48 protein-coding genes and 1 pseudogene (2 of these 49 cut by a window edge) are annotated in these 56,962 nt (G+C 63.6%); 19 read left to right on the top strand and 30 right to left on the bottom strand.

The features are described from left to right. From OKC41_RS08195 to OKC41_RS08165, 7 genes are all read left to right on the top strand, one after another. A protein-coding gene (locus tag OKC41_RS08195; protein WP_041214773.1) for a DUF692 domain-containing protein crosses the window boundary here: on the top strand, positions 1-57 show its 3' end. The gene continues 786 nt to the left of window position 1, outside the view; only the last 57 of its 843 coding nucleotides appear in the window; the start codon falls outside the window, past its left edge; it ends in the stop codon at positions 55-57. Between the two features lie 114 nt (positions 58-171). Next, positions 172-924, top strand: coding sequence for a DNA-binding domain-containing protein (locus tag OKC41_RS08190; protein WP_270671870.1), 753 nt, complete (start codon positions 172-174; stop codon positions 922-924). Beyond that, a complete protein-coding gene (locus OKC41_RS08185) occupies positions 921-1,376 on the top strand; it encodes a DoxX family protein (RefSeq protein WP_041213281.1) in 456 nt (151 codons plus the stop codon). Before OKC41_RS08190 ends, OKC41_RS08185 begins: the two co-directional genes overlap by 4 nt. Before the next feature lie 60 nt (positions 1,377-1,436). After that, a complete protein-coding gene (locus OKC41_RS08180; RefSeq protein WP_042864187.1) occupies positions 1,437-1,901 on the top strand; it encodes a GNAT family N-acetyltransferase in 465 nt (154 codons plus the stop codon). A gap of 200 nt (positions 1,902-2,101) precedes the next feature. Beyond that, the gene (locus tag OKC41_RS08175) at positions 2,102-3,397 is read left to right on the top strand and encodes a PAS domain-containing methyl-accepting chemotaxis protein (RefSeq protein ID WP_270671869.1); all 1,296 of its coding nucleotides are present in this window, start codon (positions 2,102-2,104) and stop codon (positions 3,395-3,397) included. A 143-nt stretch (positions 3,398-3,540) separates the two neighbouring features. After that, a complete protein-coding gene (locus tag OKC41_RS08170) occupies positions 3,541-4,098 on the top strand; it encodes a DUF3332 domain-containing protein (RefSeq protein ID WP_182975960.1) in 558 nt (185 codons plus the stop codon). 84 nt (positions 4,099-4,182) lie between these two features. Next, the gene (locus OKC41_RS08165; protein WP_270671868.1) at positions 4,183-5,556 is read left to right on the top strand and encodes an HD-GYP domain-containing protein; all 1,374 of its coding nucleotides are present in this window, start codon (positions 4,183-4,185) and stop codon (positions 5,554-5,556) included. A gap of 69 nt (positions 5,557-5,625) precedes the next feature. On the opposite strand, the gene OKC41_RS08160 is transcribed toward OKC41_RS08165, so the two are convergent. From OKC41_RS08160 to mobA, 3 genes and pseudogenes are all read right to left on the bottom strand, one after another. Then, positions 5,626-6,705, bottom strand: a complete 1,080-nt coding sequence (locus OKC41_RS08160) for an FUSC family protein (protein ID WP_270671867.1) — start codon at positions 6,703-6,705, stop codon at positions 5,626-5,628. A gap of 345 nt (positions 6,706-7,050) precedes the next feature. Then, a pseudogene (gene mobB / locus OKC41_RS21085) lies at positions 7,051-7,536 on the bottom strand (molybdopterin-guanine dinucleotide biosynthesis protein B); the annotation flags it as partial. Further along, positions 7,533-8,147, bottom strand: coding sequence for a molybdenum cofactor guanylyltransferase MobA (gene mobA, locus OKC41_RS08150; RefSeq protein WP_201901369.1), 615 nt, complete (start codon positions 8,145-8,147; stop codon positions 7,533-7,535). The pseudogene mobB and the gene mobA, both read right to left, overlap by 4 nt. 221 nt (positions 8,148-8,368) lie before the next feature. Here mobA and OKC41_RS08145 point away from each other — a divergent pair, with 221 nt between their 5' ends. Then, positions 8,369-10,078 carry an NAD-dependent malic enzyme gene (locus tag OKC41_RS08145; protein ID WP_270671865.1) on the top strand — a complete coding sequence of 570 codons (1,710 nt, stop codon included), beginning with the start codon at positions 8,369-8,371 and terminating at the stop codon, positions 10,076-10,078. Positions 10,079-10,195: 117 nt separating this feature from the next. Here OKC41_RS08145 and OKC41_RS08140 read toward each other — a convergent pair whose 3' ends face one another. Further along, entirely contained in the window at positions 10,196-11,470 is a 1,275-nt protein-coding gene (locus tag OKC41_RS08140; protein WP_270671864.1) for a hypothetical protein, read from the bottom strand. Between the two features lie 317 nt (positions 11,471-11,787). Between OKC41_RS08140 and OKC41_RS08135 the strand changes: the two genes are divergently transcribed. Both OKC41_RS08135 and OKC41_RS08130 read left to right on the top strand, forming a co-directional pair. Then, positions 11,788-13,026, top strand: coding sequence for a uracil-xanthine permease family protein (locus OKC41_RS08135; RefSeq protein ID WP_041213272.1), 1,239 nt, complete (start codon positions 11,788-11,790; stop codon positions 13,024-13,026). Positions 13,027-13,171: 145 nt separating this feature from the next. Continuing rightward, on the top strand, positions 13,172-13,912 hold the full coding sequence (locus OKC41_RS08130; protein ID WP_201893486.1) for a dienelactone hydrolase family protein: 741 nt from the start codon (positions 13,172-13,174) through the stop codon (positions 13,910-13,912). Positions 13,913-13,975: 63 nt separating this feature from the next. Here OKC41_RS08130 and OKC41_RS08125 read toward each other — a convergent pair whose 3' ends face one another. The 15 genes from OKC41_RS08125 to OKC41_RS08055 all read right to left on the bottom strand — a co-directional run bounded on the left by OKC41_RS08125 (position 13,976) and on the right by OKC41_RS08055 (position 31,562). Then, entirely contained in the window at positions 13,976-14,974 is a 999-nt protein-coding gene (locus OKC41_RS08125) for a beta-propeller fold lactonase family protein (RefSeq protein ID WP_201893487.1), read from the bottom strand. Positions 14,975-15,031: 57 nt separating this feature from the next. Next, a complete protein-coding gene (locus OKC41_RS08120; RefSeq protein WP_201893496.1) occupies positions 15,032-15,640 on the bottom strand; it encodes a LysE family translocator in 609 nt (202 codons plus the stop codon). A gap of 121 nt (positions 15,641-15,761) precedes the next feature. After that, positions 15,762-19,079 (bottom strand): mechanosensitive channel MscK, encoded by a 3,318-nt coding sequence (gene mscK, locus OKC41_RS08115; protein ID WP_201893498.1) that lies wholly within the window; start codon positions 19,077-19,079, stop codon positions 15,762-15,764. A 149-nt stretch (positions 19,080-19,228) separates the two neighbouring features. Further along, the gene (gene pykF, locus OKC41_RS08110; RefSeq protein ID WP_010673615.1) at positions 19,229-20,641 is read right to left on the bottom strand and encodes a pyruvate kinase PykF; all 1,413 of its coding nucleotides are present in this window, start codon (positions 20,639-20,641) and stop codon (positions 19,229-19,231) included. 403 nt (positions 20,642-21,044) lie between these two features. Beyond that, entirely contained in the window at positions 21,045-22,175 is a 1,131-nt protein-coding gene (locus OKC41_RS08105) for a cupin domain-containing protein (RefSeq protein WP_201893500.1), read from the bottom strand. 152 nt (positions 22,176-22,327) lie between these two features. Further along, on the bottom strand, positions 22,328-23,698 hold the full coding sequence (gene purB / locus OKC41_RS08100; protein ID WP_041214787.1) for an adenylosuccinate lyase: 1,371 nt from the start codon (positions 23,696-23,698) through the stop codon (positions 22,328-22,330). Positions 23,699-23,728: 30 nt separating this feature from the next. Beyond that, complete coding sequence (gene hflD, locus OKC41_RS08095) at positions 23,729-24,340, bottom strand: high frequency lysogenization protein HflD (RefSeq protein WP_010673618.1); 612 nt, start codon at positions 24,338-24,340, stop codon at positions 23,729-23,731. Between the two features lie 211 nt (positions 24,341-24,551). Beyond that, positions 24,552-25,658 (bottom strand): tRNA 2-thiouridine(34) synthase MnmA, encoded by a 1,107-nt coding sequence (gene mnmA, locus OKC41_RS08090; RefSeq protein WP_010673619.1) that lies wholly within the window; start codon positions 25,656-25,658, stop codon positions 24,552-24,554. 303 nt (positions 25,659-25,961) lie between these two features. After that, the gene (locus tag OKC41_RS08085) at positions 25,962-26,429 is read right to left on the bottom strand and encodes an NUDIX hydrolase (protein WP_042014263.1); all 468 of its coding nucleotides are present in this window, start codon (positions 26,427-26,429) and stop codon (positions 25,962-25,964) included. 64 nt (positions 26,430-26,493) lie between these two features. Then, positions 26,494-27,402 (bottom strand): pseudouridine synthase, encoded by a 909-nt coding sequence (locus tag OKC41_RS08080; RefSeq protein ID WP_139700766.1) that lies wholly within the window; start codon positions 27,400-27,402, stop codon positions 26,494-26,496. 83 nt (positions 27,403-27,485) lie between these two features. Then, positions 27,486-27,953, bottom strand: coding sequence for a GNAT family N-acetyltransferase (locus tag OKC41_RS08075; protein ID WP_139701040.1), 468 nt, complete (start codon positions 27,951-27,953; stop codon positions 27,486-27,488). Continuing rightward, the gene (locus OKC41_RS08070) at positions 27,950-28,144 is read right to left on the bottom strand and encodes a hypothetical protein (protein WP_235671242.1); all 195 of its coding nucleotides are present in this window, start codon (positions 28,142-28,144) and stop codon (positions 27,950-27,952) included. The genes OKC41_RS08075 and OKC41_RS08070 overlap by 4 nt, the downstream gene beginning before the upstream one ends. Positions 28,145-28,151: 7 nt before the next feature. Then, positions 28,152-28,913, bottom strand: a complete 762-nt coding sequence (locus tag OKC41_RS08065; protein WP_139701042.1) for a DUF3142 domain-containing protein — start codon at positions 28,911-28,913, stop codon at positions 28,152-28,154. Between the two features lie 3 nt (positions 28,914-28,916). Beyond that, positions 28,917-31,037: a hypothetical protein gene (locus OKC41_RS08060; RefSeq protein WP_139701044.1), complete on the bottom strand. Its 2,121-nt coding sequence runs from the start codon at positions 31,035-31,037 to the stop codon at positions 28,917-28,919. Between the two features lie 231 nt (positions 31,038-31,268). Continuing rightward, positions 31,269-31,562: a hypothetical protein gene (locus OKC41_RS08055; RefSeq protein ID WP_042864176.1), complete on the bottom strand. Its 294-nt coding sequence runs from the start codon at positions 31,560-31,562 to the stop codon at positions 31,269-31,271. A 558-nt stretch (positions 31,563-32,120) separates the two neighbouring features. Here OKC41_RS08055 and OKC41_RS08050 point away from each other — a divergent pair. Then, positions 32,121-32,270, top strand: a complete 150-nt coding sequence (locus tag OKC41_RS08050) for a hypothetical protein (RefSeq protein ID WP_010673628.1) — start codon at positions 32,121-32,123, stop codon at positions 32,268-32,270. Between the two features lie 84 nt (positions 32,271-32,354). On the opposite strand, the gene OKC41_RS08045 is transcribed toward OKC41_RS08050, so the two are convergent. Beyond that, on the bottom strand, positions 32,355-33,446 hold the full coding sequence (locus OKC41_RS08045; RefSeq protein WP_042864175.1) for an alpha/beta hydrolase: 1,092 nt from the start codon (positions 33,444-33,446) through the stop codon (positions 32,355-32,357). A gap of 410 nt (positions 33,447-33,856) precedes the next feature. On the opposite strand from OKC41_RS08045, the gene icd reads away from it, so the two are divergent. Then, a complete protein-coding gene (icd, locus tag OKC41_RS08040) occupies positions 33,857-35,110 on the top strand; it encodes an NADP-dependent isocitrate dehydrogenase (protein ID WP_010673630.1) in 1,254 nt (417 codons plus the stop codon). A 66-nt stretch (positions 35,111-35,176) separates the two neighbouring features. Here the strand turns inward: icd and OKC41_RS08035 are convergent, their stop codons facing one another. Then, positions 35,177-35,353 (bottom strand): hypothetical protein, encoded by a 177-nt coding sequence (locus OKC41_RS08035; RefSeq protein WP_010673631.1) that lies wholly within the window; start codon positions 35,351-35,353, stop codon positions 35,177-35,179. 339 nt (positions 35,354-35,692) lie between these two features. After that, the gene (gene dsdA, locus OKC41_RS08030) at positions 35,693-37,024 is read right to left on the bottom strand and encodes a D-serine ammonia-lyase (RefSeq protein WP_201893506.1); all 1,332 of its coding nucleotides are present in this window, start codon (positions 37,022-37,024) and stop codon (positions 35,693-35,695) included. Positions 37,025-37,239: 215 nt separating this feature from the next. Between dsdA and dsdC the strand changes: the two genes are divergently transcribed. Both dsdC and OKC41_RS08020 read left to right on the top strand, forming a co-directional pair. Then, the gene (gene dsdC / locus OKC41_RS08025; RefSeq protein WP_201893513.1) at positions 37,240-38,184 is read left to right on the top strand and encodes a DNA-binding transcriptional regulator DsdC; all 945 of its coding nucleotides are present in this window, start codon (positions 37,240-37,242) and stop codon (positions 38,182-38,184) included. Positions 38,185-38,533: 349 nt separating this feature from the next. Continuing rightward, positions 38,534-38,941 carry an H-NS family nucleoid-associated regulatory protein gene (locus OKC41_RS08020; protein ID WP_010673634.1) on the top strand — a complete coding sequence of 136 codons (408 nt, stop codon included), beginning with the start codon at positions 38,534-38,536 and terminating at the stop codon, positions 38,939-38,941. Positions 38,942-39,411: 470 nt separating this feature from the next. On the opposite strand, the gene OKC41_RS08015 is transcribed toward OKC41_RS08020, so the two are convergent. From OKC41_RS08015 to recN, 7 genes are all read right to left on the bottom strand, one after another. Beyond that, the gene (locus OKC41_RS08015; RefSeq protein WP_201893514.1) at positions 39,412-40,518 is read right to left on the bottom strand and encodes a 3-deoxy-7-phosphoheptulonate synthase; all 1,107 of its coding nucleotides are present in this window, start codon (positions 40,516-40,518) and stop codon (positions 39,412-39,414) included. A gap of 251 nt (positions 40,519-40,769) precedes the next feature. Then, positions 40,770-41,576: a siderophore-interacting protein gene (locus OKC41_RS08010; RefSeq protein WP_139700065.1), complete on the bottom strand. Its 807-nt coding sequence runs from the start codon at positions 41,574-41,576 to the stop codon at positions 40,770-40,772. A gap of 132 nt (positions 41,577-41,708) precedes the next feature. After that, complete coding sequence (locus OKC41_RS08005; RefSeq protein WP_139700063.1) at positions 41,709-43,082, bottom strand: efflux transporter outer membrane subunit; 1,374 nt, start codon at positions 43,080-43,082, stop codon at positions 41,709-41,711. Further along, a complete protein-coding gene (locus OKC41_RS08000) occupies positions 43,079-45,097 on the bottom strand; it encodes a MacB family efflux pump subunit (protein WP_139700061.1) in 2,019 nt (672 codons plus the stop codon). Before OKC41_RS08000 ends, OKC41_RS08005 begins: the two co-directional genes overlap by 4 nt. Continuing rightward, a complete protein-coding gene (locus OKC41_RS07995) occupies positions 45,094-46,257 on the bottom strand; it encodes an efflux RND transporter periplasmic adaptor subunit (protein ID WP_139700059.1) in 1,164 nt (387 codons plus the stop codon). The genes OKC41_RS08000 and OKC41_RS07995 overlap by 4 nt, the downstream gene beginning before the upstream one ends. 194 nt (positions 46,258-46,451) lie before the next feature. Further along, positions 46,452-46,892, bottom strand: a complete 441-nt coding sequence (locus OKC41_RS07990) for a universal stress protein (RefSeq protein ID WP_049636816.1) — start codon at positions 46,890-46,892, stop codon at positions 46,452-46,454. Between the two features lie 471 nt (positions 46,893-47,363). Then, positions 47,364-49,028 (bottom strand): DNA repair protein RecN, encoded by a 1,665-nt coding sequence (gene recN, locus OKC41_RS07985; RefSeq protein WP_041213253.1) that lies wholly within the window; start codon positions 49,026-49,028, stop codon positions 47,364-47,366. A 305-nt stretch (positions 49,029-49,333) separates the two neighbouring features. On the opposite strand from recN, the gene OKC41_RS07980 reads away from it, so the two are divergent. Then, complete coding sequence (locus tag OKC41_RS07980) at positions 49,334-50,491, top strand: GGDEF domain-containing protein (RefSeq protein WP_201893515.1); 1,158 nt, start codon at positions 49,334-49,336, stop codon at positions 50,489-50,491. A gap of 24 nt (positions 50,492-50,515) precedes the next feature. On the opposite strand, the gene nadK is transcribed toward OKC41_RS07980, so the two are convergent. Further along, the gene (gene nadK / locus OKC41_RS07975) at positions 50,516-51,400 is read right to left on the bottom strand and encodes an NAD(+) kinase (protein ID WP_010673644.1); all 885 of its coding nucleotides are present in this window, start codon (positions 51,398-51,400) and stop codon (positions 50,516-50,518) included. A gap of 264 nt (positions 51,401-51,664) precedes the next feature. On the opposite strand from nadK, the gene grpE reads away from it, so the two are divergent. The 4 genes from grpE to OKC41_RS07955 form a co-directional block, all read left to right on the top strand. Continuing rightward, a complete protein-coding gene (grpE, locus tag OKC41_RS07970) occupies positions 51,665-52,240 on the top strand; it encodes a nucleotide exchange factor GrpE (RefSeq protein ID WP_042014244.1) in 576 nt (191 codons plus the stop codon). Positions 52,241-52,524: 284 nt separating this feature from the next. Beyond that, on the top strand, positions 52,525-54,453 hold the full coding sequence (gene dnaK / locus OKC41_RS07965; RefSeq protein ID WP_010673646.1) for a molecular chaperone DnaK: 1,929 nt from the start codon (positions 52,525-52,527) through the stop codon (positions 54,451-54,453). Between the two features lie 269 nt (positions 54,454-54,722). Further along, on the top strand, positions 54,723-55,859 hold the full coding sequence (dnaJ, locus tag OKC41_RS07960; protein ID WP_010673647.1) for a molecular chaperone DnaJ: 1,137 nt from the start codon (positions 54,723-54,725) through the stop codon (positions 55,857-55,859). Between the two features lie 264 nt (positions 55,860-56,123). After that, on the top strand, positions 56,124-56,962 hold the 5' portion of the coding sequence (locus OKC41_RS07955; protein WP_080944225.1) for a carbohydrate porin. The gene runs 652 nt beyond the window's last position; the window shows 839 of its 1,491 coding nt (coding positions 1-839); the start codon lies at positions 56,124-56,126; its stop codon lies beyond the right edge, outside the window.

The raw sequence follows: 56,962 nt of genomic DNA, 5'->3' as shown, positions 1-56,962 counted from the left end.
GCCAGCGAGATCCTGAGCGCGGCGCAGCAAACATCCAGGGAGGCCGCCCATGTCTGAGCTTGTTTCCCCGCAAGGTACTTTTGCGAGCGGTCTGCTCGGGGAGGCCACTTATGTCTGAGCTTGTTTCCCCGCAAGGTACTTTTGTGAGCGGTCTGCTCGGGGAGGCAGTCCATGTGTGAGCTTGCTTCCCTGCAACGCGCTTTTGCGAGCGGTCTGCTCGGCCAGGATGATGCCATCCTCGGGCACATCCAGCCGGGACGCTTTGCCCCCGACGCCCTGTTGCAGATCTATCGCAACAACTTCATCCTCGGCCTCACCGAGGTGCTCGCCAGCAGCTACCCCGCGGTACGCGCCATGGTTGGCGAGACCTTCTTTGAGGCGGCGGCACGAGGGTTCGTGCTGGCGGCACCTCTGGAGGAGGGGAGCGTCATGGACTACGGGGAGGGTTTTGGCGACTGGCTGGCACGCTTGCCCACCACGGCCGCGTTGCCCTGGCTCGGGGATCTGGCCCGCTTCGAGTGGGGGCTGGAGCGGGTCTCGCTGCTTGCGCCAGAGACGCGGCGCTGGCCCGCCGAGCGGCTTGCCGCCATGACCCCTGACCACTGGGAGCGGCTGGTGCTGCATCCTGCCTGCGATCTGCAACTCCTGGAGAGCCCCCATCCGGTGCTGGCGCTCTGGCAGATGGCCCTGCACTGCGGTGAGACGGTCAGGGAACTGGATGCTGTCTGCTCCCTGGCATTCAAGAAACGCCCCGGACACCGGGTCGACCCCATTCCCCTGGATGCCGCCGCCTGGCGTCTGCTGCAAGGCTGCCTGCAGGGCAGGCCGCTGGCCAGCCTGCTGGCTCAGGATCCCGCCATGGCCGAACACCTGGCCCCCCTCATCACCCTCGACCTGCTGGTCGATCTGGAGCTTGCCCCATGACAACGCAAACCCTTGCCAGGCCCCTTGGCCCCCTTGTTGAACGCATCTTGCCCTGGTGCAGCGGTGGCCTGTTGCTGCTTGCCAGGCTCTGGGTCGCCACCATTTTTCTGCGATCCGGCTGGCTCAAGTTAACGGCCTGGGACAGCACCCTCTATCTGTTCGAGTTCGAATATCAGGTGCCCCTGCTGCCCTGGCAGTGGGCGGCCTATGCGGGCACGGCGACCGAGCTGTTGCTGCCCCTCTTCCTGCTGGCGGGCCTCTTCACCCGTCCGGTCGCCTTGCTGCTGTTTGGCTTCAACGCCATGGCGGTCATCTCCTACCCGGCCCTCTGGGCGGGAGGCTTTCACGATCACCAGTTGTGGGGCTGGATGCTGTTGACCCTGGCCGTGTGGGGGGCGGGCCCCCTGGGGCTCGACAGCTGGCGCCTTGCCCGTCGCTCGCCTCCGGCGTAAGGTGGCCGCACACGAGCCCTGCCTGACTGAGGGGTGGGAAAGGAATGCAAAGGAGAAGAGATGAAGGTTCGCGAGGCCCTGGCGGCCGATATTCCTGCCCTGACGACACTGCGCATGGCGCTCTTTTGCGAGGTGGGGGAACTTGCCCGGCCCGATGAGGATCCGGTCCTCAGGGAGGCGACGCAGGCCTACTTCATTCAGGCGCAGGAAGAGGGCAGCGCCCGTAGCTGGGTGGTGGAGGAGGAGGGCGAGGTGGTGGCGTGCGCCACCCTGGCACTCTTCGTGCGCCCGCCCTACCCGGGCAATCTGGCGGGGCGGGAAGGGTACCTGCTCAACATCTACACCCGGCCGGCCTGGCGCAGACGGGGAATGGCGAATGCCCTGCTGGTGGCCATGGTGGCGTATGCCCGCGAGCAGCAACTGGGCAAGCTGTGGCTCCATGCCAGCAGTGATGGGCGCGCTATCTACGAACGGTTCGGCTTTGCCGGCAATCCCGCCTGTCTCGAGTGCGTTCCCGCTCGTTAGCCGCCTTTTTCACCGCCGGGCTGATCCTCTTTCGCCTGGGCTGCGTACTGGGAGCCCTTGGCGGCATCGCCGCTTTTCTATACACTGCGCGCCCCATTCGTTTCAGTCGTCCGACCACTTATGTCGGCGCTGGCGGTGCCGATACCCTCTGTGGGTGAGGCCGTGGTGCCCATGGGGATGGTCAACGAGGAAGAAGTGTCATGTTCAATCAGAAGCTCAAAGCGCAGTTGCAGGCATGTCAGACCCGGCTCGACGAGGAGCAGGGCATCATAGAGGCGATCAAGGCGGGTGCCGCCACCGTCATCTTCAGCCCGGAGGGGATCATCCAGGAGGCGAGCACCCCTTTCCTGGCCCTGATGGGATATGGTGCCGCCGAACTGATTGGGCAGCCCCACAGCCAGCTCTGTCCAAGGGCCTGGGGGGAGTCCGGTGACTATCGCCAGTTCTGGCGCCGCCTCGCCCAGGGGGAGGTGCAGTCAGGCACCTTCGAGCGCGTGAACCGGCAGGGGGAGACGCGCTGGCTGGAGGCGACCTATTTCCCGGTGAAGCACCAGGGCCGGGTGACCCGGGTACTCAAGATGGCCAGCGACGTCACCGAACAGCACCAGCGGCTGGAGCGGCTCGAGGCGCTGACCGAGGCGCTGGACCGCTCCCGGGCCATGATCGAGTTCACCCCGAACGGCGACATCCTCCATGCCAATGCCAACTTCCTGAGCGTCATGGGCTACACCCTGGGGGAGATCGCGGGCAGGCACCACAGGATCTTCTGTGACGAAACCTTCCTGCGCGAGCAGCCCCGTTTCTGGGAGGAGCTGGCCCGGGGCCAGTTCAAATCCGGCCTCTTCATGCGCCACAACAGCCGGGGGCAGGCCGTCTGGCTGGAGGCGACCTACAACCCCATCCGGGATGGCAGCGGCAAGGTGGTGCGGGTGGTGAAGTTCGCCAGCGACATCACCGCGCGCATCGAGCAGAACCACGCCACCCGGGAGGCCGCCCGCCTGGCCCACAGCACCGCCCAGGAGACCCTGCACAGCGCAGAGGAGGGGGCGGGCTTGCTGCGCGCCGTGGTGCAGACCTCTTCCCTCATCGCCTCCCAGGTGGATGAGGCCATCGCCCTCATCGGCCAGCTCAACGAGCAGTCCAGAAGCATCGAGGCCATCGTTTCGACCATCAGCGCCATCGCCGATCAGACCAATCTGCTGGCCCTGAACGCTGCCATCGAGGCGGCGCGGGCGGGGGAGCAGGGGCGCGGGTTTGCGGTGGTGGCGGACGAGGTGCGCCAGCTGGCCGCCCGCACGTCGCTCTCTACCGACGAGATCGCCAGGGTGGTGCAGAAGAACCGCGAGCTGACCGCCAGGGTGACCGACGACATGGCCGGGGTGGCGGGCAGCGCCGAACTCGGCAAGCAGCAGATCGCCGGGGTGGACAAGCTGATGAGCGAGATCCACCAGGAGGCGGACAGGGTCTCCCAGACGGTATCGGCACTCTCCATCTGAGGGGCTGACCGCAAGATTGCCAACAGAGTGAGCGATCGGACGGCCAGGCTGAACCCTGGCTGTATGAGCCCCCCTTCGTCATTGTGCCGCCCGGCCCCCTTGTTTAGGCTGCCGCCTCCTTTTTATTGAGCAGGTAGACAACAATGGCAGTACGACAGAGAGGCAGGGCACTGGCCCTGCTGCTGGGAATGGGGGCGAGCCTGGGGCTCGGTGGTTGCATGGGCCAGATGGGCCTCTCTTCCATGGTGACCAAGGGCAACCTCAGCGTGGTGGACAACCGCTACGGCCGTGCCGGCGTCTTCGTGCTCCTTTCCCCCGTCTATGGCCTGGCGGCCACGGCGGATCTCTTCGTGTTCAACACCATCGAATTCTGGTCCGGCAAGAACCCCATCACCGGCAAGGCGCCCGCCCTGGTGGATCAGAAGAGCGATGCGATCATCAAGGTGAACCAGCACCTGGATCCCGCCCTCAACCAGGTGCCGCTGGCCCTGCTGCCCCAAGGGGTGCGCGAGGTACAGGTGAGCTACCCGGACGAGCGCACCGCCCAGATGGAGATCCACTACATCGACGGTCAGCGCAGCCTGATGCGGGGAGAGATGCGCGGGGAGCGACTGGATCTCTACCTGGATGACAAACTGGTCTCGACCCTGAGCCGCGAGCAGCTCGATGCGGCGGCAAGTCGGGGAGCGGTGCAGGCATAATTTGTCGCGCCCCTGATCCTTTACTCCCGACAAATGCTATACATGCCTGCGGGCAAGTACGCCCCGATGTAGAGGGAGTGGGCTATGACGGTAAACGGGTTGCGTTTGGCAGAGCTGATTGGTTCTCTCAGCCATGCCCTGGACATGACGGAAGGGCAGCCGAGAGGCCATTGCATCCGCTGCTGCTGGATAGGCTCTCGTCTGGGGGAGCAACTGGGACTGGATGCCCGGCAGCGCCACGACCTCTATTACACCCTGTTGCTCAAGGATCTGGGGTGCAGCAGCAATGCCGCCCGCATCTGCGAGCTCTATCTCACCGACGATCTTCACTTCAAGCGCGACTTCAAGCTGGTGGATGGCTCCCTCTCCGAGGTGGTCAACTTCGTACTGGGCCACACCGGCTTGCAGGCGGATCTGCTGGGCCGTTTTCGCAGCCTGTTCCACATCTTTCGCAACGGGGATCAGATAGCCAACGAGCTGATCCTGACCCGCTGCCACCGGGGAGCGGACATCGCCCGCCAGTTGCGTTTCAGCGACGAGGTGGCCCAGGGGATCCTCTCCCTGGATGAGCACTGGAGCGGCAAAGGGCGGCCGCAACAACTGGCGGGGGAGGCCATCCCGCTCTTCTCCCGCATCGCCCTGCTCTGTCAGGTGGTGGACGTGTTTCACGCCGCCGCCGGGCCGGACGCGGCGATGAGGGAGCTGCGCGAGCGCAGCGGCAACTGGTTTGATCCCGCCCTGGTCAATGCCTTCGAGGCGCTGGCCGATGACGCCTTCTGGCAAGGGCTGGCGGATCCCGCGTTGGCGGAGCGGGTCTTCGCCCACCCGGCGGGGCAGGGGGAGGTGGCGCTGGATGAGGATTATCTGGATGAGATTGCTGCGGCCTTTGGCCAGGTGGTGGACTCCAAGAGCCCCTATACCGCGGGGCACAGCGGCAGGGTGGCGCTCTATGCCGACATCCTCGCCGCCCAGATGGGGCTGTCCGAGCCGCGGCGGCGCTGGCTCAAGCGGGGTGCCCTGCTTCACGATGTGGGCAAGCTCGGGGTGAGCAACGCCATCCTCGACAAGCCGGGCAAGCTTGACGAGCAGGAGTGGGCGGCGGTGCAGATGCATGCCGCCTACACCGAGGAGATCCTGAGCCGCATCGGCGCCTTCGAGGAGCTGGCCCTGGTGGCTGGCGCCCACCATGAGCGACTCGACGGCAAGGGCTACCCCAAGGGGCTCAAGGGGGAGGCGATCACCCTGGAGACGCGCATCATCACCACCGCCGACATCTTCGATGCCATCACCGCCAAGCGCCCCTATCGGGATGCCATCCCGGTGCCGCGGGCCCTGGAGATGATGGCGGAAAACCTGGGCACGGCCATCGACCCCGACTGCTTTGCCGCCCTGAAGGCGGGGATAGAGGACTTCTCCCTCTACCTCACTCCGGAGCAGCCCCTGGCTCGTGCAAGCTAAGGCGCGAGCCCGAGACAAGCAAGCCCCGCATCGGCGGGGCTTTTTTGTGGGCGGTTGCAGGCGGCGCGATCAGGGGCGGGCCGAGGGCTTGGCATAGGGTTGCAGCACCAGCCCCAGCAGGCGATGGAGGTGGGCGAGCTGCTCGATGAGATGGAGATTGAGCCAGAGGTAGCCACCAAGGGTGGGATCGTGTCCCTGGCCTGGCGACTGGCTTGCGTCCCCATCGAGCCGGGCGGCGGCCTCTTGCAGGCGGCCGATGGCCTGGTCGGCCGCCGTGGTATCGCCGCTCTTGAGCATGAGGGCGAGTTCGGTGAGCACCGACTCCGTCGCCTGCTGGCAGGCGCGAAGCCCCGGGTGGCTCTGCATCAGGAAGTGGCTCTGGCGATCCCGCCAATAGGTGTTGGCCAGCATCTCCAGGGTGCAGACGCTGTTGCGAAGGGTGGTCTGGGTCGCCTCGAACAGCGGGCTGCCAAGGCGGGTTTCCTTGACCGCCGGGGCCAGCAGGGGGCGCAGGCTGACTATTTTGGCGAGCAGGCGGGCATGGCTTCGGGTGAGCTTGGGGCGCTCCAGCACGTTGGGGGAGAGGTGGGTGTGGTAGAGCCGCCCGGCCTGCTGCAGGGTGTCGTGCATCTGCAGACGCCAGTGGGTATAGGCCCGCTGGGGGTAGATGCTGCAAAACAGCAGGGCCAGCACCGACCCCAGGATGACGTCGCCGCTGCGCCAGAGCGCGGTCTCGATGTCCCCGGGCACCCCGCCGACGATGACCCCCAGGGTGATGCCGATGAGCAGCCCCACATAGGGGCGCTTGCCGAGCGCCAGGTAGCCGCACAGGAACATGATGGCGCAGCACCAGGCCAGCATCAGGGGCAGGGAGTAGAGCTCCAGATAGAGGGCCACCACCCCGCAGGCGGCGCCAAAGACGGTGCCCACCACCCGTTGCAGGGCGCGCGACAGCACGTTGCCCCAGAACGAGATGGGGCCCATCACCACCACCAGGGTGATGAGGGGCCAGGTGCTCTCCGGCAGCTTGAGCTCCCGGGTCAGCAGGAAGGTGAGGGTGAAGGCCAGGGCGATGCGCAGGCCGTGGACCAGGCGGTAGCGGCCATAGATGAGCAGACCGAAGCGGGAGAGCGGGGCATTGAGGCGCAAGGGCGTTCTCTTATCTCGGGTCAGGGTTGTGAGGATAGCAAGGGGGACGGCATTCGCCTTGACCTGCGTCGTTTCTCCGGTTCATGGGGGCGCACCTGTCGGCAGGCGCACCATGACCCGCTCGCCGGGGGGAAGGGCCGCGCTACCCGGCGCCCGTTCGATGTGGCAGTTGGCACTGTCGTGGCCCCCATCCACCGGGCGCACCAGCAGGGTGCCCGCCTCGTCCTGACTGAGCAAGCCGGGCACAACGCCCTGCTCTGCCGATGGGGGCAGGGCCGCCAGCAGCCGGGCGCAGAGGCGAAGGGGCGGTGGGGCCTGACGGGGTTCGTGCGGGGGCAACCGGGCGCAGATGAAGTCGGCGATGGCCTCCAGATCCTCGAAGGGGAACCGGGGCAGGGTCGTGGCCTGGGGGGCGTCGCTCACGAGGGCGACGATGTCAGGATCCTCGGGGAAGAGCAGGGGCCGGCCGATGGCGGCGCGATACAGCTCCACCTTGGGAAAGTGCCTGTGCTTGAACCCCTCGACCAACAGCAGATCCAAGGCGCTCGTATCGAAGCGGGCCAGCAGCGCCTCGAAGGGGGGCTCCCCCTCCGGGGTCTCCCGGATCAGGGCGTGGCGCCTGTCGGAGGCCGCCATCACCTGGGTGGCGCCCGCCTGGCGCAGGCGGTGGCTGTCCTTGCCGGGCTGGTCCATGTCAAAGGCGTGATGGGTGTGCTTGAGCACCCCGAGGCGCAGACCGCGCGCCACCAGGCGCGGGATGAGGCGCTCCAGCAGGGTGGTCTTGCCGGTGCCGCTCCAGGCGACGAAGCCGAGCAGGGGCAGGGGGCTCATGGCGCGCCCCCTTCCCGCAGCCTCGCCTCCCAGGCGGCGAGTTCGGCCGGGCTGTTGAGGTTGACGAAGGCGTCGGGCAGATCGGCAAAGGGCACTACCGCCATCCGGTGGCGGGCAAACCAGGCCCCGGTCTTGCGCTCCCCGTCCGCCAGCGCCTGGCTCAGGGAGGGGCGCAGGGCGCGGCGCAGCAGGGCGACCACGGGCTGGAGGTGCTCCCCGTCGTGGGCCACCACCAGATCGGTGTCCGGGGTGATGGCGGCGCGAAAGCGGGTCATCAGATCAAGGGGCAGGGCGGGGCCGTCACAGGGGACGAACAGCACCCAGTCGTGACGGGCCGCCGTCAGCCCCGCCAGCATGCCGGCCAGCGGCCCCTGGAAGTCGGCCTGCGCGTCCCCGATGACGGGAGCAAGCTGCCGGTAGCGAGCCTGGCTGCGGTTGGCGTTGATCAGCACCTCGTCGACTTGGGGGCGCAGGCGGGTCAGCACGTGCTGGATCAGGGGAGTGCCCGCGAGGGGCACCCAGCCCTTGTCATCGCCCCCCATGCGGGTGGCGCGACCGCCCGCGAGGATGACGCCGCTGACGAGAAAAGCGGGGGAAGAGGAAGGGGTCATGGTGCTCCGTTGCTCGCAAAGGGATGCCCACAGGGGCGTGTCGGGATCTTGCGCCAAGGCGGGCGCGGGAGCAACCTTCGGCTGCTCCGGCAAAGGCGCCTTTGGCCGCAGGGTTTGTCCAAGCTCACAAAACCGGATCGGCAAACGTCATATGATCCCCAGCATTCTGAGCCTTGCTCTCCTGCCTGATGGCAACTTCATGTAAATCAAAGAGAATGACTATGGCTACCGGACAATATCTGCTGTGGAAAGATGCACAGGGTCACGATTTTCGCCCCGTTGCGCTGACGGGCACCAATCTGCTCAACGATCGCAACCTCAACAAGGGTACCGCCTTCACCGAACAGGAGCGGGTCGATTTTGAGCTCGATGGCCTGCTGCCGCCTCAGGTGCAGACCTTCGAAGCCCAGCTGGAGCGGGTCTATGAGGCCTTCCTGAGCGCTTGCAGCGACATCGAGAAGTACCAGAACCTGCGAGCCTTGCAGGATCGCAACGAAACCCTGTTCTACGCCCTCCTGTCCCGCCACGTGGAGGAGATGACTCCCTACATCTACACCCCGACCGTGGGCAAGGCGTGCCAGGAGTTCAGCCACCGCTTCCAGAAGCCGCGCGGCCTCTACATCACCCCGAAGAACGTCGATGACATGGGCTCCCTCGCCCGCCACATGGATGCCAAGGCGGTGCGCATCATCGTCGTGACCGACAGCCAGGGGATCCTCGGCATCGGCGATCAGGGGGTGGGGGGCATGGGCATTCCCATCGGCAAGCTCGCCCTCTATACCCTGGGGGCGGGCATCCACCCCGCCTGCTGCCTGCCCATCGCGCTGGACGTGGGCACCGACAACCAGGCGCTGCTGGATGATCCCATGTACCTGGGTCAGCCCCACAGGCGTATTCGCGGCAAGGAGTACGATGACTTCATCGACAAGTTCGTGGCCGGGGTCAAGCGCCACTTCCCCAACGCCGTGTTGCAGTGGGAGGACTTCAGCAAGTCCAACGCCTTCAACAACCTGGCCCGCTACCAGCAGGCGCTGCCGTCGTTCAACGACGACATCCAGGGCACCGGGGCCGTGGTGCTGGCGGGCATCATTGGGGCCGTCAAATCCAAGGGGGAAACCCTGGGCCAGCAGCACTACCTGGTCTACGGGGCCGGGGCTGGCGGGGTCGGGGTGGCGGATCAGATCTGCGCGGGGATGATCCGCGAGGGGCTTGACCCGCAGGCGGCGCGGGATCGCATCTACATCCTGGATACCCAGGGGCTGGTGTGTGACAACCGCGAGGGGCTGGATGAGTACAAGCGCCGCTACGCCAAGCCGGGCCTCTTGCTGGCCCAGTGGGATCTGCAGGGCAAGGCGGGGCTGACCGAGGTGCTGCGCCACGTGCCCATCACCGTGCTGCTCGGCACCAGCGGCGCCGGTGGTGCCTTCCAGGAGGAGCACATCCAGCTGATGCTGACCCACTGCGATCGCCCCATGGTGTTCCCCCTCTCCAACCCTACCGCCAACTGCGAGGCGTTGCCGGAAGACATCTTCCGCTGGAGCCAGGGGCGCGCCATCGTCGCCACCGGCAGCCCGTTCAAGGACGTGCACCATGAGGGGCAGGATTATCGCATCGGTCAGGGCAACAACGTCTTCATCTTCCCCGGGGTGGGGCTGGCGGCCATCGTCAGCCAGATCCGCGAGATAAGCCCGGACATCTTCACCACCGCCGCCTTTGCGCTCGCGGAGTGCGTGAGCGAGGCGGATCTCGCCCGGGGCACCGTCTACCCGAGGATCAGCGAGCTGCGCAACATCTCGGTGCACGTGGCGACCGCGGTGCTCAAGGATATCGTGCGCCGCGACCCCTCCCACCCGCTCATCGGTCAGGATCTGCAAGAGCACATCCTGAGCCATATGTGGGAGCCGGTCTACCTGCCCTATCGCCGGGTCTGAGGTGCGACCTGCCCGCACGTGTCGCGGACATGACGATGTCATAGAAACAGAGAGGGTGGCCCAGGCCACCCTCTCTGTTTTCCGCCCTGCTGTGTGTGCGGGGCAGGACGCTGACACCTATTGAGCGGGCGGGGGCACCAGGCGGTCATCGACGCTGCCGTCGCCCCGAAGCTTGTTGCCATTGGCATCGATGGCGTCCACACCGTTGTCATCGACGCTGCCATCGCCCCGAAGCTTGTTGCCATTGGCGTCGACGGCGTCCACGCCGTTGTCGTCGACGCTGCCATCGCCCCGAAGCTTGTTGCCATTGGCGTCGACGGCGTCCACGCCGTTGTCATCTATGCTGCCGTCCCCTCGAAGCTTGTTGCCATTGGCATCGACGGCGTCCACGCCGTTGTCGTCCACCCGGCCACCGGCATGATGCTCCCCGCCTGCATGTTTGTCGCCACCACCGTGGCGATCGCCGCCAGCGTGCTGGTCGCCACCGGCATGTTCGCCCTGACCACGGTCATCGCCGCCGTGGCCGCTGTCGTCCCCGCCATTGTTTCCGTTATGGCTACTATCGCCTCCATTTCCGCTATTGTTTCCACTGTGGCTACTATTGCCCCCACCGCTGCTGTTGCTGCCTCCGCCGCCGCTGTTGCTGCCTCCGCCGCCGCTGTTGCTGCCTCCGCCGCCGCTGTTGCTGCCTCCGCCGCCGCTGTTGCTGCCCCCGCCGCCGCTGTTGCTGCCCCCGCCGCCGCTGTTGCCGCCTCCGCTACCACTGTTGCCGCCGCCATCCCCCCCTTTGTTGTGCACGATCAGCCCATTGGCCACATAGCTGTGGCTGCCATCGAGGATCAGGTTGAACAGCGCCGTGGCGGGCGGGGCATCAACCCAGGAGAGGGAGGCCACCGGCAGTTCGACAGGGTGCGGCGCCAGCGCCAGGTTGCCCGCGCTGCCCCCCTCTGACCAACCCAGCAGGTGCATGCCGGTAAAGAGCGGCAGCACGGCGAGGGCCGGGTTTTCGGTGTGGGTCATGGCCGGTGCGATGGCCGCCCAGCCCCGGGTGGTGAGGAAGGGGTGCTCGGCGGTAAAGAAGGGGGGCAGATGATTGAGCCCGTAGAGCCTGCGCGCCCCCAGCGCCACCCGCTCGATGGCCTGGATGCGGTTGCTCTGCCCGTGCCTGTCCCGCACCCGATCGCCGATCCGCAGGGTCTCGATGGGGCGTTCGCAGCCATCGGCCATCAGGATGCGGGTACCGGCAATGAAGCAGGACTTGGCATGGGCCTGGTTTGCCTGCCACTGGTGGTGGTCGAAGTCATAGCTCAGCGGGGTGGCTAACAGGGCCAGGGCGATGGCCGAGCCCAGCAGCAGCCGGCGCTGGCTGGGTTTGAACGAGGGCAGTGACATGGGGAACTCCTTGTCGGTGTGGGGTCACGCCTTCGAGTATAGAGAGGGGGTTGGGGTGGTATCTGCGTCGACCAGTTGAAAGCCTTGTCATGTCAACTCGCCGGAAAAACGATTGGCGTTGGCCATAAAAGTGCGTAAAATCGCTTCCTCGATGCTTGTAGCAGCGAATCCCGCCTAAAAAGCCAGTTTCATGCCCTCCCCAAGCAGTAAAAGGCAACAAATGACGCCGTTTGGTCCGTTGGCTGCCTTGAAAACGTCTTGTGATGACTGAAAAGTGTCAAATATCCCTGTCAGTTATCAAAAAATTAAGGATACCCATGTTTTCCTTGGTCAAGCAAAGCGTCGCCGGGCTGCAAATTCTGTTTGTCGCCTTCGGTGCCATGGTGCTGGTGCCCCTGCTCACCGGTCTGAACCCCTCCATGGCCCTGCTTGGCGCCGGTGTAGGCACCCTGCTGTTCCAGCTCTGCACCCGTCGTCAGGTGCCGATCTTCCTCGGCTCCAGCTTCGCCTTCATCGCCCCCATCATCTATGCCACCCAGACCTGGGGCCTGCCCTCCACCATGTTCGGTCTGTTTGCCGCGGGCTTCATGTATTTCATCCTGGCGGCCATCATCCGCGCTCGTGGCATGGGCTTCGTGCACAAGCTGCTGCCCCCCGTGGTCATCGGTCCCGTCATCATGGTGATCGGCCTGTCGGTGGCCCAGGTAGCCTGCAACATGGCCATGGGCCGTGCCGGCGGTGAGCAGGTGGTGCCTGCCACCACGGCGCTGACCCTGGCGGGCATCTCCCTGGCGGTCACCCTGATTGCCGCCGTGTTCTGCAAGGGCTGGATCAAGCTCATCCCCATCCTGTGCGGTGTCATCGCCGGTTATGTCTCTGCCGTGCTGATGGGCCAGGTGAGTTTCGACGGCATGGTCAACGCCCCCTGGCTGGCGTTGCCCCACTTCGAAACCCCGGAGATCAACTGGGCCGCGGCCCTCTTCATGCTGCCGGTGGCCATCGCCCCCTGCATCGAGCACATCGGCGGCGTGCTCGCCATCGGCGGCGTGACCGGCAAGGACTACACCAAGGATCCGGGCCTGCACCGCACCCTGGCCGGTGACGGCATCGGCGTCTGCTTCGCCGGTTTCATCGGTGGTCCCCCCGTCACCACCTATGCGGAAGTGACCGGCGCCGTGATGATCACCCGCAACTTCAACCCGGTCACCATGACCTGGGCGGCGGTGTTCGCCATCATTCTGGCCTTCTTCGGCAAGTTCAACGCCCTGCTCACCTCCATCCCCATGCCGGTGATGGGCGGCATCATGCTGCTGCTGTTCGGATCCATCGCCGCCATCGGTCTCAAGACCCTGGTGGAGTCCAAGGTGGATCTGGGGCTGTCCCGCAACATCGCCATCGTGGCGGTGACCCTGACCGTGGGTGTCGGCGCCCTGGAGATGAAGATCGGCGACTTCGCCCTGGCGGGCGTGGGGCTGGCCTCGGTGGCGGCGATCCTGCTGAACCTCATCCTGCCCCAGCACTCCGAAACGGGTGCCATGGAGAGCGCCAAGGATTAAGCGCCTGGCTTGCTGTACGTTGAGATGATGAAAAAGAGGCCACCTTCGGGTGGCCTCTCTTTTTTTGCCTGCGTACCACTGAACCCGGGCTCCCCATGTGAAGCGGCTACACTCAGGGGCACCATTGACGGGAGAGGACGCAAGGATGAAGAGGGCATGGATCCTGGCTCTGCTGGGGCTGATGGGGAGCGGCGCGGCCGAGGCCGGTGCGGTGCGCTACGAGGTCGAAGGCAAGCCGTTCGAGGGCTATTACCTGGCGGCTGCCGACAAGGATGCCCCCCTGGTGGTGCTGGTGCACGACTGGGACGGGCTCAACGGCTACGAGATCAAGCGGGCCGAGATGCTGGTGGCCCTGGGCTACAGTGTCTTTGCCGTAGATTTGTTCGGTGCCGGGGTCAGGCCGAGCACGGTGGAAGACAAGAAGCGCCTCACCGGAGCCCTCTATCAGGACAGGACCAGGATGCGCACCCTGCTGCAAGGGGGATTGGCGGAGGCGGGCAGGCAGGGGGGGCGGCTCGACAATGCGGTGGCCCTCGGTTACTGCTTTGGCGGCGCCGCCGTGCTGGAGCTGGCCCGCAGCGGGGCGGATCTCAAAGGGGTGGTGAGCGTACACGGCGGGCTGGAGACCCCGGCCGGGCAGGACTACAAAGAGGCGAAGGGACAGTTGCTTGTCCAGCACGGCAGCGCCGACGAGGCGGTCTCTCTGGGTCAGTTTGCGGCGCTGGTGGCCGAGCTGGAGAGCGCTGGGGTGAAGCACGAGGCGACCAGCTACAGCGGTGCTCCCCACGCGTTCAGCGTCTTTGGCTCGGACAACTACCGCGCCGATGCCGATGCCAAGTCCTGGCAGCGTTTCACCGGTTTCCTGAAGGAGGTGACCGGCTCCTGAGGGGGCCGGTTCACGCAGGCCATGGCAGTGCCATGGCTTTTTTTATGCCCGTTTTTCGCCAGCTCAGGGGAGGGCGAGCACCCTCACCCACATGGCCCCCTTGCCCACCTCGCTCCGTGGGCCCGGGGTGAGCAGACCGCTTTCGGGGTCGATGGCATGCAGCGCCACCTCGTGGGATTGCTGCCCGGTCGCGATGAGCCAGTGGCCGCTGTGGTCGATGGCAAAGCCCCGGGGGCAGGCTTCGGTCGGGAAGTGGCCGAGGGGGGTGAGGGCGCCATCTTGGGGGGAGACGCCGAACAGGGTGAGCAGGCTGCTGGCCCGTTCGCTGGTGTAGAGAAAGCGTCCATCCGGGGTCAGGTGCAGGTCGGCGCCCCAGCGCTCCCCCTCATAGCCTGGGGGCAGCATGTCCAGGCTCTCGCGCGCCACTATCTGTCCGTCCGCCTCCCTGTGGTAGCGATTGAGGGTGGCATCGAGTTCGTTGAGGCAATAGAGATCGCCGTTGTCCGGGTGCAGGGCCAGATGGCGGGGCCCGGCGCCGGGTGCGGTGTGAATGTCCCCCAAGGGATGGGGAACCAGCCTCTCGTCCACCAGGGCAAAGCGGCGCACCCTGTCCTCCTTCAGGCAGGCCACCAGCAGCTCCTGCTCCCCGTTTTGCCCCAGGAGCCAGGTGACCGAGTGGGCCGCCATCAGGTGGTCGAGACGCTGGTGAGGGGGCTGCATCCGGCCCGCCTGATCCTGGCGGGAGACGGTGACGTGGTTGAAGGCGTAGGAGGCGGCAAAGAAGAGGCGGCCGCTGTCGTCCGTGCAGGTGTGGGAGGCGCTGCCGAGCAGTGGCGCCGAGGTCGGGGCCCCGAGCCGCCCATCGGCGGAGATGGGGAAGCTCAGCACCCGACAATCGGGGCGCACCCCTGCATGGAGCCAGCGCCGGTCCGGGCTGATGACCAGGGGCTGCACCTCGCCGCCGGTCTGCACTTCCTGCAGCGGGGCGAGGGTGCCTGCCTCGAGGCGAAACACATGGATCAACCCGCTCACCGGGTTGGCCACATAGACCACTTGTTGCATTGCATCTCCTTTGCGACGGCCGTCCGTCGGGTCAAGGGAAAGGGGAGTCCCGGCGTCTCAGGCGGGGATCAGGATCTCGCGAATGACGGGCACCACTGACAGTGCCAGCAGGGCTGCCATCACCTGGTTGAAGCGGCGACGGGCAAGATCGTTTGCCAGCCAGCGCTTGAGCAGGGAACCGCACAGGAGCCAGAGTCCGACACAGGGGAAAGAGACGATGAAGAAGGTCAGGGCGATGACGAGGTGCTGCTCAAAAGGGTCGCTCCCCGCGCTGGTGAAGGCGGCGATGGCGCCGGTGGCGACCACCCAGGCCTTGGCATTGACCCACTGGAACAGGGCACCCTTGAAAAAGCCGAACGGGCGGGCCCCGTTGCTGTCAGCCATCCCGTCCGTCGGGCGGGCGATGAGCCAGGCAAGATAGAGCAGATAGAGGGTGCCCGCGCACTTGATGAACATGTGGAGTTCGGGGAAGCGGGTAAAGAGCTGGCTAAAGCCCAGCCCCACCAGCAACAGCATCAGGGTGAAGCCGACGCAGATCCCCATGAGCAGGGGCAGGCTCTTGCGTATCCCGACGCTGGCCCCGGCGCTCATCACCATGATGTTGTTGGGGCCGGGGGTGACCGATGCCGAGATGGCAAAGAGCACCACGGCGTAGAGAGAGTCCATTGGGTTCCTCGTGCAGACAGTCCGTTGTCTTCCCTATATTGGGGGCGATCTGCGCTTTCCAAGGCGGGGGGCGGGCAGAAAAAAAACAGGCCCCGTGACGGGGCCTGTGAAGCGGGCGGGATCAAACGGGCTGGTTCCCCGCCGGCGGCAGCGCCGGGCGGGATTCCACCTTCTGTTCGTCTCCCTGCATGTTCTTGATGTAGACGTCCATCTGGTTGAACGCGATCTCGATGCCATGCTCGCGGAACAGCACGTCGATGCGGCGGTTCAGCTCGTCGATGGCCGGGTTGCGATCCCCCAGCTCGCTCACGAAGAAGCGCAGCTCGTGATCCAGAGTGCTGGGCCCGAAGGTGAGGAAGTAGACGATGGGGGCCGGGTCTTTCAGCACCCGGCTGTTCTCCATGGCGGCCTGCATCAACAGCTTGCGGGTCAGATCCAGATCCGAGCCATAGGCCACCCCGACCCGGGCGATGACCCGGGTGACGGTGTCGGACAGGGACCAGTTGATGAGCCGCTCTATCATCAGCTGCTGGTTCGGGATGATCACCTCCTTGCGGTCGAAGTCGGTGAGGGTGGTGGAGCGGATCCTGATCTTGTTGACCGTGCCCGAGATGGTGCCGATGGTGACGGTGTCGCCGATCCGCACCGGGCGCTCGAACAGAATGATGATGCCTGAGATGAAGTTGGAGACGATCTGCTGCATGCCGAAACCGATACCGACCGAGAGACCGGCGGCCAGCCACTGCAGCTTCTCCCACTGGACCCCGAGCATGGCCAGCGCCGTCAGGCTGCCCACCCCGATCAGGGCGTAGTTGAGCATGGTGGTGAAGGCGTAGGCCGTGCCCTGGGCGAGGCGCAGCTTGGAGAGCACCAGCACCTCCAGCAGGCCCGGCAGATTGCGGGCCAGCGACAGAGCCGCACCAAACACGAATAGGCCGGTCAGCACGTCGCTCAGGCTGATGGGATAGAGCACGGCGTTGGCCCCGGTCCCCTCGCTCTTGTGCCACAGCACCACGCTGTCGAGGTAGGTGAAGACCGCCACCAGATCAGACCAGAGCCAGTAGAAGGCGACGCCGAACACCAGCAGCAGCATGATGCGGGTCAGACGCAGGGACTGCTGGCTGACCTCTTCCAGATCCATGGGCTGCTCTTCGATGGCTTCGCCCCCTTCTGCATCCTCCTGGGTCTTGTGTTCCCGCTTGGCGACGGCGCGGCGATAGGCCAGACGACGGGCCGCCAGCTCAAGACCGCGCAGGGCGGTGCGATAGACCAGACCCCAGATGATGATGAGGTAGAAGGACTCGATGAGCCTGCCGGTGAGTTTCAGGGCCGTGTAGTAGTAGCCAAGGGCTGCCAGCACCATCAGGGCCACCGGCGCCAGCGCCAGGGCGACGGCGGTCAGGGTCTGCAACATGCTCGCCTCGCCCTTGATGCGGGCGCGGGAGATGGGCAGCACCAGGTAGGCGGTCAGCCCCAGCAGCAGCATGGTCATGCCCTGGCCAATGACATCGTTGCCAAGGGAGGAGGGCTCCACCACCGCCTTGGTCGACAGCATGATGAGGGGCAGCAGGGGCAGCCAGAGGTAGCGCATGCTGTTGCGCTTGGCCTGCAGCTCGTCCCGCGGCATGCGGAAGTGGGTCTCGCCGATGCCCCCCGGTCGCATCACCGACAGGTAGACGCTGAACACCAGGTAGCCGAGGGCCAGGTTCAGGGTGATCTGGAAGATGAGTTTCGGGCTCAGCAGACCGCAATAGGCGAGCAGCAGGCCGGCGGCCAGGATGAAGAGGGTGCCCGGCAGGCGTTGCAGCACGGTGAACAGCAGGGCACGGGGGGTGTGCCACTGGCTGTCCTGACGAAAACGTCCCAGATCCTTGACGATCTTCTTCTGACGCTCGAGCAGGGTGCCGCGCTTCCACAGCAGCAGCCCCCCCACCAGCAGCAGGGGCAGTGCCAGCAGAGAGACTGCCAGCAGCATGTCGCCCCAGCCGCTCCAGTCCGGTTTCAGCACCCAGTCGGAGGCCTGCTTGAAGGCCTGGGCCGGCCAGGTGATGAACCACTTGGCGTCGATGGGCTTGTTGCTGCTCACCCAGAAGATGTGCTGCTGCAGGGTGAACTCGATGGAGGCATAGACCCGGGTCAGCTGCTGCTGGGTCAGCTGCAGGCTGATGGCGTTGGTGAGCTGGGCATCCATCTGGCGGTTGAGCTGATCCAGCAGGCCGATGCGGATGTCGATGAGCTTGGCAAGGCTGGCCCTGTCTTCGTCGCTCACCGTCTCGCCGCTGCTGGCGATGAGGTTGTCCAGATACTGGTTCTTCTGGAACAGCTGGTCACGCTGCTGGCTCAGTTCGAACTGGGCCAGGTGCAGGTCTGCGATCTGCTCCTCCAGGTTCTTCACCAGGGTGGAGGGGGCCGCTTCCAGTTGCTGGTAGAGCTGATAGAGGATGCGCGAGAGCAGCAGGTTGCCCTTGAGCATCTGCACCTGTTCGTTGAGGTTGCGCTCGGTCTGGGTGCCGCGCTCCAGCATGCTCTTCGCCTGCAGGTTCTTCTGGGCCAGGGTGTTGAGGCTGTTGGTGGAGCTGATGAGCTGCTGGCTGAGCTGGTAGTTGAGCTCCTGCTCTTTTTGCACCAGGGGGTTGTCTTCGGCGGCCACCAGTTCGCCGGTCTCTTCGGCGGTCTTTTCGGTATCCCCCAGGCGCTTGGCGCTGCTCTGCTCCTGCAATGCCTGCAGTTTCTGCTCTTCACTGGCGAGACGGGCACTCTGGTAGTCCCGTTGCTTGACCACCAGATCCTGCATGCTGGTGCGGTTGTCCAGCTCCTTTTGCAGGTTGGCCAGTTGCAGATCCAGCAGGGCCAGTTCGGCATTAAGCTTCATTTTCTCGGCGCTGCTCACCCCGTCCCCGGCGTTGAGGCGGGTGCGGATCTCCTGGCTGCGCTGATAGGCGCGGCTCATGCTGGCCTGGGCCCGCTCCGGCAGGGTCTGCAGGTTGGTGATCTGGCTGCCGATGGTGCCAAGGGCCTCCTGGGCCGCCTGCATGTTGGCCATGATCTCGGGTTGGCGGGCATCGAGCTCCGCCAGGCTCATGGTGGCGTATTCGCTCTTGAGCTGCTCCGGGCTCTTGCCCTGGGTCAGGGCGTCGAGCTTGGCGCCGATCTCCTTGAGCTCTGCCGGCAGGGTGCGCAGGCGTTCGCTCTGGGTTTTGGCCTTGCTCTTCTCCTTGTCGATGCTGTCGAGGAGGGAGAGGGTGTCAGTCAGGAACTTCTGGTCCGCCTGCTGGCTGGCCGTGGGGGTGTCCGATTTGCCGAGGGCGTCGAGCGCCCGCTGCACGGTGGCGCGCTGGGGCAGATCCTGCGCCAGGGTGCTCGGGGTCCAGAAGGTGATGAGTAAACAGAGCAGCGGCAGCAGGGTGGCCGAGGCTCTTTTGAAGCGTGTTGAGAGCATAAAGCGTCCGGGTGATTATGCGATGTTCGGGGGATTTTCCACCAGGGTAAAATCCGCGTGGATTCTAGCACCGGCGCAAGAGGGGCAGCAGGGGGAGAGATAAAAAAAAACGGCGCCCGCAGGCGCCGCTTTCATCGGTTCAGGACTGATTACAGTACGTGAACGGAGGCGGTGTTGGTGGTACCGCTCGGTACCAGGGCACCGGAGACCATGACAACCACGTCACCCTTCACGCCCATGCCGATTTCCAGCGCGGCTTCTTTGCCGATGCGATAGAAGTCGTCGGTGGAGGCGATGGAGTCAACCACGTGAGCAACCACACCCTTGGTCAGCACCAGCTGGGCAGCGGTCTTCTTGTTGGTGGTGATGGCCAGGATCCAGGCTTTCGGGAAGTATTTGCGGATGGCCTTGGCAGACTTGCCGCCTTCGGTGGCAACCACGATCAGCGGGGCGTCCAGCTTCTCGGAGGTCTCGACCGCGCCTTTGCAGACCGCTTCGGTGATGCGCAGCTTGTTGCTGTCGTTGGCAGCAGACAGGTTGGACGGCATCACGGCATCGGTACGCTCACAGATGGTGGCCATGATGGTCACGGCTTCCAGCGGGTACTTGCCCTTGGCGGACTCACCGGACAGCATGACTGCGTCGGTACCGTCCAGGATGGCGTTCGCCACGTCGCCGGCTTCAGCGCGGGTCGGACGCGGGTTCTTGATCATGGAGTCCAGCATCTGGGTGGCGGTGATGACCACTTTGCGGGCTTTGTTGCACTTCTCGATGATCATCTTCTGGGCGAAGATCACTTCTTCTACCGGGATCTCGACACCCATGTCGCCACGGGCAACCATGATGCCGTCGGAGACAGCCAGGATCTCGTCGAAGTTGTCCAGGCCTTCCTGGTTTTCGATCTTGGAGATGATCTGGATGTTCTCGCCGCCGTGGGCTTTCAGGTGCTCACGGATTTCCAGCACGTCTTCTTTCTTGCGAATGAAGGAAGCGGCAACGAAATCAACGCCTTGCTCGCAACCGAAGATGAGGTCGCGCTTGTCTTTCTCGGCCAGGGCCGGCAGCTTGATGGAGACGCCCGGCAGGTTGATGCCCTTGTTCTCGCCCAGGTCACCGTTGTTGAGCACTTTACAGATCACTTCGCGCTCGGTGATTTCGATGACGTCCAGGCCAATCAGGCCGTCGTCAACCAGGATGCGGTTGCCGACGCGCAGGTCGCTGGCAAAACCGGCATAGGTGACGGCGACTTTGTCTTTGTTGCCCACCACGGTCTGGTCGGTGGTGAAGGTGAAGGTCTGGCCGGCGACCAGGGAGACGTCGTTGCCGCCTTCGAGCTTGATGGTGCGGATTTCCGGACCCTTGGTGTCCAGCAGGATGGCTGCGTGCTTGCCGGTTTCGGCCATGACAGCGCGCAGGTTGCTGATGCGACCACCGTGTTCGGCGTAGTCGCCGTGGGAGAAGTTCAGGCGCATGACGTTCATGCCGGCATCCAGCATCTTGCCCAGCATTTCTTTGGATTCGGTCTTGGGACCGATGGTGCAGACGATTTTGGTCTTTTTCATGTCAGTCTTCATGGTTAAGGAATTTCCGCCGTGCAATATACACCAGTTTTTGGATACTTTTTATGATCCAGAAACAACGTTTTGAGCGAAAACGGCCTCAATTTGAAAGATAACGTTTTCGCTCACAGCTCATTTTAGGGGCTAAAATAATTGATTTTCCGCAACTGAGGCCATTTGGTTCCCATTTCTGGCCCCGCATCCTGCCCGATCCCATGTTGTTAAATGACAAACAACAGGGCCCCATTGCGGGGGCGATCCGGCCCGATGCCGTTGGCCGTCATCCAGTGTAGTCACTCCCTCCCGCGGCGTCAGGGCGAAGCAATGCAGGGCAGGAGCCGGTTGGCCTACAGCGGAAAAAACGCCGCCCCTCCCGGCACGCCGGGAGGGGCGGCAGCCCTCTGGATCAGCCGAAGAACCAGTAGCCGCGGTTGACCAGCCGGGTCAGCAGTTGCAGGAAGCCCGCCTGATCGGCCAGTTCCACCAGCGCGTCCTGGGTGATGATGTCCTTGTCGCACAGGAGTGAGATGGCGGCCGGATCCTCGCTTGGCAGGGTCCAGGCTTCGCCGTCGATGTAGCAGGTGCGGCTCTCGCCGCTGAACCAGACGCTGCGCAACCCGGGCACCTTGATGGCGGGCTCCCCCTGGCTCAGCAGGTCGGCCACCTCGTCGGCGCTGTAGTCCGGCTCCACCGGATTGACGTCCAGATCGTGCTTGGCCTCGGAGATCATGGTGCCGAACCACTCCTTGAACAGGGTCTCGTCGTCGAGGGCCTGTTGCATCAGCTCCCGCAGGCGGTGCAGCTCATGGGGCTGGATCTCCCCGTGGCGGGCGCGGGGCTGGAGGTCCGGGTCGCCGTAACGGTCGGTGCGGATCTCGTTGTCGATCAGGTGATCGGCAAAGGAGGAGACAAGGGCCTTGGCGTCCGGCGCGCGGAAACCCACCGAGAAGTTCAGGGAGGGCTCGATGGCGTAGCCCTCGTGGGGGAATCCGGGCGGGATGTAGAGGATGTCGCCCGGCTCCATGATGACGTCGATGATCGCCTCGAACGGCTCGCAGTGCAGCAGGGCGGCGTGGGCGGCAAACTCGTTCAAGGGCTTGGCATCGCCGACCCGCCAGTGGCGCTTGCCCTGACCCTGGGTGATGAAGACGTCGTAGTTGTCGATGTGGGGGCCGACACCGCCGTGAGGGGTGGAGAAGCTCACCATCACATCGTCAAAGCGCCAGCCCGGGATGAACTGGAAGGGCACCGCCAGCTCGTGCACCTCGGGTACCCAGTGGTTGCACGCCTGCACCAGCACGGTCCAGTTCTCTTCCCCCAGGTGATCGTAGGATTCGAAGGGGCCGTGGGCCGCCTCCCACTTGTTGTTGAAGCGGGTGACGAGGCGCGATTCGATCACCTCTTCCATGGCCAGACCCGCCAGCTCGTCCGGGCTGATGGGATCCTGAAAGTCGATGAAACCGCCCTTGATGAGGAGCGGGCGCTTCTGCCAGTAGTGCTCGAGGAAGTGAGCGATATCCAGATTGAGTTGGTACATGGTGCTTCTCGTATCTTGTGAGAGGGCTTGCCCAAGGCGGGCTTGGGCAAGGGCTCTGAAATGGCCCGATAGAGGGTGATCATATCAAATGGGCCAAAATCAACGGGGGCCCTGCCGTCATGACAGAGCCCCCGCCGGTTCGGTTACATCACTTATTTCAGCAGATCGACCAGACGCTGGGCGTCGCCGATGTAGTTGGCCGGGGTCAGCTTCTTCAGCTCGACCTTGACCGCTTCCGGCAACTCCAGGGTGTCGATGAAGGTGCGCATCCCTTCGGCGTCGACGCGGCGACCACGGGTCAGCTCTTTGAGCTTCTCGTAGGGCTTCTCGATGCCGTAGCGGCGCATCACGGTCTGGATGGGCTCCGCCAGCACTTCCCAGTTGGCGTCCAGATCGGCGGCCATGGCGTCCGCGTTGGCTTCCAGCTTGGAGATACCCTTCAGGGTCGCCTGATAGGCAATCAGGGAGTAACCCACCGCCACACCCAGGTTGCGCAGCACGGTCGAGTCGGTGAGATCACGCTGCCAGCGGGAGATGGGCAGTTTGCTCGCCAGGTGCTGGAACACGGCGTTGGCCAGACCCAGATTGCCTTCGGAGTTCTCGAAGTCGATGGGGTTGACCTTGTGGGGCATGGTGGAGGAGCCGATTTCGCCGGCGATGGTGCGCTGCTTGAAGTGACCCAGGGAGATGTAACCCCAGACGTCACGGTCAAAGTCGATCAGGATGGTGTTGAAGCGGGCCAGGGCGTCGAACAGCTCGGCGATATAGTCGTGGGGCTCGATCTGGGTGGTGTAGGGGTTCCAGGTCAGGCCGAGAGAGGTGACGAACTCCTCGGAGAACTGGTGCCAGTCCACATCCGGGTAGGCGCTGATGTGGGCGTTGTAGTTGCCCACGGCACCGTTGATCTTGCCCAGCAGCTCCACCGCCATGATCTGCTTGAGCTGGCGCTCCAGACGGTAGGCGACGTTGGCCATCTCCTTGCCCATGGTGCTCGGGGTCGCCGGCTGACCGTGGGTGCGTGACAGCAGCGGCATGTCGCGGTACTCGACGGCCAGGCGTTTGATCTCGCCGATGAGCTTTTCGCAATAAGGCTTGATCACCTCTTCCCGGGCGGTCTTCAGCATCAGGCCGTGAGAGTTGTTGTTGATGTCTTCCGAGGTGCAGGCGAAGTGAATGAATTCGCTGACGGCGGCCAGCTCCGGGTTCACTTCCACCTTCTCTTTCAGGAAGTACTCCACCGCTTTCACATCATGGTTGGTGGTGCGCTCGATCTGTTTGATGCGGGCGGCATCCTGCTCGTTGAAGTTGCTGACGATGCCGTCAAGCACGGCATTGGCTGCCTCGCTCAGGGCAGGGACTTCCGGGATCCCGGCGTGGCTGGCCAGTTTTTGCAACCAGCGCACCTCGACTTCGACGCGAAAACGCAGCAGACCGAATTCGGAGAAGATAGGGCGCAGGGCATCGGCCTTGTCGCCATAACGACCGTCAATCGGGGAAACGGCAGTCAGCGCGGACAGCTCCATGGGGTGAACTCCTGATGATTGGTGTGGGGGTTAAAATCGTTTGGCCAGTTCCACCATCTTCTTGCGGGCGAAGATGATCTGGGTACGGCTGCCGCCGAGCTGGCGCCACAGCACCACGGCGCGGATGCCTGCGAGCAGCAGGGCGCGCACCTTGTGCTGCACCAGGGGCTGCTGCAGGAAGAGCGGGGTGCCCGCCACCTGGATGCGCGGCCCGATGGGGCTGATAAGGTCGCTGTAGATGCTCGCCATGTTGGCCAGGATCTGCTCGTCGAGCAGATCGAAATGCTGTTGCTGGCGGCCGATCTGGCTGATCCGCTCCCCCAGCATGTTGAGGATGTCCTTGCGCTTGGCGAGCTTGCGCTCCAGCGCGATCAGGCTCACCACGTAGCGGGTCAGCTCGGCATTCTTCTGGCTGCCGTCGGCCCCCAGCTGTTCCACCAGGGCGCGATAGCCGTCGCGAATGGCCAGGTGGCTGCCGAACACTTCCAGCGGCTGCGTGGGGTTGGTGACCAGAATGCTTTGCAGGCTCTCGCGCAGGGAGGCTTCGTCGCAGGAGCCGTCACGGGCCACTTTCTGCACCAGATAGGCGGCCTGGCAGATGCCTGCGAAGGCCATGGTTCTGTCTTGGAATTTGTCGCTCATATCTTCACAGCCCTGCTCTGTTCTTTCACCGGCCGATGCCATGATCCGGCCTGGACGTTGCCAATCATGTATCGCTGCCTGGTACTGTTTTTCTTTGTCCCCTCTCCCTCAGGGAGAGGGTCAGGGTGAGGGTGGTTACCCCCTCATCCCCAACCCTTCTCCCACGAGGGGAGAAGGGAGTACAGCGCGGACGCTCGTGAGCGCCCAGCCCTTAGACCGGATGGCTGAAACGTTGTTCGATGATGCCACCGCCCAGACACACTTCCCCGTCGTAGAAGACGGCGGACTGGCCCGGGGTCACCGCAGCCTGTTTCTCGTCGAAGATGACCCGGATGGTCTCATCGTCGATGGGCTGGATCAGGCAGGGGATATCTTCCTGACGGTAACGGGTCTTGACGGTGCAGCGGCGCGGCGCCCGAATGGGGGTGCGATCCACCCAGTGCAGCTGGCTCGCGACCAGGCCGTCGGAGTAGAGGCGGGGGTGTTCCCCTTGCGCCACCACGAGCGTGTTGCGCTCCACCTCTTTGTCCACCACGTACCAGGCCTCTTCGGTGGCATCTTTGCGACCGCCGATGCCGAGCCCCTTGCGCTGGCCCAGGGTGTGGTACATCAGCCCCTGATGCTCGCCGATGATCTTGCCGTCCACGGTTTCGATGGGACCGGGCTGGGCGGGCAGGAACTTGGCCAGGAAGTCCTTGAACTTGCGCTCACCGATGAAGCAGATGCCGGTGGAGTCTTTCTTCTTGGCGGTGATGAGATCCAGCTGCTCGGCGATGCGGCGCACCTCGGGTTTTTCCAGATCCCCGACCGGGAACAGGCTCTGACCCACCTGGGCTTCGCTCAGGGTATAGAGGAAGTAGCTCTGGTCCTTGTTGGTATCGAGGCCGCGCAGCAGGCGCGGGCGGCCGGTGCTGTCGTCACGGCGCACATAGTGGCCGGTGGCGATGTAGGTGGCCCCCAGCTCTTCGGCGGCAAACTCCAGGAACGCCTTGAACTTGATCTCCTTGTTGCACAGGATGTCCGGGTTCGGGGTGCGACCCGCCTTGTACTCTTCCAGGAAGTGCTCGAAGACGTTGTCCCAGTATTCGGCGGCGAAGTTGATGGTGTGGAGTTTCATCCCCAGCTTGTCGCAGACGGCCTTGGCATCAGCCAAATCCTGGGCGGCAGAGCAGTACTCGTCCGTGTCGTCTTCTTCCCAGTTCTTCATGAACAAGCCTTCGACCTGATAGCCCTGCTGCTGGAGCAGGTAGGCCGAGACGGAAGAATCCACGCCGCCGGACATGCCGACGATCACCTTGATTTGGCTGTTGTCTGTCATTAGTCGAAGTTACCAGTTCGTTTAAACGGGGCGTATTCTACCAGAGTTTTGCGCCCCCGGTCACATCTCCCTGCCGCCGTTCCCCTTGGAAGCCCGGCGGCGGGAAATCGTTTTTCTATTTGTCGGCGCCATGATGAAAAAATGGCGCCAAACGGTCCCGCATAGCCTGTTCACGATCTGTCACGAGAGGCCGTCAGCAAGGTAAAGAGCAGCGCAGGAACCGGAACGTATAGATATACGTGAGGATTCCGAGCAGCACATGAGCCTTGATCTCGGTCTCGCAGTAAGAGCGTGGGCAGGCTCTCAGATGAAGGCCTTGAGGGCCGACAGCGGCAGCCTGGTGCCTGCCAGATAGTCCTGGATACACTGCCACACCAGGGGGCTTCGCAGGGCGGGCTTGCACTCGGCAATCTCCTCCAGGCTGAGCCAGTGACAGGCCAGTACGTCACCGTCGGGATCCTCTGGATGGTGCTGACCGGGCGACTTTTCAAGGTCGAAGATGACGGCGGTGCGCACAAAGGTGGCCTCGCTGTCCGCCGGTTTGAAGAGGTAGACCCCGAGCCAGCCGGTGGGCGTGGCGGTCAGCCCCGTCTCCTCCTTCAGCTCGCGGCAGGCCGCCTGGATGAGATCTTCTCCCGGCTCCACGTGGCCGGCGGGCTGGTTGAAGCGGCGCTTGCCCGCAATCTCCTCTTCCACCAGCAAGAAACGCCCCTGCCAGTGCACCAGGGCGGCCACGGTGAGGCGGGTGGGCAGCGGTGGGTGATCGCTCATAAGGACTCCTTGTCTTGTTGGCTGTGCCCCGGCAGGGGCGCTCGATGCAGATCCGCTATCGCATTCATTCAGAGGGCTTGGTGCGAGCCGGACGGCGGGCGGTGGTGCGCCCGCCGCTGCGATTGGCCTGGCGCGGGTCTGCCCCGCGGCGCTCCCGCCCCCGGGGTGGCTCCTGATCTGTTGGCCGGGCGGTGCGGGGGGCACTGCGGCCAGTGCCCCCGGCTGCGGCGGATGCCCGTGCTTTGCCTTGCGTGGCGGCTGGTCGTGGCGCGGGTGCCAGATCGGGGGCGGGCAGGGCGCGGCTCTCTCCCGGCGCCAGCCCATCGAGGGTCCACTCCCCGATGGCGTAGCGGATGAGGCGCAAGGTGGGGTGGCCGATGTGGGCGGTCATGCGCCGCACCTGGCGGTTGCGCCCCTCCACGATTGTTATCTCGAGCCAGCAGGTGGGGATCTCCTTGCGCTCGCGAATGGGCGGATTGCGTGGCCACACAGCAGGGTCATCCATGATGCGCGCCCCGGCGGGCAGGGTCATGCCGTCGTTGAGTTCCACACCGGCGCGAAGGGCGGCCAGTTTCTCCTCGCTCGGGATGCCTTCCACCTGCACCCAGTAGGTCTTGGGGGTCTTCTCTCCCGGCTGGGTGAGGCGTGCCTGCAACTTGCCGTCGTTGGTGAGCAGCAAGAGCCCTTCGCTGTCTCGATCCAGCCTGCCCGCGGCATAGATGCCGGGCTCTTTGATGTAATCCTTGAGGGTCTCGCGGCCCGCCTCGTCGGTGAACTGGCAGAGCACCATGTAGGGCTTGTTCAGGAGCAGCAGCTTGCGATCCGCCGGGGCGGGGGCCGGTTTGCGCTCGTTGACCCTCCCTGGGTGCCGGGCCTCCCGGCGTTGGGATGGGGGCACAGTGGTAGGCCCGCTGGCCGTGCGGCCTGCGTCAGGGCGGGCGGAGAGGGAGAGACGGGGACGGGCTGATTTCATCGCATGCCTACCAAAAACAGGGGATGGCGGAGTGTACCACAGGGGGCGGCCATCAGGGGGAGGGCGGGGCTCACCCTCTCGGGTCAGGGGGTGGCGATGTCTGGCGTCAGTGCGAGGGAGAGGCGCAGCATGTCCTTGTGCTGGATGCCGTGCTCCATCAGGGGCTCGGGATAGTGGATGAGGAAGTGATCCTTCACGACGGCATGGACGCGAAAGCCGTGGCGCTGGTAATAGGTGAGCTGGTGGCCGAAGCTGCCGGTACCGAGTTCGACGCGGCCTATCCCCTTCCCGGTCAGGTTCTCCAGCACGAAGCGCAGCAGGCCGGAGCCGATGCCCTGCTGCTGGCGGTTGGGGGCAACGGCGATGTTGAAGATCTCGGCGGTTTGCTCCCCCACCAGGCCCGCCACGCAGGCCCCCACGACCTCGTTGTCCGCCAGGGCGGCAAAGCCCCAGGCCCCGGGCAGGTAGGCGGCGATGCGCGACGCGGCGGGATCGGCCTCCAGCAGCAGGGCCAGCGGCAGGTGGGCGGGGTTCATCTCGACAAACGTCATCCTTGTTTCTCTCCCTGTTTGTGACGGCGCGCGGCGCGCAGCACGATGGCGGGCTTGACCGACGTGGTGGCCCGGGCGGCGTTCCTCTCACACGGCATCTCGCCCGGTGTGGATGCCAACAGCCGGATCTGGGTCTGCCACTGCTGCTTGCTGTGGGCACGCCCTTGCCCCTGTGCCCCGATAGGGTTCACCCGCATCTCAGGGGGCGTCATGCCGGGGAACAGGGGCGCTGGTCCCCGGGATCGGCGCCGGGCGATTGAGCAGGAAGACCACCTCGCCCCGGTAGTGGGGGGAGGCGGCCAGTGTTGTCTGCCAGGCGGGATCCCACTCCCCATCCTGCACCAGCCCTACCTTGAACGGGATGGTCAGGTGCGCCATGGCGGGCAGATAGGCCTGATAGCCCGGCACCGTGCGCGTGCCCTGATAGGTCTGGATCACCAGCTCGTCCACGGGCAGGCGATTGAGCTCTGCCACGTCCCCCGTTTTCGCCCAGTCGAGCAGCCCCGTCACGCTGAGCTTGCACCCGGGAGGCAGGGCGCGCCGCAGTTGTTGCAGGGCGTTGCCATAGCGATCGAGCTGGCGGGTCGCCGCATCGAAGTCGATCTGGATGCCCGCCACCCTGGCTCCGGCCGCGCGCCACCCCTCGTAGAGGCGCACCAGCACCTGCTCGTGGGCGGGGGAGAGGGGGAGGGCGTTGACACGCACCACCAGCCAGACCTGCCCGGCCTTGAGGGGGGAGGGAACCCGCCCCAGCTTGACGAAGCGGGGGCCGCCGGGCCTGTCCAGGATCTCCCCCTGATGCAGATAGAGGGTGCTGGCCTGTTCCAGTACCGGCTGGTGGCGGGTGGCGGACCAGAGCCAGAACCCGTGATAGGCGCTGGCATCGACACTGGCCTCAAGGGGGGTGGCCAGGGCCGTCAGCAGCAGCGCCAACAGTGCGCGTTCAGGGGGTCTGCTCATGGCTCACCAGTAGTATTTGAGGGATCTGGCCCACACCGAGTTGCCATAGCGCTGCTTGAGGGTGTTGAACCAGGCCTGCCGGGTGCGTTTGGGGATCTCCTGGCTGTCGCAACTGTTGTAGCCGGAGGGGGCATAGCACTGGATGGCGCGATAGAGGGCATAGCTCTTGTCTTCGGGCTCCGCCTTGGGGTTGGCCATCACGGCCTGATAGAGGGCGAGGCGACTCGGGAACGTGGGGCGCTCGTCTTGCGCCAGCCCCCAGATCATCTCGCGATCCTGCCACAGGTCGATATGGGGATCCCGGCTGCGCAGATACTCCCCGAAGCAGTTGAGGGCATGACCATCGTCGGGGCGCTGCACCAGGGTGCCAAGGGTCTGGGTCAGATCCCGGCAGTGGTAGCCCTGGGGCGTCCCCTCTCCGCGCCACTGGAACGTCGAGAGGCGCACATCCCCGTTGGGCACGGGCTCCCAGGGCGCGTCGGCGGGAGGGGTCGCCTCCTTGTAATCGGCGGGGATGAGGGCCACATCCTGCAAGAAGGTGGCCGGGTCGCTGGCGATGAGATCCCGCACCAGCAGGGTATGGAGCGCAATCTGCCGCTCCGCCGCGCTCGGGCCCTGACTGGCTTGCTGGCGCAACAGAGTGGGTTCGGCCTCCTGCTTGAGCACGGCCGCGCGGATGCGCAGCTGGGTGATGGGGCTGCCCGGCTGGAAGATGGCGGCCGTGTTGCCGGTGCGCACCCAGTGATCCGCCAGCACGTTCTCCACGAACGCCTGCTGGGCCTGACCCAGGGGGGAGGCCACCAGCGCCATCAGGGCCTGCTCGGCCTTGTCGAAGGCCTTCATGCCCTGCCAGGCCCAGATACGCAGCATCTGGTGGCTGAATGCCAGGGTGGCGTCCTCCTGCCCCGGGGAGGGCAGGGCCAGCACCTGCTCGAACTGCTTGTCCAAAAAGAGGGCGTAGGCCTTGAGATAGGCCGCCTGCGCCTGGTGACCGGTTTTTTGCAGGTGCGCGATGGCGTCGTCCAGCTGGGCATCTTGCCAGTCCCGCGGCCGCTCATAGGTCGGTCTGAGACCCCGCAGGGCATTGACGAACAGCAGCGCCGGTTGGGCCGAGTCCTGATAGGCCGCCTGATGGCGATAGGCATCGCCACTGAGCAAGGTGAGATCGATCTCGTTGACCAGGGCCTCCAGCGCCGGCAAGGGCTGGCGGGTTGCCATGGCCTCGTCATAGGCATCCCGCAGGGCGCCGAGATCACCGGACATCCACTGGATGCGTCTGAACAGTCCTCTGGTCGAGCTGGCGTAGCGCCCTTGCGGGTAGGCCGCCAGATAGGCCTGACCCTGGGCCATGGCGCGGCGAAGGGCCTCCTTGTCACTCCTGGTCACGTCCTGATCGCCGTATTCGTCCTTCGCCTCCTTCATCGCGAGGTTGATCTCCGTGCGCATCACCATGTAGGTCGCGCTTTCGGCCACCCAGGGGGCCTTGGCCAGCTGCAAGGTGGCAAAGCCTGCGCGGGCCTCCTCGAAGCGGCTCTCGTAGAAGTGCCGGGCGGCCTGCAGATACCCCTGCCACTCCAGGGCAGCACCGCTCATTCCGGTCGCGGGGGCGGGGCTCTCCTGCTGCCCCAGGATCAGCAGACGGCTTCGCAGCAGCGACGTGCGCTCCGGGGCGGGCACCCCGCTCTGCTCGAGGGCGTCCAGAAACGCGCTGACCGAGGAGAGGGAGTTGGAGATGGCGTGGCCATAGAGGGAGTCGTGGCCCGCGTAGTGCTCGAGCAGCGGGGGGAGGGACGGGTCGTAGGCGGCCAGCCGGCTGCCGAGCTGCTCGCGCAGCGCCGGGTCCTCCACCTCCTCCGGCTGGGGGAGGCGGGTGAGGTAGAACAGCGGCTGGCTGCGCTCGTTCAGCGGATCTGCCGGCAGGGTGAAGGGCAGGGGGTGATGCTGGGCATCCCCCAGCAGCATCAGCAGGTTGCCCCGGGTGTCGTTCTCGTTGAGATAGAGCGGATAGGTGGGGAGAGGGCAGTCGGTGAGCCAGAAGCCGCACCCGTCACCGTCACCGGAGGCGAGGGCGGGCAGTGCAACCAGCGTCATCGCCAGCACCGAGCAGTGGGTCAGAGATGTCATGGGATCGCTATCCGTTTGTGGGCCCGCGCCGTGCGTGACGCCCGGGCCGGAAAAGGGGGTTCGCAGTGGCGGGCAATAGTACGAAAGAGGGTCACAAACGACAACCCATTATGACCTGGTCGGCGCTCTCCCTGTCCCGAGCGCGTGCTCTTTGCTGCTTCGCGGGTGTCAGCATCTGCCATCGCCATACATCGCCATACATCGCCATACAAAAAGGGCGAATGTGGATGCTTATACAGGGGGCTCTTCGGTGCGATAGAGCGCCTTGCCGCAGGCGAGGCAGGTGTGGCGAAAGCGATGATCAGGCCAGCCGGTCTGGGGGTGGCCCAGCACCTTGTCGGAGCCGCAGGCGCAGCAGCGCGCCCCTAGTTCATCGTCGATGGCGCATTCGGGATGCTGGTGCAGGTAGTCGGCGCGGGTGGGCAGGCGCAGCCAGTCGGGCTGGGCATGGCGCTGGTTCCAGAAATAGCACCCATAGAAGGTGCCTGCGGCGACGGGCAGGGCAAACCACCAGAAGAGATCCATGTCATGACTCCGACGAGAGGGGATGAGGGCGGCAACAACCCGCTCAGCAGGCGTGGTGCGGCTTCATTTTATCGGGGCGGGAGTGGGGCGGGATATGCCCGGATGGGTAACAAGCGAACCTGCTGGTGGTCGGGTTGGCAAGCCGCAGGGCCGGGGTTGGGAATTATCTATCCATTAAAGAGATGGGTTGTGTCATAACCTATCGTGTTTTTGGATGGACAAGGGGGCCTTTCCGGTCGCAAAACCTGGAGATCGGGGAGTTTTTGTGAAAAAAAATGTGCATACACTCGTCATGCCGATCTCAAGGGCGTCATTGAGCGAGTGATAAATATCAAGATATTGATATAAATGGCAAAAATGGTGTTTTTATCAGGCGTTTTCAGGGTGAACGATGGGGTTTCATAAGGAGCTTCAACCCATTTTCTAGATTGGTTTTTGCATAATCAATCGTTTATTTTGTTGGACAATTGGGGAAAACCTGGTGTCCAATCGGGTGAGCAGGTTGGCCAAACAGTGCCGTCAGCCAGTGTGTAACCCGAGATGTAAGGAGACATCCTGATGGAAAAACTTGACCAAAAAATCGACACCATGCGCCAGGAATTCGAGTCCCAGGGGCAAAAACAGGCCCAGGACAGATGGCAGGCCAGGGTCGATGAACTGCAACGGGAGCGCAGCGAAGCGCCCCAGCCGGAAGCGGCAGAACACTAGCCCCTGGCGGCCTTGTGGCCACCGAGTGAGCGCATAATGAAAAACCACCGCCCTGTTCGGGGCGGTGGTTTTTTTGCGCAGTGGCTAGAGGCGATAGAGGTTCTGGGCCGCATCGAACAGCTCCGCGCGCTCGCCGGTGCCGCCGTTGAAGACGGTGTGGAAGAAACGCAGCACCTTCTCGTTGGCGAGGGCATCCCCTTCGAAGTAGGCGTGAGAGTCCCCCACATGGGGCTGATTGGTCACGTCCACGTAGGTGGCCGTTCTGGCGTCCAGCCGCCGGGTGTAGTGGCCGAGCCTCGCCTTTTGCTGCTCCCCCATCTTCATGCGCGATGCCATCAGGGCACCATCGCGCTCATTGATGGTGATGTAGAGGCGGTTGCGACACTGGATGCGATCGACCCACTGGGCGTGGAGCTCGTTGTTGGTGTCGGCGGCGGCCATGATGATGTTGTCGAACAGCAGCTGGTTGGCGTGGTAGGTGGTGCTGCCCAGCAGGTGCTTGAACAGGTAGTTGCCCATGCTGTGCAGCAGCAGGTTGATGGTGAAGGGGCAGCGCTTGTTCACCTCCTTGGCAAAGTAGCGATCCCAGGCCTCGCCGTTGTCGGCGAACTTCTTCTGGGCTTTCTCTTCCAGTTGCGTCACATACTGGCCGTTGAACTCGTCGAGCAGCCCCTTCATCTTCTCCAGCACCCGGTCAAGGGCCCCGGCCGAGGCCAGGGCATCGCGCTTGTCGCTCTTGTAGCTCAGCACGCCCCGGGCGCCGCCGCCATTGGCGGGCCAGCTGAAGCAGAGCACCTCGACGCCGTAACGGGCCTCGAGCCCCGCGGCTCGCTCCAGCACATCGTCAAGATCGTTGTTGAAGCCGTGTACGAACAGCAGCAGGTGTTTGCCGGTCTTGAGCTTCTGCTTGGCCGTGCTGCCGGTCCCGGCGCAGCGCTCCAGCAGCTTGCGCGCCACATAGGCGCTGGCCGGGTGGGGGAGATCGGGGTCAAGGCCGACGCTGGCGGCCATCTCGGCGGTGATCTGATCCGGCAGCAGGTCCAGCTGCCACTGTTTGCCCTGACGCCGGGCCTCGGCGAGGCGCAGTTCGTTGGGGCCCTCTGCGGGTTTTTCGCCAAAGATCTCGCTGGGGGTCTTGCCCTGCTCGTTGACCATCCGGTTGGTGACGATAAACATGGTGTTCTCCTTGTTGTCGTGCTCTCTTCATGATCGGCCACGCCCCGGGCGCCCCGATCACTGGCAAAGAGCCTAGTCCGGATCCGGCAGCCTGTCCCCCGGCGCGCCTTGCCTCGCCAAAGGGGTTACGACGATGTAAAGGCGAACGGGATTTGGGGGAGTGGCGCCTTCGGGGCGGCGAGGGCAGGGAGACGCTGTCATCACTAGAGGAAGAGGCCCGGATGGACGGGGCCTGCGCCTCGTCAGGACCAGAGGGCGGCGAGGGAGGAGGGGATCCTCAGGCGCACTGTGATCCACTCCCCGACTATGGTCTGACATGCACGCCCGCTATTTGATTATGCAAATGGATGGGCTTAAGATGGCCGCGCGCAACGATCAGATTGATAACAAACGGAAGTTAGGAGATGCCGATGGAAAGCAAAGTAGTTATCCCGACCCAGGGCCAGAAAATCACAGTCGATGCCAGCGGCAAGCTGCAGGTTCCCCACAATCCCATCATTCCGTTTATCGAAGGGGATGGTATCGGTGTGGACGTGACCCCGGCCATGTTGAATGTGGTGAATGCTGCGGTCGAGAAAGCCTACAAAGGCGAGCGCAAGATCGCCTGGATGGAGATCTATACCGGCGAGAAGTCGACTCATGTCTATGGCGAAGGTGCCTGGCTGCCGGCCGAAACCCTGGATTTCATTCGTGAATACTGCGTGGCCATCAAGGGCCCGCTGACCACCCCGGTCGGTGGCGGTATTCGCTCCCTCAACGTGGCCCTGCGCCAGGAGCTGGATCTCTACGTCTGCCTGCGCCCGGTCCGTTACTACGAAGGGACCCCGAGCCCGGTCAAGCACCCCGAGCTGACCGACATGGTGATCTTCCGCGAGAACGCCGAAGACATCTACGCCGGCATCGAGTGGAAGGCGGACAGCGATGAAGCCAAGAAGGTGATCGCTTTCCTGCAAAACGAGATGGGCGTGAAGAAAATTCGCTTCCCCGAGTCCTGCGGCATCGGCATCAAGCCCATGTCCAAGGCCGGTACCGAGCGTCTGGTCCGTGCCGCCATCGAGTACGCCATCGACAACGATCGCGACTCCGTGACCCTGGTGCACAAGGGCAACATCATGAAGTTCACCGAAGGTGCCTTCAAGGATTGGGGCTATGCCCTAGCCCAGAAAGAGTACGATGCCCAGCTCATCGACGGCGGCCCCTGGTGCTCCTTCAAGAACCCGAAGACCGGCAAGACCATCGTGGTCAAGGACGTCATCGCCGATGCCTTCCTGCAACAGATCCTGCTGCGTCCGGCCGAGTATGACGTCATTGCCTGTATGAACCTCAACGGCGACTACATCTCCGACGCGCTGGCGGCCCAGGTCGGCGGCATCGGCATCGCGCCGGGCGCCAACATCGGCGACGGCGTTGCCCTGTTCGAAGCCACCCACGGCACCGCGCCGAAATACGCTGGCCAGGACAAGGTCAACCCGGGCTCCCTCATCCTCTCTGCCGAGATGATGCTGCGCCACCTGGGCTGGACCGAGGCGGCCGACCTCATCGTCAAGGGGATGGAAGCGGCCATCGCCAACAAGACCGTCACATATGACTTCGAGCGTCTGATGGAAGGGGCCACCCTGCGTTCCTGCTCCCAGTTCGCCCAGGACATGATCGACCAGATGTGATCCGGGTCGTTGAAATGCAAAACCGGCGCCATGAGCGCCGGTTTTTTTATGGAAGAGAGCAGGTCGTCAGGTGGTTTTTTCCACGTGCTGCTCGTAGATCTGCTGCCATTTGCTGGTCTCGGCCTCATCTCCACGGGCCTGCCAGAATTCGCAGATGGAGCTGGCGAGCTCGGATGCCATGGCGTGGTCTCCGTCACGGCGGCTCATCAGATATTGTCCCAACCAGCTTTGATATTGTTTCATCGCCCGATCTCCTTATCTAAGGTGCCCAGAGGGGAGTGCTCCAGGCGTCAAGGTCGCGCAGGAGCGATTCGAACTGGGCACATGTTGTGCTGCGCCCGGCAGGTGTTGGTCGCCGGAACCGGTGGTTATCTCACCGGAAAAAGGGGACAACGGGGCGCAGATGTCAAAAAACGGTCTCTATCGTATCACAAAATAACCAGTTGGTGGGGCTGGATGACAAATCAGGCTGTCCAGCAGTCTGGCCGTCTGTGTCATGGGGGCGAGGGCTGAGGTGCCATCTTGCTGATCTCGCAGCAGAAAAACCCGCCAGGTCGGCGGGTCACGGGGGCGAAAAAAAGATCAGATCCGGGCGCAGGCCAGGTATTTTTCCATCTCCTCGGCGGGCACCATGCCGCCGCCGGTGGCCCACACCAGGTGGGTGGCCCCGGCCATCTTGGCAGCATCCAGTCCCTGCCCACTCTGCCACTCAAGGTTGGTGGCCACTCGCCAGGGGCCTGCCATGCCCGCCAGTGCCGAGGGCTCGAGCCGGATCTCTTCATCCCGGGCCAGGAGCCCCAGCAGGTCGTACATCTCCTGATCCCTCAGGGTGTAGAAGCCCGCAAGCAGGCGTTCCATGGCGCGGCCGACAAAACCGGAGGCGCGTCCCACCGCGAGGCCGTCGGCGGCGGTGAGGTTGTCGATGCCAAGGTCTTGCACCGCAATGGCATCGTGCAACCCGGTGTGGACCCCGAGCAGCATGCAGGGGGAGTGGGTAGGTTCGGCGAAGAAGCAGTGCACGTTGTCCCCGAACGCAAGCTTGAGACCAAAGGCCACCCCGCCCGGGCCACCGCCGACGCCGCAGGGCAGGTAGACGAAGAGCGGATGGTCGGCGTCCACCCTGATGCCCATCTCGTCGAACTGCTTTTTCACCCGCTCGCCCGCCACCGCATAGCCGAGGAACAGGGTGCGGGAGTGCTCGTCGTCGATGAAGAAACAGTTGGGGTCGCGCTCGGCCTCCTTGCGTCCCTGCTCCACCGCCACCCCGTAATCCTCGGCGTATTCCACCACGATGGCGCCATGTTCGCGCAACTTTTTCTTTTTCCACTCCCGCGCATCGGCGGACATGTGGACGGTGACGCGAAAGCCGAGGCGGGCGCTCATGATGCCGATGGAGAGGCCGAGGTTGCCGGTCGACCCCACCGCGATGCTGTACTGGCTGAAGAAGTGGCGGAACTCGTCCGAGAACAGCGTGCGATAGTCATCCGTCTCGCGCAGCAGCCCAGCCTGGATGGCTAGGTGTTCGGCATGGGCCAGCACCTCGTGGATGCCGCCGCGCGCCTTGATGGAGCCGGAGATGGGCAGGTGGCTGTCTTGTTTGAGCAGCAAGCTGCCGGTGAGTTTGACGCCGTAGCGCTTATTGAGGGTCCCCTGCAGGGTCGGGATGGCGGCGATCCCGGACTCGATGATGCCGTGGCTGGCGCGGGTTTCGGGGAAGGCCTCGCACAGGTAGGGGGCGAAGCGGGCGAGCCGGGCGGAGGCGGCGGCCACATCGTGCCGGGTGAGCCCCACATGGGGCAATCCTTCCGCGAGGGAGGTGGCCCCCGGATTGAACCAGGTCACAGGGGTGAGGGCGATCAGCGGTTCGAGCAGGGGAAAGCGGGCGATGAGCCCGGCAATGTCGGTGTGTGTCATGAAAGCCTCGCGGGGTGGTGACGGAATCATCCCATTGAACGGCGCCAGCGTTGCCGTGACAAATGATAAAACGGGTGGCTTGGATGAGCCCAGTTGATGCAAATGGTCATCTACCCTACTGTGTCTTCGCATACGGGTGACTTGAGTCTTCCTGGTGAATGCAAACCTCGCCCTTCTGGTATCATCTGCCAGATAAAAGAGAGGGAGGCCCAACCATGCAACGCGATGAGCACCCAGGGGTGAGGAGCAAGCTGCTCAGCAGCCATCAGCTCGCCAGGCTCCACACCTTCGAGGCGGCGGCCCGCCACGGCTCCTTTGCGCTCGCCGCCGACGAGCTCTCCTTGAGCCCAAGCGCGGTGAGCCACCGCATCTCGGCCCTGGAAGAGGCGCTCGGGTTTTTGCTGTTCCAGCGCTTTCACCGCAAGGTAGCCTTGACCACGGAGGGGCAGCGCATCTTCTGGGCGCTCACCTCCTCCCTGGAGTTCATCAATCAGGAGGTGCTGGAGATCAGGGAGCAGGCGCTGTCGGGCTCCCTGACGCTGCACTCGCGCCCCTCCATCGCCCAGTGCTGGCTGGTGCCAAGGCTCGCCGATTTTTCCCGTCTGCATCCTCACATCGAGCTCAACCTGCTGACGGGCAACGAGCACATCAACCTGCACGGCTACGGCATCGATCTGACCCTCAACTTCGATGCCAGAACCCCGACGGGCCTGGCCATCCACCCCCTGATGGATGAATACATGGTGCCGGTGTGCAGCCCTCAATACGCCAGCGACCACGGTCTGATGGGGGAGGTGGGGAATCTGCAGCAGTGCCGCCTGCTCCATGACAGGCAGGCCTGGGGCCTGGACACGGACAGCGACGAGTGGCGCACCTGGGGGAGTCACTGGCATCTCTCCCTGGAGGCTTGCGCGTCGCACATGGGATTTGATCGAGCGGATCTGGCGATCCTTGCCGCCACCCACCACGTCGGTGTCGCCATGGGGCGCAGGCAACTGGCAAGCCAGGCGCTGGCGAGCGGAGCGCTGGTGATGCCCTTCCCGGACATGGCGGTGCGCTGCGAGCCGCGTTATTACCTGGCGACCCTCCCTCACCGCCAGTGTCCCAAGATCCAGGCATTCATCCGCTGGATACAGGATCAGGCGCAAGGGGCACCTTGAAACGGGACCTGGTTTATTGTCCGCGAAGGTCATGGCCATGAGCGCACTATTTGTACAATAAGTGCCGGCACTGCTGCTAAATGACCTGGCGCAGAGCGACGCGGGTAAGAGATAACACCGTGTACAACGAATGAGGTGAGTCTGAGATTAACCGGGGAAAATAGAAAATAAAGTCTGTGAGAGTATTCCCAATAAGTATCAGGCAGGGAATTAACCACGGTGAATAATGTCCATATGGTGTCAGCGCGCTGCCGGATGGTATAAAAACATTATGTTGTTATCCAATGGGCATGCTATTCTCAAATCGTGTTATCCCTGTGACATACAAAAATAATTCTGTGAGGAAGTAATGAACGAGTTTCTGAAGGTTCTGCTGAACATTCGCAGCTTGCGCGCTGCCATTCGTGAACTGCCGTTTGAGCAACTGCAAGAAGCGAAAGAAAAGTTTGACCTGGTATATAACGAGCGTGCCGAGTCCGTTGAACAGGAACGTGCCGAACAGGAAGAGCGTCAGCGCAAACTGAATGAATTCACCGAAATGCTGCAACAGGCTGGTATCGATCCCCGTGAGCTGATCGGCAGCGTGGCGGCTCCGGCTGCGGCGGGCACCACCAAGAGCAAGCGTGCTCCCCGTCCTGCGAAATACAAATACCAGGAAGACGGTCAGGAGAAGACCTGGACCGGTCAGGGTCGTATGCCCAAGGCCATCGCCGAGCAAGTTGCGCTGGGCAAGGATCTGAACGATTTCCTGATCTGATCGCCGGATCCGGATCTCGATAATGCCGCCTGCAGGGCGGCATTATTATTTTCAGAGTTCAGATGATGTCGCAGTAAAACCCAATTGCGCAGGTTACTCCGGTTAATTGGAGAGCCTCGTCTGGAATAGCCATGACCATCATGTGCCCAATAAAGGTGGCGCATCATCTTCCACGCCACCTTGCCACTTATACGCACTGAGGACTCATACAGCCCGTGTATCTTCGTCCCTTGTGAGAAACGAACATGGATACCTGCTGTGACAGAATGAAATAGCGGCGGTGGATCCTCATCAGTACGCCTGAGCGGCCCGTCTCTTTTTCATGCTGATGCATGACGTCCATCGCCTATTAATTTATCCCCTCTATTTATGGTCTGTTTGACACCGCTCTTCTGCGATATATCCGCACGATGCCGGACAACGTGCGGATGAGGCAGACACGGATGGGTGGCAAACAAATAAACCGAATGCTAGATGACGGGTTGTCCGAGTTCAGACTGAACGGTGTGTGCGTATTTTCTCCGGGTGCGGCGACGGGCCTGGACCGCCTCTGCCAGTATGGCAAGCAGGTGTTCACTCTCTTCCCAGCAGAGGCAGGCATCGGTCACTGACAGACCGTATTGCAGCTCACCCAGAGGAGCCGGTTTCTGGTTTCCCCCCAGCAAGAAGCTCTCGACCATGACGGCGGCGATGGCTTGGCTCCCTTCGCTCAGCTGGCGACAGAGCTCTTTGGCGACCTTCAGCTGGTTCGTGTGCAGCTTCTGGCTGTTGCCATGGCTGCAATCCACCATCAGGCGAGGGGGGAGTCCCTGACGGGTGAGGCGGTCTGCTGCCTCCGCCACATCGCTCTGGTGGTAGTTGGGCAGGGTGCCGCCACGCAGAATGATATGGCCGTCGGGATTGCCTTCGCTCTTGATCACTACCATGCCGCCCTGGCTGCCGGGGGCGGTGAAGAGATGGGAGGCGGTACTGGCCTGGATGGCATCGATGGCGACCCGGATATTGCCGTCCGTGCCGTTCTTGAATCCCACGGGGCAGGGCAGTGCGGAGGCCAATTGCCGGTGGACCTGAGACTCCGTGGTGCGTGCCCCGATGGCGCCCCAGCTGACGAGATCGGCGAGATAGAGAAAGCTGGTGGTGTCGAGGAATTCTGTGGCGGTGGCGAGCCCCAGTCCATTGATGTCGAGCAGCACCTGGCGTGCCAGATGCAATCCCCGATTGATGTCGTTGCTGCCGTCCAGGTGCGGATCGAAGACCAGCCCCTTCCAGCCCACCGTGGTGCGCGGCTTTTCAAAATAGGCGCGCATGACTATCTGAAGGCTGTCTTCATAGGCGGTGGCGAATCGTGCCAGCCGTCCGGCATAGTCCAGGGCCGCGACGGGATCATGGATGGAGCAGGGGCCAATCACGACCAGCAGACGATCGTCTTCACCTGCCAGGATCCGGCGAACCTGATGGCGCTGGCTGTCGATGTGCCGGGCCATGTCGGCCGGACAGGGGTGCTGCGCCAGCAGCTCGGCAGGGGTGGGGAGCGCCTCTATGGCGAAGGCGCGCATGACCGAATTCAAAACTGCCATCTGAAGTTACCTTGCTGTGCATGTGTGCGATGGGGAACCCGTATGCGGCATCCTGTTGGGAGCAGACAGGTTCACGGCTCATTGCAGTTGTTGAGAATGATTGTCATTATCTTGGTGTTTGTCTCAAATGCAAGTGCAATGAAATCGCCAGGCGAAGATGGGGGGAGAGGGAACGATGGCGGGGGAACCGCAGCAAAAGCAGGCCGCTTCCCCGAGGGAAGAAGCCCGCCAGTCACAAGATAAAGAGGGGATCAGCTGTCCATCACGGCGTGCCTGTCCTGGTGGTAGGCGTCTTCATCCTTGCCGCTGCGCCAGTAGGGGACTGCGTAGACCCGCTGGCGCTCGGCATCCAGGGCGCGTCTGACGTGGCGGCGCAGCGGCACGACCAGGCTCTCTTCCCCGCCAAACCAGAAATAGCTCCCCTCGGCGACCATAGGCTGGGCGGTGAAATGCGCCACCAGAGTCGCGGCCTGCTCCGGATTGCCCACGAACCAGCGCAGGTCGACGCCGGCCGGCAGCGACAGATCCTGCACGTCGTCCTGATGGGGGACCAGCAGGGCGATATGGCCGCGGGCATGGGACGGCATCACCTCCACCATGGCGCTGATGGCGGGCAGGGCGGTGAGATCCCCCGCCATGTAATAGTGCTCGGCCATTTGCAGCATGGGGTCGGGACCGCCCGGGCCCGAGATGGCGAGCCTGTCACCCGGTTTGGCGTGCAGGGCGAAACGACTGGCGGGGCCGGCCTCGCCGTGCAGGGCGAAGTCGATGTCGAGCTCCAGCGCCTCCCGGCGAAACGCGCGTATGGTGAAGGTGCGAATGACGGGTTTCTGGGTGGGATCGAGCCAGCGAGGCCCCTTGTCTGTGGGGGTGGGCAACACTATCTCGCGCTGATCCGGTCGGGGCAGCATGATCTTGACATGAGCACCGCCACAGCTGAAGGGGTAGTCCACAAGCTCGGGGCTGGTCAGGCAGATTCGGCGCAGGTGCGGGCTCACATCCTGAACATGCTTGACGGTGAGCAGGCGGGGGCGATTGGCCGGTGCGGGTTGAGACATGGGCATACTCCTGGCTGATGATGGCGCCCATTCTTGATGAAATGAAAACTATTATCAATTGATTTGTGGGCAGAATGGGTTGCGATTGACCTCCTCGGGATGTCCATCGCGATACCACACTCTCTGCCTGGGTCAGGTTCGATCGCTTCCCCCCAGCGCCCGATAGATGCCTGCCATGTTGTTGAGCTGGGCCTGCTGTTGTGCCAGCAGGGCGAGCTCGGTATCCCACAGGCGGTTCTGCTCATCCAGCCAGGGTTGCACCCCGGTGGCACCGGCCAGAAAACGGGCGCTTGCGAGCCTTTCGGCCTCCCGGGCATAGGCCCTCTGCTGCTCCAGATAGCGCAGCCGCTGTTCCCCTTGCTGAAGGGCGGCCAGGCCATCCTCCACTTCCAGCAGCGCGGTATAGAGCTGCTTGCGAAATTCGGTTTCGGCAATCTGGTAGTCGATGTCGGCGCTGGCGATGGAGAGCCGGGTCTTGTTGTACTCGAGGAAAGGGAGCGCCAGCGTGGCGCCCAGGGTGCCAACCGGATTTTGCAGCACCTGGGTCAGGGTATCCGAGGTGGTGCTGGCACCGCCGGTCAGGCTCAGGGTGGGATAAAAGCCGGTGCGGATCTCGTCTCCCCTCGCGAGAGTCTTGCGCAGCCTGAGTTCGGCGGCGCGCACATCGGGCCGCCGGGCCAGCACATCGGCGGGAATGCCGGTCGCCAGGGACGGGATCGGGCCCATGATCAGGGCGTCGGGAGCGTCAGCGAGCGGCCCGCTGCTGCGGCCCAGCAGCAGGCGAAGAGCATTGCCCGCCTGTGCCCGCTGCTGGGTGAGGGTGGCGAGCTCCGCCTGCTTGCCTGCCTTCTGCTGGCTGGCCTGTACCAGATCGAGTCGGGTCACGGCGCCCGCCTCGTATTTGGCGCGGGTCAGGCGCTCAATGCGCTCCAGATTGGCCAGTTGCTGAGTGCCCAGGGTAATGGCCGAGCCGAGGTAGGCCAGTTGCCAGTATTGCTCCAGGGTCTTGCCGATGAGCAGCAACCGGGTGGCGGCCAGATCCTGTTCGCTGGCCTGTGCTTCCCAGCTTGCCTGATCCCTTGCCGCGGCCAGTCTGCCCCAGAGATCCACCTCGTAGCTGAGGTTGAGGGAGGGGCCCAGGTTGCTGCTGGCGCTGCCATCTTTCATGTTCTTGGTGCCGCTGGCCCCGAGATTGGCGCTGACCGAGGGGGTGAGGTTGGTGTCAGCCAGATCGGCGCCGAGCAGGGCATTCTTGAGCTTGAGCCCGGCCACTCGCATGTCCGGGTTGGCGGCCAGCACCGCCTCGACCAGGCGATCGAGCGCAGGATCCTGGAATCCCTGCCACCAGGGGCCTGCCTGCTGCACGGTGAGACCCCGGCTCTCCTGCTGCCATACTGGCGCCACGTCGAGATTGGGTCTGTGATAGGTGCTCTGCTGGCTGCAGGCACCGAGGCTGGCGGTGAGCATCAGGCTTAGCCCGAGCCTTGATAGGTTGTGCATCATCATTCCCTCGCCAGTGCCTCCACCGGATCGAGCCTGGCCGCATTGCGTGCGGGCAGGTAACCAAACAGGATCCCGATGAGGGAGGAGCACCCGAAGGCCATCAGGATGGAGAAGAGCGAGAAGCGCATCTGGAAGCTTTCCACGAGCAGGGAGAAGAGAGCGCCGATGAGCAGGGCGAGGCCGATACCGAGCAGCCCCCCCAGCAGGCTGACCATTACCGCCTCGATGAGGAACTGTTGCAGTATGTCGGACTGGCGGGCGCCGACGGCGATGCGGATCCCTATCTCCCGGGTACGCTCCACCACCGAGACCAGCATGATGTTCATCACTCCGACGCCGCCGACGATGAGGGAGATCACCGCGATGGCGGAGACCAGCAGTGTCAGGGTGGCGGTGGTCTTCTCCACCGATTTGACGATGCTGTCGCTGCTGAAGGTGAAGAAGTCCTTCACGCCGTGGCGCTGGGTCAGCAGGGCGACTGCCGCCTGCTCGGCCAGGGCGGGCTGGACGCCGTCTTTGACCCGGATGGTGATCTGGGTGAAGTGCTGCTGGGAGAGGAGACGGCTCATTACGGCGCTGTAGGGGAGCCAGACATTGACCGACTGGCTGCTGCGGCCAAAGCCGGTCTCCTGGGTGACCACCCCCACGATGCGCACCGGCAGGGTGCCGACCAGCACCACCTGGCCGACCGGGTCCACCTTGCCGAGCAGGCTCTCTATGGTCTTGCCATCCACCACGGCGACTGCAGTCCGGTTTCGAATGTCCCGCTCATCGAGCAGGCGCCCCTGGGTGAGCGTCATCCCCTTGACCCGGAAAAAGTCGTTGCCGACCCCGATCACGCTGCCGCTGCTGGTCTTGTTGCGATAACGAAGCTGGCCCGACGTCGCTATCTGGGGGCTGGCCCCCTCCAGATAGGGCTGGCCGAGCAGCGCGTCGAGATCCCGCTCGTTCAGGGTCTGGATGCTGGCGGCCTTCTCGTCTCCCCAGTCCTTGCCGGGGAAGATGTCGATGGTGTTGGTGCCCATGGCGTTGATGTCGTCGATCACCTTGGCGCGCGCCCCCTGACCGAGCGCCACCACGCTGACCACGGCGGCGATGCCGATGATGATGCCGAGCATGGTGAGGAAGGTGCGCATGCGATGGGCCAGCATGGCGTGCAGGGCCATGCGCCCCGCCTCCCGGTAGCGATCCCAGCCCCGGCTTGCGGTGCGGACGGCGGCGCCTGTGCCCTGTGCATCTTGCCCGACAGAGGGAGGGGCCAGCTGGCTGCAGTCACCTGGCTGCGGGTGGGCCGGCGTCCCGGATGGGGAGGCTGCGTTGTCATCGGTCGCCCGATGGCCGCTGTCCTCCACTACCCGCCCGTCACGCAGGGTGATGATGCGATCCGCATGGCTTGCCACCGCCATGTCGTGGGTCACCAGAATGATGGTGTGGCCCTGGGCGTGCAGCTCCTTGAGAATGGCCATCACCTCCTTGCCGCTCTGGCTGTCGAGAGCGCCGGTGGGTTCGTCCGCCAGGATCACCTCGCCGCCGTTGGCGAGCGCCCGGGCAATACTGACCCGCTGCTGCTGACCGCCGGAGAGCTGGCCGGGTCTGTGGTGGCTGCGATCCTGCAGTCCCAGGCGGGTCAGCAAGGTGCGGGCTCGGGCCTGGCGATCAAGGCGGGCAGTGCCGGCATAGATGGCGGGGATCTCCACGTTGGCGGCCGCATCCAGATGGGGCAGCAGGTGATAGCGCTGGAAGATGAAGCCGAAGTGGTGGCAGCGCAGCCGTGCCAGGGAGAGGGCATCCAGGGTCGCGGTGTCCTGGCCGCGAAACAGATACTGGCCCCCGCTCGGGCGATCGAGGCAGCCCAGCAGGTTCATCAGGGTCGATTTGCCGGAGCCGGAGGCGCCGACGATGGCCACCATCTCCCCGGCATCGATGGCGAGATCCAGCGGGTGCAGCACGGTCACTTCGTGCTCTCCGCTCTGGTAGCGCCGCTCGATGCCCTTGAGACGGATCAGGGGCTCGCTCACGGCTCCATCTCCCCTTCATCGTGCAGGGCCGGCTTGCCCTGCTCCAGGATCACCTTCTCCTGCTCGGTCAGGCCGCTCACCACCTCAATCTTGATGTCATCCTTCATGCCGGTCTTGATGCGGCGGATCTCTCTCTGGTCCCCCGCCTTGAGCAGGCTGACCTCGTACTCGTTGTCGCCGATCTTCTTGCCGAGGGCGGTCTGGGGTATGGCCAGTACCTGCTTGCGCTCGCCGAGCACGATGGTGACCTGGGTCGTCATGGCGACCCTCAACTGATGGCCGGTGTTGGGCACATCGAACAGGGCATAGTAGTAGATGGCCGCATTGCTGGTGGCCGTGGTGCTGGCCGTCTGCTCATTGATGTTGGTGGGGGCCAGCTCGACCGTGCGAAGGGTACCGTGGTAGCGAGTATCCGGATCCCCTATCAGGGTGAAATAGACCGGCATGCCCGCCTTGACACGGGTGACGTCCGCTTCGGAGATCTGGGCCTTGACCGTCATGGTGTCGAGATTGGCGAGCTTGAGCAGGGTCGGTACCGTCTGGCTGGCGGCCAGGGTCTGCCCCTGCCGGGTGACGATGGAGACGACGGTACCATCCATGGGGGCCTGAATGCGGTTGTAGCCGAGCTCCGTCTTGGCGCGCTCCACCTTGATGATGGCGTTGTCGATGTCGGCCTGGGCGCTTTGCAGCTCGGCCCGGGTGACGGCAAGCTGGGCTTCGGCGCTCTCCAGATCCGCACGAGAGCTCGCTTCCTGCCGAAACATCTGCTGCTGGCGGCGCCAGGCAAGCTCGTTCTGTTTGAGCTGTGCCTGCTTGATCTTGAGCTGGGCGCGGCGGCTGGCCAGCTCCGCCTCGGCGGTCTTGAGGTTGTTCTGGGCGATCAGGGGATCGATCTCCGCCAGCAGCTCTCCTTGTTTGACCTGTTGACCCGCTTCCACCGCGAGATAGGTGACCTGACCCGAGACCTGGGCCCCCACATCCACCTGCTCGATGGCTTGCAGTACGCCACTGGCGAGCACCGTCTGCTCCACATCCTGGCGGGTTACCGTTGCGGTCAGTACCGGGTCCGGTGTGTTGCCTGGCCAGGCCAGCCAGGTGACGAGAGGGATCAGCACAAGGGCGAGCAGGGCGAGCTTGCCGGGTTTTCGAAGAGCTTTCATTTATCACCTGAACGAAACGAGCGAAGGCGTGCAAGGGCCATATCGTGCAGCAAATGGCCCTCAAAAAGAAGCGAGCAATGTGTAAGAAATCGTGTGGTTCTGGCGGTGACGCAGTGGAGGAGGTCAAGCTGGGGGAGGATGACGGCGGGGCGTCAGAAACAAGAAGACCCGCTCAGGGAGCGGGTCTTGTGGTGTCAACCGACGGCTTTGAGCAAGGCGGCGTGAGGCTCGTGGCAGATCTGGATATCGAGGGGCAGTTTGTAGAGGAGCAGACGGGCCAGCGAGCCCTCCATCCAGTGATGACGGCTGCCGACCAGCAAGAGGTCGGCGGGGTGAGCGGTCAGCCAGCGCTGGAGATCCGGCACCACGTCATCCACCACCAGGCACTGGTAATCCACCGGATGAGACAGCTGGGTGATGAGTTCACTGATGATCGCCTTGGCATCCAGGGTGCCCTGGGCGCTGCGCTCCTCTTGTGAGAGGGACAGGCTATTGCGACGGGTCTTGCTGCTGTGGGTCAGGTGCAACAAGGTCAGGTTGGCGCCCAGCCCTTGTGCCAGACGGCTCGCCTTGGCCAGTGTCTCCTGCTCGTAATCCTTGCCTTCCAGCAACAGCACAATATTGGTCGGGCTCATAAGCAGTTCTCCTTGGCAGGTGCGGGTCAGACGGCGGAAGCGCGCTCCCATCCTCCCTTTCCGCGAAATGTCAGCTCAAACGAACCCGGTGTGTTTGCATCAAGCGTCACCTTCTGTCGATGGCAACTGAAGGTACCGAGTCCGTTTACATCATCATAACAGACTGAGTTGAATGGAAAATGAAGGAGTGGGTCCGTTCAATATGCGAATGAGTGCAACGAAGATGAGTGGCGTCCTGACCATGGCGATGGAAGCCCGACTGGGTGATGACCAGGCTGGCAGGTTCAGACTGAGCATCAAGACACGTGCCGCGGATTAGCCAGGGTAGCCCCTCGTTCTTGCTTGCGGCTCACGGCATGGGTCAACCAGGCCGGCGCCGTCGGCAAGAGGCTTCAACTGGCCAGCGCGATGATGGCACGGTCAATCTGAAAGGGCCGACATGGACGGGAGGGCATCCCTCCCGCCCCGTGGTCAGCTTGCGAGCAACTCACGGGCGTTGGCCAGGGTGTTGTCGGTGATCTGATCGCCCCCCAGCAGGCGGGCCAGTTCGTTGAGCCGGGCACCCGGGGTGAGCGCCTGCATCTGGGTTTCCGTTGTCTTGCCGTCGGTGTGTTTGCTCACCACCATGTGCTGGTGACCCTTGCCTGCCACCTGGGGCAGGTGGGTGACCACCATCACCTGGGTGGATTCGCCGAGCTGGCGCAACAGGCGGCCCACCACGGCGGCGGTCGGGCCGCTGATCCCCACATCCACTTCGTCGAAGATAAGGGTCGGGGTGGAGATCTTGCGTGCACTGATCACCACGATGGCGAGGCTGATACGCGACAGCTCGCCGCCGGAAGCCACCTTGCCAAGGGGTTGGATGGGCTGACCCGGGTTGGTGGTGACCATGAACTCCACCCGATCGATGCCAAGGGGCGAGAGGCTGCTCTGGGCATCGGGTCGCACCTCGATGGCGAAGCGGCCATCTGGCATCGCCAGTTCGTGCATGCTGGCGCTTACCTTTGCGCCCAGCTCCTCGGCATAGCGCTGGCGGCTCTGGCTCAGGGCCTCGGCGGCCTGCACGAAGGCCTGGCGGGCCGAGGCCAGCTCGTCTTCCATCCCCTCGAGTCGTTCCTCGTCGGAGTTGAGGCGGGCCAGATCGGCGGCCAGCTCCTGATGGTAGTGGGCCAGCTCCGCCGGTTTGACATGGTGCTTGCGTGCCAGGTTGATGGCCTTGGAGAGGCGGCTTTCCAGCTCGTTGAAGCGCTCTGGATCCAGTTCCAGCCGGTCGAGATAGCTGCGCAGCTCGCTGTGGCTCTCCTGTACGCCGATCAGGGCTTCGTTGAGCATGCCGAGCACGTTGCCAAGCCGGCTGTCCATGCCGACCAGGGTCTCGGCCCTGTCCACCGCCGTCTGCAGCAGACCGGCGATGGTGGTCTCTTCATTGTCATAGAGCAGATCGAGGCAATATCCGCACTCCTGCATCAGCTCGGTGCCATTGGCGAGCCGCTGATGCTCCTCTTCAATCTCTTCAAATTCTCCCGGCTGAAGGGCAAATTCGTCCAGCTCCTGCACCTGGTATTCGATGAGTTGACGGCGGGCTTCCCGCTGCTGCTGCTCGGCCTTGAGCCGGTTGAGCTCGTTTTGCAACTGGCGCCACTGCTGGTAGTGGCGGCGCACATCGTCGAGGAGCAGATGATGACCGGCGTAGCCGTCCAGCAGGGCGAGCTGGTAATCGGGTTTGAGCAGCATCTGGTGAGCGTGCTGACCGTGGACGTTGACCAGCAGTTGACCCAGGTTCCTGAGCTGGGCGAGGGGGACGGGAACCCCGTTGATATAGCTGCGAGAGCGCCCCTCGGCGGACAGTACCCGCCGGACGATGCACTCACCGTCATTTTCAAGCTCGTTGGTGGCGAGCCAGGCCCGGGCGGCAGGATTACCCTCCAGCAGGAAGCGGGCACTCACCTCGGTCTTGTCGCTGCCCGGGCGCACCATGCTGGCTTCGGCGCGCTCCCCCAGGCACAGCCCCAGAGCATCGATGGCGATGGATTTGCCCGCCCCGGTCTCCCCGGTGATGCAGGTCATCCCCGGTTGCAGATCGAGCTCGAGAAACTTGACGATGGCGAAGTTGTTGACGGTCAGCTGGGTCAGCATGGTCTCATCCTGTATGGGTCAACATTACTGTGTATGCATCCAGTATATACTGGTTTTATATACAGTAAAGTGGGCAGGGAGGATTTTTGCGAAACAGGGGGAGGGCAAGGATGTCAAGGCCGCGGCATGAGTGTGACGCCGATCAGATGGCCTGCAAATCAACCTGCGTACCTGGCATGGGCTGAGGCGATGCGAGAAGCCACCTTGAGGGGCTCTCTTGTGGTGAGTAGCTGGTTGAGACACACTCGAACCAGTCCTGGTTGAGCCTGGGCTGTGCACAGACCTCTTCGCAAGGATGCGTCACGATGATCCATACCCCGACCCTGCTGCTGATCTCCCTGGCAATCAACCTGATGTCGGGGCTGATCATGCTATTCATCCACTCCCTGAAGCCGGGTCGAGGCAACTTTCTGTACTGGTCCCTCTCCGCTTTTCTCTTCTCCCTCTCCATCCTGCTGCTCAGTCTGGGGGTGTTGGGCGGCCATCCGGCGCTGGGCATCCGGGTCGGCGGCCTGGTCTCGCTCATGAGCATCCTGCTGTTGCTCGCCGGTTTTTGTGCGCTTTACGAGCGCGCATGGCATCCCCGTGCCGTGGGGGGAGGCGTGGCGGTGTTGCTGCTGCTCTATCTGGGACTGTCCAGCCTCGCCCCCGTGCGCATTGTGCTGGCTCTGATGGAGTCGATGTTGTACCTGTGGTGCGCCTGCCTCATCGTCTCTCTCGGTCGGCAACAGAAGCGGGTGCTCCATGTGGTGGCGCTCATTTACCTGCTGCATTTCACCATCCTGCTGAGTCAGGGGGGACTGCTCTTGCTGGGAGCCGAAGGGCGGATGGGGGACGGAGGCTGGCTCGATCTCATCTTCTTCATGCACATGGTGCTGACCATCGGCTCGGTGTTGCTGCTGCCTCTGGTGGCCTATGTGGAGACGGAGGAGGCATTGCTGGCGCTCTCGGAGCGGGATCCCCTCACCGGGGTGCTCAATCGGCGTGGCCTCTTCAGGCACGGAGAGGGTACTACGCCTGGCCAGACGCGCTGCGTGGTGGTCCTGGACATCGATCACTTCAAGCGGGTCAACGACCAGTTTGGTCACGGCTGCGGGGATGAGGTCATTCGCTATGTGGCCGGGGTGCTGGTGGCCGAGGTACGCAAGGATGATCTGGTGGGGCGCATCGGTGGCGAGGAGTTCGCCATCATCATGGGGGGCGTGAGCGGCCAGATGGCCCGCGACATCTGTGACCGGATCCGCCGCCAGATAGAGACGGGCTCCCGGCAGGGGGCCTGCCTGCCGTGCGAGGGGGTTACGGTGAGCATGGGGGTCGTGTGCGCCAGTGCCGAGGCTGACCTGGCACTGATGCTGACAAAAGCCGATGCTGCCATGTACCGGGTGAAGGAGGCGGGGAGAAACGGGGTGCATCTGGCATTCGAGCCGGCACCGCCTCGGCTGGTCGAAAGCAGCGAGGGGTAGACCCTCGCCACCGGTGTTGCCTGGCTAGAAGAGCTTGCTGCCCCAACCGAGCTTGTTGCGCAGCACGTGGAAGTAGCTGTAATCCAGCGGATGCACCAGATGCAGCTTGTGGCTGCTCTTCTTGATGAGGATCTCGTCCCCCGGGTGGACCGCCAGGGTGACCTGGCCGTCGCAGCTCACCTGCATGGCGTCGTCCTGGTTGTCCGGCGAGACCAGCAGCCGCACTTCGCTGTCCGCATCCAGCACGATGGGGCGGCTGCTCAGGGTGTGCGGGAACATGGGCACCAGCGTGATGGCGTTGAGTTTGGGGGTGAGAATGGCGCCCCCTGCCGACAGGGAGTAGGCGGTGGAGCCGGTGGGGGTCGCCACTATGATGCCGTCCGAGCGCTGGCTGTACATGAAGCTGCCGTCGATGTAGACCTCGAACTCGATCATGTGGGCGATCTTGCCCGGGTGAAGCACCGCCTCGTTGACCGCGAGGTTGCTCGACTTGCGCTCCCCGTGGCGATAGACGGCGGCCTCCAGCAGGAAGCGATGCTCGCTCTTGAAGTGACCCGAGAGCACCTGCTCCAGGGGCAGCAGATAATCCTGGGGCGAGAGATCGGTCAGGAAGCCGAGGTTGCCCCGGTTCACCCCGATCACCGCCACATCGAATCGTGACAGCACCCGGGCGGCCCCCAGCATGTTGCCGTCACCGCCGACGACGATGGCGAGATCCGCCTGCTCGCCGAGCTGCACCAGATCCATCACGTTCTCCCCGAGCAGCCCCAGGGTATGGGCCACCCGGCTCTCCAGCAGCACACGAAAGCCGCGGCTGGTCAGGTACTGATACAGGCCGGTCAGGGTCTGGTTGGCCCCCTCGTGATGGGGCTTGCCGATGAGGGCAACGGTTTTGAACGGAGAATCCATAGGTTATCGGGTCTGGGAGAGTCTTGGGGGGGAGTATACCGCGCTTTGCCGGGGATTTGTCTGCCTCCGTGGCGGTTGGTGCAATCGGCCCCGAAAAGGGGCTGCCTGGCACGCGGATGGGCGCCATTGTGCCCGATCTGCCCTTTTCCCCTTGAAAGCCGGGGCTGTGTCCCCATAATAGCGCCAACACAGGGTCTGCTGGCGCGTGTCGCTTGTCTGAACGCCAGCCACCCTCACACGCAACCCCTGAATATTGGAGATGTCATGAGCCACGAAGAACAAAAGGTTGAAGCGATGGAGCAAGTGGAAGCCCAGCCAATCGAGCCGACCGATGTAGACAGTGAAGTGACAGCCGAGCAGGCCCGCATCGCCGAGCTGGAGGCCCAGCTGGAGGCGGCCCAGCAGGCCTCCCTGGAAGAGCGCGAGCGCGCCATTCGCGCCGTTGCCGAGATGGAGAACCTGCGTCGCCGTGCCGCTCAGGACGTGGAGAAAGCCCACAAGTTTGCACTGGAGAAGTTCGCCGCAGAGCTCTTGCCGGTGCTGGACAACCTGGAGCGCGCCATCGAGCTGGCGGACAAGGAGAACGACACCCTCAAGCCGATGATTGAAGGGGTCGAGCTGACCCTGAAATCCATGCAGAGCGGCGTGGCCAAGTTTGGCCTGGTGGCGCTGGACCCGACCAACCAGCCGTTCGACCCCAATGCCCACCAGGCCATGAGCATGGTGCCCAGTGCCGACGTGGCGCCGAACACCGTGATCGCCGTGATGCAGAAGGGCTACGAGCTCAACGGCCGCGTCATCCGCCCGGCCATGGTGATGGTCTCCAAGTCCGCTGACTGATCACGCTGTTCTCACCAAGCCCGCCGCTTGGCGGGCTTTTTGTTGGATATGGCGCCAAAAAAACGTGTCTGGCGTCATTTGGCTGTCAGGTGGCCTGTATGCAGGTTTTTTCAGGGCCGGACTTGAAGCGCCGACTTGAGACCCCATATAGGTTGCAAAGCCACGGCGGCACAAAAAATTTGATGCCGGGAGCTTGAAAGCCACAGTGGCAGGCCCCACCTAGCCGTTAACGTATCAAGGCGAGCCCCTCGCCAGTTTATTCAAAGTATTTGGAGATTCGTCAAATGGGTAAAATCATCGGTATTGACCTGGGTACTACCAACTCCTGCGTCGCTATTCTGGATGGCGACCATGCTCGCGTGATCGAGAACGCGGAAGGCGACCGTACTACTCCGTCCATCATTGCCTATGCCGATGACGGCGAAATCCTGGTTGGTCAGCCGGCCAAGCGCCAAGCCATCACCAACCCGAAGAACACGCTGTTCGCCATCAAGCGTCTGATCGGCCGTCGTTTCGAAGATGACGAAGTACAACGTGACCTGAAAATCATGCCGTACGCCATCGCCAAGGCCGACAACGGTGACGCCTGGGTTGAAGTCAAAGGCAAGAAAATGGCACCGCCGCAGATCTCTGCCGAAGTGCTGAAAAAGATGAAGAAGACCGCCGAGGACTACCTGGGCGAGCCGGTGACCGAAGCCGTCATCACCGTACCGGCCTACTTCAACGACGCCCAGCGTCAGGCCACCAAGGATGCCGGTCGCATCGCCGGTCTGGACGTCAAGCGCATCATCAACGAGCCGACTGCGGCTGCGTTTGCCTACGGCGTCAACAAGGTCAAGGGTGAGCGCAAGGTTGCTGTATATGACTTAGGGGGCGGTACCTTCGATATCTCCATCATCGAGATCGACGAAGTCGAAGGGGAAACCACCTTCGAAGTACTGGCGACCAACGGTAACACCCATCTGGGTGGTGAAGACTTCGACAACCGCGTCATCAACTACCTGGTTGACGAGTTCAAGCGCGAGCAGGGCATTGACCTGCGCAACGACCAGCTGGCTCTGCAGCGTCTGAAAGACGCCGCCGAAAAAGCCAAGATCGAGCTCTCTTCTGCCCAGCAGACCGACGTGAACCTGCCGTACATCACAGCAGATGCCACCGGTCCGAAGCACATGAACATCAAGGTGACCCGCGCCAAGCTGGAATCCCTGGTGGAAGACATGGTGAAAGACTCCCTGGAGCCGGTTCGTGTCGCCCTGAAAGACTCCGGTCTGGCCGTTGGCGAGATCGACGACGTCATCCTGGTGGGCGGTCAGACCCGTATGCCGCTGGTTCAGAAGACCGTGGCCGACTTCTTCGGCAAAGAGCCGCGCAAAGACGTCAACCCGGACGAAGCCGTGGCCATGGGTGCTGCCATCCAGGGTGCCGTACTGTCCGGTGACAAGACCGACGTACTGCTGCTGGACGTGACTCCGCTCTCCCTGGGGATCGAGACCATGGGCAGCGTGATGACCGCGCTCATCGAGAAGAACACCACCATTCCGACCAAGAAGTCCCAGGTGTTCTCCACCGCCGAAGACAACCAGTCTGCCGTGACCATTCACGTGCTGCAGGGTGAGCGCAAGCGCGCCAGCGACAACAAGTCCCTGGGCCAGTTCAACCTGGAAGGCATCCGCCCGGCACCGCGCGGTCTGCCGCAGATCGAAGTGACCTTCGACATCGACGCCAACGGCATCCTGCACGTCTCCGCCAAAGACAAGGAGACCAACAAGGAGCAGAAGATCACCATCCAGGCCTCTTCCGGTCTGTCTGATGACGAGATCGAACGCATGGTACGCGAAGCCGAAGCCAACGCGGCCGAGGACAAGAAGTTCGAAGAGCTGGTGCAGGCCCGCAACCAGGCTGACGGTCTGGTCCACTCCGTGCGCAAGCAGGTCACCGAAGCCGGTGAAGCTCTGCCTGCCGACGAGAAGACCAAGATCGAGACTGCCCTGAGCGAGCTGGAATCCGCCATCAAGGGTGACGACAAGGCTGCCATCGAAGCCAAACAGCAGGCTCTGCTGGAAGCGTCCCAGAAGCTGATGGAAATTGCCCAGCAGCAGGCTCAGGCGCAAGGCGCCGCCGGTGCTGACGCCGGTCAGTCCTCCTCTTCTGCCAAGGCTGACGACGACGTGGTCGACGCCGAGTTCGAAGAAGTGAAAGACGACAAGAAGTAAGCCCGACCCGTATGGGCGAAGTCCGCTTCGCCCATCGGCTCAGAATCTGTTCACGGTCTGTCGCGAGAGGCCGTCAGCAAGGTAAAGAGCAGCGCAGGAACCGGAGTGTATGTGAATACATGAGCACTCTTGGTTACAAACAAGCGAGCTGCATATGAGCCTTGATCACGGCTTCGTAGTAAGAGTGTGAGCAGATTCGTCCATGAATTTACGGGCGTTGGGTAACCAACGCCCGTCTGCGTAACTGCTGATATAGCAACAGGATGAGTATGTCGAAGCGCGATTTCTACGAAGTGCTCGGGGTGTCGAAAGGTGCCGACGAGCGCGAGATCAAGAAGGCGTACAAGCGTCTGGCCATGAAGTATCACCCGGATCGCAACCAGGGTGATGCCGGGGCTGAAGAGAAGTTCAAAGAGGTCAAGGAAGCCTACGAGGTCCTGACCGACGAGAACCTGCGTGCCCGTTATGACCAGTACGGTCATGCCGGGGTGGATCCGAGCCAGGGTGGCGGCCACGGCGGCTTTGGCGGTGGTGCCGATTTCGGCGACATCTTTGGCGACGTGTTTGGCGACATCTTCGGTGGTCGCGGGGGCGGTCGTCGCGGCCCGGCCCGTGGCGCCGATCTGCGCTACAACATGGAGCTGACGCTGGAAGAGGCGGTGCGTGGGGTCTCCAAGGAGATCAAGATCCCGACCCAGGTCCACTGCGAAGTGTGCAACGGCTCCGGTGCCCATACCGGCAGCCAGGCCCAGACCTGCCCCACCTGCCACGGCTCCGGCCAGGTGCAGATGCGCCAGGGCTTCTTCGCGGTGCAGCAGCCCTGCCCCCACTGTCACGGTCGCGGCAAGATCATCAAGGATCCGTGCCGCAAGTGCCATGGGGAAGGGCGCTACCAGAAGACCAAGACCCTGTCGGTCAAGATCCCGGCCGGGGTCGATACCGGGGATCGCATCCGTCTCTCCGGCGAAGGGGAAGCGGGGGAAACCGGCGCATCGGCGGGGGATCTGTACGTACAGGTTCACGTGCGCGAGCATGAGATCTTCGTCCGTGACGGCAACGACCTCTACTGCGAAGTGCCCATCAGCTTCACCACGGCGGCGCTCGGCGGGGAGATTGAAGTGCCGACCCTGGATGGCCGGGTCAAGCTCAAGGTGACCCCGGAGACCCAGACCGGCAAGCTGTTCCGCCTGCGGGGCAAGGGCGTCAAGTCCGTGCGCTCCGGCCAGGTGGGGGATCTGATGTGCAAGGTGGTGATCGAGACTCCGGTCAAGCTGACCGAGACCCAGAAAGATCTGCTGCGCCAGCTGGACGACTCCTTCAGCGGCGCCGCTGCCAAGACCCACAAGCCGAAATCCGAAGGCTTCTTCGAAGGGGTGAAACGCTTCTTCGACGACCTGACCAAATAAACGCGACCCGCGTTACCCAAGCCGGCACGGATGTGCCGGCTTTTTTTTACCCGCCATCTGGCCTGGATCCCCCCTTATTGAGTGGATCCCGATGAGGGATCCTCCTCACAACTTCCGCCAATTCCCCCTGTACAAATGTTATCCCGCTCACACTCCTGCTGAAACGGTTTAGCTGGCATATTGAGTCAGCTAAAGCGGTTTAGCTATCCTCGGCTCGTCAACAACAACAGAGCCCGGACGGGCGACAGAAGACAGGTGAGGACGATGACGATGTTCAAGAGCAAGTTGGCGCTGGCCGTGGCGCTGGGATTGGGAATGAGCAGCCCGCTGTGGGCGGCGGATGGCGGTATCGAAGCCAGGCTGGCGGCGCTGGAGGCGCGGGTGCAGGCGGCCGAGGCGCGTGCCACCGCTGCCGAAGCGCGGGCCGATGAGGCCCAGAGCAAGGCAAACGAAGCCCGCGAGACGGCCGTGGTGGCCAAGGCCCAGAGCGAGAAGGTGGACAAGCAGACCGCCGGGGCCCAGGGCTTCGAGTTCCACGGCTATGCCCGCTCGGGCCTGCTGGTGAACGGCAACGGCAACGGTGGCCGCGGCGGCCCCTACATCACCCCGGCCGGCTCGGTGGGCGGCGCCGTGGGTCGCCTTGGCAACGAGGATGACACCTACATGGAGGCCAACCTGCTGAAGACCCAGACCTTCGACGATGGCAGCTGGGCCCGCTACAAGCTGATGCTGGCGGACGGGGTGGAGACCAGCAACGACTGGACCGCCAGCGATTCCAGCCTCAACACCCGCCAGGTGTTTGCCGAAATCGGCGATCTGGCGAGCTTCAGCGGTCCTTTCCAGCACTCGGTGCTCTGGGCGGGCAAGCGCTTTGACCGGGACAACTTCGACATCCACTGGCTCGACTCGGACGTGGTCTTCCTGGCCGGCACCGGCGGCGGCGTCTACGACGTGCAGCTGGCCGACAGCTGGAAGGCGAACTTCTCCCTCTACGGGCGCGACTACGGCGACATCAGCGCGAGCGGTCTCTCCGACATCGAGAGCTACATCCTCACCATGAACAACCGCGTTGGCAACTGGCAGTGGATGCTGAACGGCCTCTC

The sequence above is a fragment of the Aeromonas sp. QDB17 genome (assembly GCF_027705305.1).
Taxonomy (GTDB): domain Bacteria; phylum Pseudomonadota; class Gammaproteobacteria; order Enterobacterales; family Aeromonadaceae; genus Aeromonas; species Aeromonas caviae.
This window is presented reverse-complemented; position numbering and strand designations above follow the sequence as displayed.

What these genes read in the sequence shown, in the direction of transcription:
- OKC41_RS08190 (WP_270671870.1), top strand. Translation starts at nt 172, where the DNA reads ATGTGTGAGCTTGCTTCCCTGCAACGCGCTTTTGCGAGCGGTCTGCTC.
- OKC41_RS08185 (WP_041213281.1), top strand. Translation starts at nt 921, where the DNA reads ATGACAACGCAAACCCTTGCCAGGCCCCTTGGCCCCCTTGTTGAACGC.
- OKC41_RS08180 (WP_042864187.1), top strand. Translation starts at nt 1,437, where the DNA reads ATGAAGGTTCGCGAGGCCCTGGCGGCCGATATTCCTGCCCTGACGACA.
- OKC41_RS08175 (WP_270671869.1), top strand. Translation starts at nt 2,102, where the DNA reads ATGTTCAATCAGAAGCTCAAAGCGCAGTTGCAGGCATGTCAGACCCGG.
- OKC41_RS08170 (WP_182975960.1), top strand. Translation starts at nt 3,541, where the DNA reads ATGGCAGTACGACAGAGAGGCAGGGCACTGGCCCTGCTGCTGGGAATG.
- OKC41_RS08165 (WP_270671868.1), top strand. Translation starts at nt 4,183, where the DNA reads ATGACGGTAAACGGGTTGCGTTTGGCAGAGCTGATTGGTTCTCTCAGC.
- mobA (WP_201901369.1), bottom strand. Translation starts at nt 8,147, where the DNA reads ATGACCCCTTCCTCTTCCCCCGCTTTTCTCGTCAGCGGCGTCATCCTC.
- OKC41_RS08145 (WP_270671865.1), top strand. Translation starts at nt 8,369, where the DNA reads ATGGCTACCGGACAATATCTGCTGTGGAAAGATGCACAGGGTCACGAT.
- OKC41_RS08140 (WP_270671864.1), bottom strand. Translation starts at nt 11,470, where the DNA reads ATGTCACTGCCCTCGTTCAAACCCAGCCAGCGCCGGCTGCTGCTGGGC.
- OKC41_RS08135 (WP_041213272.1), top strand. Translation starts at nt 11,788, where the DNA reads ATGTTTTCCTTGGTCAAGCAAAGCGTCGCCGGGCTGCAAATTCTGTTT.
- OKC41_RS08130 (WP_201893486.1), top strand. Translation starts at nt 13,172, where the DNA reads ATGAAGAGGGCATGGATCCTGGCTCTGCTGGGGCTGATGGGGAGCGGC.
- OKC41_RS08125 (WP_201893487.1), bottom strand. Translation starts at nt 14,974, where the DNA reads ATGCAACAAGTGGTCTATGTGGCCAACCCGGTGAGCGGGTTGATCCAT.
- OKC41_RS08120 (WP_201893496.1), bottom strand. Translation starts at nt 15,640, where the DNA reads ATGGACTCTCTCTACGCCGTGGTGCTCTTTGCCATCTCGGCATCGGTC.
- mscK (WP_201893498.1), bottom strand. Translation starts at nt 19,079, where the DNA reads ATGCTCTCAACACGCTTCAAAAGAGCCTCGGCCACCCTGCTGCCGCTG.
- pykF (WP_010673615.1), bottom strand. Translation starts at nt 20,641, where the DNA reads ATGAAAAAGACCAAAATCGTCTGCACCATCGGTCCCAAGACCGAATCC.
- OKC41_RS08105 (WP_201893500.1), bottom strand. Translation starts at nt 22,175, where the DNA reads ATGTACCAACTCAATCTGGATATCGCTCACTTCCTCGAGCACTACTGG.
- purB (WP_041214787.1), bottom strand. Translation starts at nt 23,698, where the DNA reads ATGGAGCTGTCCGCGCTGACTGCCGTTTCCCCGATTGACGGTCGTTAT.
- hflD (WP_010673618.1), bottom strand. Translation starts at nt 24,340, where the DNA reads ATGAGCGACAAATTCCAAGACAGAACCATGGCCTTCGCAGGCATCTGC.
- mnmA (WP_010673619.1), bottom strand. Translation starts at nt 25,658, where the DNA reads ATGACAGACAACAGCCAAATCAAGGTGATCGTCGGCATGTCCGGCGGC.
- OKC41_RS08085 (WP_042014263.1), bottom strand. Translation starts at nt 26,429, where the DNA reads ATGAGCGATCACCCACCGCTGCCCACCCGCCTCACCGTGGCCGCCCTG.
- OKC41_RS08080 (WP_139700766.1), bottom strand. Translation starts at nt 27,402, where the DNA reads ATGAAATCAGCCCGTCCCCGTCTCTCCCTCTCCGCCCGCCCTGACGCA.
- OKC41_RS08075 (WP_139701040.1), bottom strand. Translation starts at nt 27,953, where the DNA reads ATGACGTTTGTCGAGATGAACCCCGCCCACCTGCCGCTGGCCCTGCTG.
- OKC41_RS08065 (WP_139701042.1), bottom strand. Translation starts at nt 28,913, where the DNA reads ATGAGCAGACCCCCTGAACGCGCACTGTTGGCGCTGCTGCTGACGGCC.
- OKC41_RS08060 (WP_139701044.1), bottom strand. Translation starts at nt 31,037, where the DNA reads ATGACATCTCTGACCCACTGCTCGGTGCTGGCGATGACGCTGGTTGCA.
- OKC41_RS08055 (WP_042864176.1), bottom strand. Translation starts at nt 31,562, where the DNA reads ATGGATCTCTTCTGGTGGTTTGCCCTGCCCGTCGCCGCAGGCACCTTC.
- OKC41_RS08050 (WP_010673628.1), top strand. Translation starts at nt 32,121, where the DNA reads ATGGAAAAACTTGACCAAAAAATCGACACCATGCGCCAGGAATTCGAG.
- OKC41_RS08045 (WP_042864175.1), bottom strand. Translation starts at nt 33,446, where the DNA reads ATGTTTATCGTCACCAACCGGATGGTCAACGAGCAGGGCAAGACCCCC.
- icd (WP_010673630.1), top strand. Translation starts at nt 33,857, where the DNA reads ATGGAAAGCAAAGTAGTTATCCCGACCCAGGGCCAGAAAATCACAGTC.
- OKC41_RS08035 (WP_010673631.1), bottom strand. Translation starts at nt 35,353, where the DNA reads ATGAAACAATATCAAAGCTGGTTGGGACAATATCTGATGAGCCGCCGT.
- dsdA (WP_201893506.1), bottom strand. Translation starts at nt 37,024, where the DNA reads ATGACACACACCGACATTGCCGGGCTCATCGCCCGCTTTCCCCTGCTC.
- dsdC (WP_201893513.1), top strand. Translation starts at nt 37,240, where the DNA reads ATGCAACGCGATGAGCACCCAGGGGTGAGGAGCAAGCTGCTCAGCAGC.
- OKC41_RS08020 (WP_010673634.1), top strand. Translation starts at nt 38,534, where the DNA reads ATGAACGAGTTTCTGAAGGTTCTGCTGAACATTCGCAGCTTGCGCGCT.
- OKC41_RS08015 (WP_201893514.1), bottom strand. Translation starts at nt 40,518, where the DNA reads ATGGCAGTTTTGAATTCGGTCATGCGCGCCTTCGCCATAGAGGCGCTC.
- OKC41_RS08010 (WP_139700065.1), bottom strand. Translation starts at nt 41,576, where the DNA reads ATGTCTCAACCCGCACCGGCCAATCGCCCCCGCCTGCTCACCGTCAAG.
- OKC41_RS08005 (WP_139700063.1), bottom strand. Translation starts at nt 43,082, where the DNA reads ATGATGATGCACAACCTATCAAGGCTCGGGCTAAGCCTGATGCTCACC.
- OKC41_RS07995 (WP_139700059.1), bottom strand. Translation starts at nt 46,257, where the DNA reads ATGAAAGCTCTTCGAAAACCCGGCAAGCTCGCCCTGCTCGCCCTTGTG.
- OKC41_RS07990 (WP_049636816.1), bottom strand. Translation starts at nt 46,892, where the DNA reads ATGAGCCCGACCAATATTGTGCTGTTGCTGGAAGGCAAGGATTACGAG.
- recN (WP_041213253.1), bottom strand. Translation starts at nt 49,028, where the DNA reads ATGCTGACCCAGCTGACCGTCAACAACTTCGCCATCGTCAAGTTTCTC.
- OKC41_RS07980 (WP_201893515.1), top strand. Translation starts at nt 49,334, where the DNA reads ATGATCCATACCCCGACCCTGCTGCTGATCTCCCTGGCAATCAACCTG.
- nadK (WP_010673644.1), bottom strand. Translation starts at nt 51,400, where the DNA reads ATGGATTCTCCGTTCAAAACCGTTGCCCTCATCGGCAAGCCCCATCAC.
- grpE (WP_042014244.1), top strand. Translation starts at nt 51,665, where the DNA reads ATGAGCCACGAAGAACAAAAGGTTGAAGCGATGGAGCAAGTGGAAGCC.
- dnaK (WP_010673646.1), top strand. Translation starts at nt 52,525, where the DNA reads ATGGGTAAAATCATCGGTATTGACCTGGGTACTACCAACTCCTGCGTC.
- dnaJ (WP_010673647.1), top strand. Translation starts at nt 54,723, where the DNA reads ATGTCGAAGCGCGATTTCTACGAAGTGCTCGGGGTGTCGAAAGGTGCC.